The following is a 56,596-nucleotide window of genomic DNA, read 5'->3' as shown; positions in this document are numbered from 1 at the left end:
TACGCGCGGGTAAGCGGGGCTTGATTCACCAAAATCCCCAGCAAACTCATCGGTTTTCTGGGGATTCGTTTCTATCGAGGATATTTTCGGGAGAGGACGGCCCCTTGGCCGGTCGAGGCCGGCCATGAAGCGTCATTTAGCCGTCGACGCGCTCAAAAGTTTCGACGTCGGCACCGTCAAGTGAACGGCCGCCCGTGTTGACTGTCTTGGTGTTCATCGTCGAACCTGCTGGAACGCTGGCGTGCTATGCCTCACTAGCCCGCCTCATGCCCTTATCCAAAACGAACACAATAAACAGGAGGCAAATGCGCTGAAATCAAATGCCAGCTTTCGCCGCCGTCGTCGGACGTCCATAGCGCGCCGGTGGTCGATCCCATCACTAGGCGTGCGCCGGAGTTATCTACGGCGAGGCCGTGCCGATACACCAGGTCATACGCCGGTGTGGGCGGCAACCCAAACGAAAAACGCTTGAACGTGCGTCCGCCATCGCGGGTGCGCGTGACGACGAGCTGCCCGTCTACCGGGATCCGGCATTGGTCCTTCACGGCGGGCACGAACCACGCGGTGTCCGGCTCGCGCGGATGCACGGCCACGGCGAAGCCGAAGCTCGATGGTTGCGCTTCAATTCGCTGCCAGTGCGCCGCCCCGTCGGTCGAGCGGAAGATTGCGCAGTGATGCTGCGTCCATAGCACATCCGGGTTGGCCGCGCATTGCACAACGCGGTGCGGGTCTTGCACGTTGGCATCGCCGCGCCGATCCGGCGGCATGTAATCGGCCTCCATGCCGTCGGCAGTCACGCGCCAGGTCAAGCCTCCGTCGGTGGTTTGCCAGACGCCGCCGCACGACACGCCGATCGTCACGTGCCGGCTGTTGCGCGGATCGACCATCACGGAATGGATGCCTGGCGCGTCGTAGCCGCCTCCGAACCATTCGCGACGCTCTGGACGATCCCACAGCGTGCGGTTGAGCACCCAAGTGTCGCCGCCATCGTCGGAACGGAAGAGCCCGCCGGGAATCGTGCCGGCCCACAAGACGCCCGGCTCGTCCCGGCCACCTGATTCGAGCGACCAGATTTGCTGAAGCGTCCAGGGAGGAGACGGTGGGCTGGGCGCAGCGGCGCTTGCATCGTCCGCACTCGCGTTCGCGCCGTCACCCGTACGCTCGCCGGTTGGCTGCGGCGGGTAGACAGGGGCTGCGCACTCTTCCCAATCCTTCATGCCCGCGCGCCGGCGATGCAACTTCACGCCAAAGTGGCCGAGATTGAGCGCGGCATACAGCGAGCCGTCGCGCGGATCAGGCAGCACCATGCTTACGGGCTCGCCGACGAAATGCGGCTCGCTGAGGGTCCAGCCGCCTTCGCCATTGGCCTGCAGAATGAACAATCCCTTGCGAGTTGCGACAAGCAATCGATCGCTCATGTCGAGTGTCTCCTCGAGTACGACTGGAATCCCGTTATCCACCCGACAGCGCCTGTATGACGTACACCCGGCTTTTCTCGCCGAGTGCATCGGACAGATGTTGTCGGTCGCGCACGCGCCGGCCGTCAACAAACACGGCCAGATGCCTTCGCAGCGAGCCCTGATCGTCAAGGATATAGCCGCGCAGTTGAGGTTGCACTGCGAAGACGGCCTCGAGTGCTTCACCAAGCGTGCGTGCGTCGATCTCGCGCTCAGGCGTTGCAATATGTCGCTGAATCGAAGCTGCGAAGAAGATGTGCGCCATGGAGGGGGGCCGCGCGGGAACGGCCGTGTCCGTTGGTGTTGTAGTTTAGGCGATTCGCTATGTGGCTTCGGCGCATCACGCTACACCAGACGACAGGGTAGATCGGACGCGCGGCTGAGATTTGCAGCACCGCCTATACCGTAGGCAGTACCGCCTTGAAGGTGATTTCAATGAGTTGCTCAGGAAACGCGAGCCTCGATACGCCGATCAGGTTGCTGGCGCACTGAGGTCGCGCAGTTGCGTAGGATTCCTTGCGCACCTTGCCTGCTACCGAAAACGCTTCATCGACATCGAGCACATAGAGAGTCTCTTCCACGACGTGATCAAGGGTTGCCCCAAACTGCGCGAGGAGTTTTTCCGCGTTTGCATAAGTCACCCGCATCTGCGCCTCCATCGTCGAGAAGTCGACTGGCCGGCCTGTTTCATCGAGCGCGGCAGGAGCGATCATGCGCCCTTTGTCGTCGTGGCTGAGCTGGCCGGACACATAGATCGTGTTTCCGATCTTGATCGCCTGTGCATAGCCGTAGTCATCTTCTGCCGGCACACCGTGATAGGCGACTTCTTTCCCGTTCGTCGCAGTCGTGATGGTCATATCTGAGCTCCTGATGGTGCGATTGGTCATCTTTGCTTCCATTCAAGTTGCATGTGTTTTTGCGTGACGCTTTCGTCAGCTGGTCATGAGTTCAACTTTAGACCTGCGTGATACCAATCTCGAGGCGACATATGCTCAATAAAACGCCCGAAAGGATCAACACAACGAGGCGATCCACCTCAAGTGGAGCGGGCACTGAAAAACGTTGTTAGCCAGAGCGCGCCCAAACCTGCTGCAAGCCATATCAGGCAGTGTCCAACCCTCAATTGCTCGTCCAGGCGGTAGCACATGGCGCGTTCAGGAAGGCGGCATAATCGCCGTGTCTTTTCGGACTAGAATCCTCGGAGGAGGTACCAGTCATGTCAGCTATCAGGCGCATAGATCCGGGGCATCCTGCCTACCAGGCCGCGCTGCATAGGACGACCCGCTATCCCTCGGAGCACGTCACGTTGACGGCTAGCTCCAGGAAGAGGCTGCGCCCCTGTGTGCCGCATCGCAAGGTTGGGCGCGGCAAGGTCGGCATCGGCGGCAATAGGGCGTGAAGCGCTGATCACCACGTCACGAAGACACGCCGTTTATCACGGCGGCAGCAGACCAGACGACCGACGGCTCCTGTGCCTGTATGCCGCCCGACCGCACTTTTGTGCTTCGATTAGGCTCCCCCTGGTAACAGTTACCGCTATTGAGAAACCACGCCGACTGTGAGCACGGACCCCGGCAAGGCAAGACGCGGCATGGTAATCCTGCAACGCGAGGAGTGGGACCTGGGTGGCGTAAGAACCCGAGCGGACTCGGACCTTTTTGCGGCCATTGCCAGCGGATCAAAAGGTGGCAGAGTCAGCACCAATGCCGGTGCGCAGACAGACCGCCGCGCGGACACTCTCAAAGGGGAGGTGGTGGGGCTGCGTTGTGATGCCGCAAAGGAAACTGCAGTCTCGCCGAAAATCAATGGAGCCCATCTGGCCGCCCCGGTCGAGAGCGGCTTGATGCGTTCCTGGCGCGCGGGCAGCCTGCAGCGCGCCACACAAGAGGACAACAGACGTGAGCGAGAAACTTGAATCCCAAACCTGCACGCCTTGCCGGGGCGGAGTGCCGCCGCTGGAGCGTGCAGAGGCAGAGGCGCTGTTGCAGGAAGCTCCGGGCTGGACGCTTGCTGACGATGGCGGGCGGCTGGAGCGCAGCTTCACCTTCCGCAACTTCGCGCAAGCGTTGGCCTTCGCGAACGGCGTGGGCCAGCTCGCGGAAGCGCAGGGGCACCATCCGGAGATTAGCTTTGGCTGGGGGCATGCCACGGTCTCGTGGCGCACCAAGAAGATCAAGGGCGTGCATCGCAACGACTTCATCATGGCGGCGAAGACGACTGCGCTGGAGGAGGCCATGCAGGACGCGTAGCGCGTTTCAGGCAGGCAGGTCGCCCGGTGTGTTTGCGCCGCGACCGGCTACCACGCAGTCGCTAAAGCGATGTGGGCGCGCATGTCGACTTGCGACTGCTGACAGCCGTCTCACCCCGGCCAGTTCCCGCCGTTTGCTCTCTGGCACTTCGACGGTAAAAGCACGGCCAAAGCAGCCCCGTGCAAGGGGCTCCTTTGGGGGCAGGCAATATTGGGCTACAGGTAATGGCTGCTTAGGCCGTTCAGCCTGCTTCCCTCTCGAGGTAATTTTCCTGCAGACACTTCACGTCCACAGACAGCGCCTCGCTCAAGAAATTGGCTGTGCTGCCCCATTCCTGTTCAATAGTCCGCAGCGACGCCTGGAGGTAACCTGCCCGCACTTCTAGCAACGGCATCGCCACGTCAGGCGAGATTGCCAGCGATGCCAGGCGAGCCAACAGGTCGCGGATGAGTCGCTGGTTCCAGTGGTTCGATTCCAGATAGTTGGCCAGAATCGTGTCCGGCGCCACATTAAGCGCCGACAACAACAGCATGGTGGCGAAGCCCGTCCTGTCCTTGCCCGTACTGCAGTGGTACATCAATGTTCGGCCTGCTTCTGCCTCTTTCATGAACTTGCCAAAGGCAGATTGGTGCTTGATCGGGAAATCGCGATACACCTGCAGCATGAAGTCGTCCAAGTCCTGACGCGTGCCGGATCGCAGTCGCGGCACGAGTTCGCTCATGCTCATGGTGCCTTCCAGCACTGGAAGGGCCACCCAGTTGAACGCATTGGTAAATCCGCTTTCTGCATCGGACTTCTCTTCCAGGGCGCGAAAGTCGATCACGACGTCGAGCCCAAGCGCTCGCAGCCGTGCGATGTCCGCGGTGCTTGCCAAGCCCGGGTTGCCGCCGCGAAATAGTCGGCCCGTCCGCACGCGCCTGCCGTCGCGGCTGACCAGGCCACCGAGGTCGCGCAGATTGTGGACGTTCTCAAGTGGCAGCGCAGTGCCGGTGAGGGCAACCGCAGAAGTGGGACTTGTCGCCGAAAACGCTCGCGCTGCGGCTCCCGATAGAAGTGATGAGATCTGGCTTGTCATTCGTACTCTGGGTCTCTTCATAACCTGCGCCCGAGTAATCCCCCGGTGCACGCGAGGCAGTATTGACGAAGATGCGGCTGGCCACTTGATATTTCGGGACGACCGTTTGATGCGTCGGGACACCCCGGGAAAACCCGGAATCAACGGTACGGCAGAACGAAGGGGATGGCCGCTCCCCCGGCCACTATCGCCGTCCGACCCGGCTACGCCGAACTACCTATAAACAGTCGGATGTTGCCTCTGGCGCAATCGAGCCGATACGCGGACAAGCGGAAGGCAGAGACCGGGCCTGTTTCCGTCACTCACAACCATCCGATATCGAGTAGTCGACATTGTCAGCAGTCACTATGCCAAGTGACCTATGCGATGCGAGAAAAAGCGAGTCTGGCCCGGCTTCGCTTCGTGCACTAATGTTCTTTGCGACGATGTATGGAACGCTGAATTCGGCAGCAGGAGATAGCGTCATGAACGGCAAAACTCTCTTTACCAGTATCTTGTTACTGGTTGGAATATTCAGCTTCGTGTCGCCGGCATATTCCCAGTCATCTCCACCGATGTCCGAGACAGCAAAACAAACCGAAGCACTGGTCGACAAAGCTGCAGCGTTGATTGACAGGGAAGGCAAGGCCGCATTTTCCGAGTTCAGGGTCAAAGGCAGCGAATGGTTCCATGGTGACACCTATCTGTTCATCTACGATCTGAAGGCAAATGTCTTGTTGAATCCGGCCTTTCCAACTCGTGAGGGGACCAATGTCAGCGGCCAGAAAGATAGCAACGGCAAGCTGTTTCACGACGCCATGATCCAGACGGCAAAATCCAAAAAATCGGGCTGGGTGGACTACATGTTCCTGAGACCGGGGCAGGCTCAGCCGTCGCATAAGTGGACCTATGTGAAGGCTGTCAGGATCGACGGGGTTCCAGGCCTGGTGGCTTCGGGCTTCTATTCGGAGTAGCTTCCGGCCTCAGCGAGGCTACGGCTGCGGAGGGTCGCGAGGAGACGAGCGGGTAGCAGCCGTTTGCATCGACACAGTCCGGGGGAGATCAATTGGACGACGAAGCCAGTGCTGAACAAACCCGCAGCTTGGCGGCTGACACTTGACCAGGATCATGCAAGGGCTCGTCCAGCGTCGCTACACTTTGTCAGTTGTAGTCCGGCTTGCGCCCGACTTATCTTGATGGGCAGGTATCGAAGCCATCTTCGCCCCCTCTGCCATGAAGCCTGCAATCGCCCAACACACCCCCATAGAGAACTTGCAGGCACTGCTGATAGGCACACTGCTTGTCGCACTGGCGGTATCCATGTTCAAGCAGGCAGGTTTGCTTTCGGGCGGTACGGCTGGTCTGGCATTCCTTGCCCATTACCTCGGCGGCATGCCGTTCAGCGTAGCGTTCTTCGTCTTCAACCTGCCCTTCTACTGGCTTGCGTGGAAATTCATGGGCGCGACGTTCACTTTCCGGACGTTCGTGGCCGTGTTGTTGTTCTCAGTGGAAGCCGACTTGCTGCCACGCTGCCTCAGCTTCGCCACGCTCGATCCCACGCTTGCTGCAATACTTGGAGGCGTACTATTGGGTAACGGATTCCTGATTCTGTTTCGGCACAAGGCGAGCCTCGGCGGTGTCGGCATCCTTGCTCTCGTGCTTCAGGGCCAGCGATGTCATGAGATCGACGTCAATCCCGTCGTACACGTCAGGGCTCTTCATGAAGCTGAAAGGTCTGTAGTCGCCAGGAGTGCAGACCCGGAGTTCGCGCGCTTCCAGGATGTTCTTCATGGTTGCCGACGCAGGCGGCCTGGGAGAGCTTGCAGGCGGCTGCGGCGACAACGCAAAAGCATGAAATGCCACCAACATACCGGCAACTGCGAGCTTCCCTTTCATAGTGCTTCTCCTTTGTGACGATCGGACGGCGAATGGGGGCAGCAACGAGGGCGCGCATCGCAGGGTGCCAGTACTGGCACCCGCGCATCAGAACGCAAAGTTCTGGGTCAGGCCCGTCGTGGTCACAGTGACCTGCTGGGTAATGACGGTGCCGGAGCTGCTGGTAGCCTGAATGCCGTACTTGCCTGCCACGGAACCATCCTGCGTCAGAGGGATTCCCCCTGACGGCAGCGGGGCCACGTAAGTTCCAACCACAGGCCCGGCCAGCGGCAGTGCCGGCTGCGCCGGGAACAGGCTATAGGCGCCAGTGTCGGACGCCGCCGCGGAGGCAATCTCGAAAGTTCCGCCACCGGTTTGCTGCAAGGCTCGGACCGTTGCTTCCGAACCGGCCGGCGTGACTGTCCCCGATACCTTGCCAAACGTCGAGGTCGGCAGGCTGAGCGGTGCCGCCGCGGTTGCGACGGCGGTACTGCCGCCCGCCACAACCGGCACGCCGCGTACGATGCCGGTGCCACGCCCGGTCGTCGACGTTGGCACTATCACCACATCCACCTTGTCGGTAGTACTGATTTGCTCGATGGGCGACAGCGTAAAGTTACCGTTGCCGTCTGCAACGGTCGCCTTGACCACGACGCCATTGCGTTCAGCAAAGACCCGAGCGCCCGGTGCCGAGGCGACCACACCCGTCACAGCTCCGCTTGCCACCATCGGCACTGCGGTCACCACCGGCTTGAGGCCAAAGGTGCCGTTGCCACGCGTGACGACCGACTTGCAGGCATCGAAGTCGAGCACCAGGTCGCTCTGCGTATTGGGCGCGACCGTGAAGGGACGGATGATCTTGATGCCGCTCTGCACGGCGCTCGGGGTATCAAGCGCTTGTTCGGTACCGCTGCTGGGCACCACCGAATTGGCTGGTGCGCCGGCTCCATTGGCCACGAGAACCAGGCGGACCTGCTGGTACGTGCCAGCCGGAAGCGCCGTTTGTCCGAGGTTAGTCAGCACGCCATTGGAGAGTGTCAGAAGGTCGATCCGTCGGGCCGGACTGACCGGGATATCGACCCATCCTCCGCCGCTGGGGTCTGCGCCTGCACTGGTGTGGACGCGCACCCTGTCAACGGTGACATAGACATGATCGAAGCCACAAGCCGGTGCATCGGTCATCGACACACTCAACGTGCCGGTATTGCTGCTACTCGACGATCCGTCGTCACCTCCGCCACAGGCGGCAAGAGCAAGCGCACTGCTCAGTGCGAGCAGCCGCAGTGGCGACGCCACGAAAGGTATGGCATTCATGATTCCCCCCGGAAGACAGTTATGTCCTGGCGAGCATAGTTTGAGTGATGCGCTGTCATTGTAAGCATTTGTTATCACTCAACCAGTGAGCGCGAATTGCAACGCAAGAAACGGTGGGGAGTAGCGCGTGGAGCAAAACAATGCTATCCGGCTGCAGCTTGGCACTCTTAGCCACTACCTGTATGGCCTTCGTCGACTCGATATAAGCACTGACTCCACGAGATGCGGGCGGTAGCGTAGGAAAGCCGGCGGGTGCATGCCTGCACAAGGGTATTAGCCTGTGCACGAATCCCCGCTGTATGACGTTAAGCCTCCGGAAGCGGATTTGCTGGGGTCACCCGAGGATCCTTGGCCCGCTTGTACAGACCTACAACAACCGGACAAACGTGAAGAAATACCTCTCCACAGTCGCTGCGATGTCTGCCTTCGTCGCGGCCTGCGCCAGCATTGGTAACGCTGGTGCTACCTCTCCAAAAATTCGTTCAAAACCGCAAAGCACGCCGGCTATCAGGAAGGAGCCGTCCTCTCCTTCGACCAGGGTCGCGCCTGCATCCAGTTACACCAGAACCGACCCACGCCTCGAATTCTTCAATGCTCTCAACTCCCTGCGCATCGCAATGGGTGTAGGCGCATTGCGGCAAGACGCCGCCCTGGACGCTGCGGCCGAAAACCACCTGGAGTACATGAAGCTCAACGCGGTGATGAGCCATACGGAGATCCCTGGGACGCCAGGTTTCACACGCTCCGATCCGTACCAGCAAGTGCTCGCTGTGGGCGGCTCACACAAGCAATGGGTTGGACAGAATGCCTATAGCGGCGAGCTTGCCGGCTGTCTTGCCGCAATGGCGGGCTCGGTCTACCACCTGCAAGGGATTACCAGCAACCAGGAGACCATCGGCCTCGCCATGCGTGACAACTACTGCGTGGCAAACTTTGGCGTGGTGAGCGCAGCCGGAACCGGTGGCTATGGCCTTGCCCAATGGGGTGGCCAACAATTGCCTCCCAACACTGGCGCCTACTACCCAGTAGACAATGCCAGCGTCCACGGCCTGTTCATCCCTGGTGGCGAGATCCCGAATCCAGCGCCCGATCTGGCTAGAGCCGGTCCCCCGATCATGTTCCGCGTCAACGTTGAAAAGCCATCCGACGTATTGACAGTCTCAAACTTCATCCTGAGAGGACCTGGCGGCAATTCCGTGCCCGCTCGCATCCTGGTGCCTATCGAATCCAAGCCTGGCTCGGTTGCTTCGGCTATTGAGGATGCGAGCTTGTATCGAGGCGTGGCTTTCCTGCTCCCCACACAGCCCATCGCTGCCGGCACATACACAGCAACTTTCGCCGGTGCGAGAAATGGTGTGGCGATCAGTAAGTCATGGAGCTTTACCGCCTACTGATCAGCCACTACCGCATCCATGGATCGGCACAACGTGAGCCGCCACCAGGTCGACCGTGGCCTCTGCGTGCGCGACGACATCAGAACCGCCAGAAAAGAAAGTGTCGTTGCTTTCGCGCATTGACCGCACGAGGCCGGGTCTCCGGGCTAAATCGCACGTCCTGATCGATCACTCTCGTGCGCAGGGCCATGTCGTAGAACGCGCCCACCACCGGCAAGGCGCTACGCGCGCCTTCGCCCCAATAGTTGCCGAGCGTCACCCGTCCATCGTCGAATCCCACCCACGCGCCCGCGACCAGTTGCGGATGCATCAGGATGAACCAGCTATCCGTATTGTCCTGTGTCGTGCCTGTCTTGCCGGCCACGTCCGCGCGAATCCCGAAACGCGTCCGGATGCCCGCGCCGGTGCCACGGCTAACGACGTCGCGCATGACATCGACGAGCGTTTGCGCTGCGGCAGCCGGCAGCGCCTGTACCGGCGACACGCTCGCGAATTCGGCGAGTACCTTGCCGTCGCGATTCTCGATGCGCGTGACCATGCGCGGCTCGAGATAGGCGCCGCGGTTCGCGATCGTGCTGTACGCCGAGACCATTTCCTTGAGCGTGACCGGGCTCGTTCCGAGCGCTAGCGACGGCACCGGCTCAAGTGGACTCTCGCGCACGCCCATCGCGCGAGCGAGCCGTGCGACCTTCTCCGGACGTTCCTTCTGCATGAGCTGAGCGGTGATGCGGTTGCGCGAATACGCCAGCGCGTCGCGCAACGTCATCGGTCGGCCAGTAGGCGGTTCCGCATCAGTAGGCCGCCATTCCGCTTGCCCGCTCACCGGAATGGCGACGTTCCGGTCCACGATCGTATCGCCTGGCTGTGCGCCGTCCGCGAATGCCGCGCCGTAGACGAACGGCTTGAACGTCGAACCCGGCTGACGCCGGGCCTGCTGTACATGATCGAACGGTACCTCACCGAAATCGCGACTGCCGACCCACGCCTTGATATCTCCGTTGCGCGGATCGATCGCGACAAAACCCGCCTGGACTTGTGTCTTGGTCCGGCAGAGTGCGCGGACGAACGTGGGGTTCATGCCGAGTTTGCGGAGCGCGGCCTGGTCCGATTGGCCTGCATCGCGTGCGGCGCGATATTCAGCCGTTTGCCGCATGAATGTCTGGAACAGGTCATTGCCAGGCCAGCAGCCCGTTCGTTCGTTCCACGCGTCGTTCGCGATCCATTGCAACTGGCTCGTCTGCCAGGCCACCGCCTGCGTCGCCATCGCCTGGAGACGGTAATCGACGGTGGTGCGCACGACCAGTCCGTCGGCATAGATGTTGTAGCCATTGCGATCGGCCCATGCAATCAGCCACTTGCGCAATTGGGCGGAAAAATGTGGTGCGGCACCCGGCGGAGCGGTTTGCAATGCAAGATCGACCCTCATCGGTTGTCGCTTCAACCAGGCATAGGTATCGGGCTTGAGCTTGCCGTACTTGTCCATCTGCCCGAGCACTGTGTTTCGCCGCTGCAACGCGCGCTCGGGATTGAGCACAGGATTGTAGGTGCTGTTGGCCTTCAGCATGCCGACGAGTGTCGCGCATTCGAGAATGTCGAGCTGATTTGCCGATTTACCGAAATAGGTGCGTGCGGCCATTTCCACGCCGTAGGCGTTGTACAGGAACGGCACCGTGTTCAGGTACGTCTCGAGAATCTGGTCCTTGCTGTATACAGCCTCGATCTTGAGCGCCGTAATCGCTTCCCTGAGCTTGCGCGTGAGCGTTGGCGCGCGGCCGATTTCGTCGGGATACAGGTTGCGTGCGAGCTGCTGCGTGATCGTCGAGCCACCCTGTCGGTCGCCCGAGAACGTATGCAGCGCGGCCGATGCCGTACGCGTCCAGTCGATGCCGTGATGCTCGTAGAAGCGCCGGTCTTCGGTCGCGATCAATGCATCCACCATGTAGGGCGAGATCTGCCTGAGTGACACCCACTCCCGATTGACCGGTTTGAATTGCTCGAGCAGTTTGCCGTCGGCCGACACGATCAATGCTGGCTGATCGACGCGGGCTTTCCGGATGTTGCCAATGCTCGGCGTAAGCGGCACGAGCGCAAGGACGTACAGGAGGAATATTGCCGGCAATGCGACGAGCGTCAGCACGATGCCGCGTCGCGTGGGGCGGCGAAGGCGGCCCAGTGCCCTGCCAAAAGCGAGTCTGACTATCGTGCTGCCGGCGGCAGTCAGCGGTTGGATGCGGCCGAGCCACTGTGCACAACGCTCACGAAACAACGAACCATATCGGCGATACACGGTGGGGGCGCTGACAGAAAGAGCCGGATCGTACCAAAACGGATGGACGTTTCCGTGGTCAAATCGGGGCCACGGCGCGCGGCATTAACAGATGATTACATTTGTTTCGTGTGAGCAACGCCCTCCGGTTTTGCGGCGGCCATGTGTGCGATCAGGTTCGGTCGGCGGGGGCGAATGGCGGCTTTTCAAGGCCGCTCCGGCCACTAGGCTTTAAGTCCCTGGATGACCGAGTTGGGTCGTTCCGAGACGCTCCCTCCCCCGCAAATCAGCGAAGTGCCGAAAAAAAGCCCGCGCCGTTTCACACGGCGCGGGCTTTTTCTCGCGTCTTGCCGGGCGACTCAGAAGATGTGTTTGACGCCCATCATCGCGCCGAACTGGTTGCCGCCCGGCGTGGTGGCGCCGCCGGGCGCGCCGGAGCTGACGGACAGGTTCAGATTGCCGCGGTTATCGATGAAGCCTGCCGTGCCGTAGACCGACGTCCGCTTGGAGAACGCGTACGTGGCGCGCGCCGCGTAGAGCCAGGCCTTGTTGTCGCTGTTGTGGTAGCGCAGGAAGAACACTTCGCCGTCCACGCTCAGCGCCGGGGTGACGGCGTACGATGCGCCGCCGAAGAACAGGTCGCTGCGCGGCGCGATCGGGGTGGCGTCGTTGTCGCGACGAATCCAGCCGCCGCCGATCTTGCCCTTGCCGAGGTTGGTATAGGCGTTGACCGACAGGCGGTCGTCCTTCATGCCGCTGCTGGTCAGGCCGTTGAACGCCCCGGCGCCACCGCGCTGCGAGTCGTAGGCCACGCCGGCGCCCCAGATCGAGGTGTCGTACTTGACCAGCGCCGACCATTCGCGGCACGCGTTGCGGTCGTTCGGGTTCTCGCCGGCGCAACCGGTGGCCGACGGCCCCGGCGGCGTCGAGGCGCCGTCCCGGCCGAAGCTGTAGGTGCCGCCCACGGTCAGGCCGCCGAACGTGCCCTTGTAGCCGATGGCATTGTCCGCGCGGGCATTGGGCAGGTAGCTGTCGAGCGATGACGAGCCGAACGTGTTGGGGCCGAGCATGTCCGCTTCCAGCGTGGACCAGAACAGCATCGTGTACTGCCGGCCCAGCGAGAGCTGGCCCCAGCCCCCGGCCAGGCCCACCCAGGCCTGGCGACCGAACAACCGGCCGCCCTGGTTGGACACGCCGGAATCGGGCGAGAAGCCGGACTCCAGCACGAAGTTCGCCTTCAGGCCGGCGCCGAGTTCCTCGGAGCCGCGCAGGCCCCAGCGGGACGGCACGGTGCCGGCCAGGTTGTCCATCCGCGTCACGCTGTTTTTTTGCGGGCCAACGTTGTTCAGGTACTCGATGCCGGTGTCGATCACACCGTACAGGGTGACCGATGACTGCGCCATTGCCATGGCGGGCAATGCCGCCGCACAGGCCAGGGCTAGCCTTGCTGGTCTCATTGGGGTCTCCTCCCGTTGTTGATTGTTTTCTGGTACGTCTTTCGAGTGTCCGCCGCTGTCAAGCGGGCGTCAGCGGTCTGCCGCACGGCCAGTGGCCAGCGCCAGCCACGCCAGGGCATCGGCATGGGCATTGCCACGCCACGCGATGTGGTGATCCGGGCGAATCAGCACACGGTCGGCGCCATACAGCGCATGGGCCGCCGTGTCATTCACGTGCAACAGGTCCAGCGTGATGCCAAATGTCGCGGCGGCGTCACGCCAGCAGGCGCGTTCCGCCGTATCCAGGTCCTGACCGAAGGCCACGAGCGTGAAGTCGCGGCCAAACTGGTCGAACAACACCTTGCCATCCACCACCGCGTGCGGCGCCCGAGAGCCCGGCACGGCCAGCGGCACGTAGCGGTTCGGGTCGTCCTGGGGCACCGGTCCGGCCTCCGCAGCCACGATCGGGCTGTCCAGGTAACGCACGCCAAGCTGCAGGCCGGGAATGTTGAATTCGCTGGCGGCGTGTCCGGCCAACACCTCGCCCAGCGCGGCGCGGGCCCGCGCCCCGGTCTCGCCTGGAGCGTCGAGTTCCCTGCCGATGCAGATATTGCCGATGCTGTCCGCCATGCGGCGCGCAAACGCGGTGTTGCGCAGCGCAACGGGCCGGCGCTCGCGATCGTAGGAATCCAGCAGGGCCGCCGGGGCGGCGTCGCGGATCACTGCGGCCAGTTTCCAGCCCAGGTTCACCACATCGTCAATCGAGGTGTTATAGCCCATGCCACCCGTCGGCGTGAACAAATGTGCTGCATCGCCGGCCAGGAACATTCGCCCGGATGCCATCCGGTCCGCCACCAGCGTGTAGCCGGCGATCCAGGGCATGCGGTCGATCAGCGCGAAATCGAAGTCCGCACCCACCGCCGCCCGCGTCACGGCGGCCACGTCGACGTCGCTCGCCTGTTGCCCGGCTTCCAGCTGCACCGCGAGCAGGAACGTGGCGTCGCCGTCGATGGCGATCAGCAGTCCGCGCTGTTGCGCATTCACGGCCCAGTATTGCCACGCGGGGTCCTTGCCCAGCACGGCATAGAGCTGTCGGGAGCGGAAATAGATCGACAGCATCTGGCCGCCGAAGAAGTCGCGCTGCTCGCTGCCCTGCCCCGAGTAGCGGATGCCGAGCGACTTGCGCACCAGACTGCGCGGGCCGTCGCAACCCACCACGTAGCGCGCGTTCAGGCGCCACGGACCGGTGGGACCGCTGGCATCGGCGAGATCGGAACTATCGACGCTATCAACGCTATCGGCGCCATCCGGGGAACCCGTGTCCCCGGTGGGCATCACCGACATCGTCACGCCATGCAGGGTCTGCGCGACGGACATCGCCCGATGCCCCAGCCGCAGCCGCACGCTCGGATAGCTGGCCGCACGTGCCCGCAGCACGGGCTCGATGTACATCTGCTGCGCCCGGTGCGGCAGTTCCGGCGTGGGCCACGCGTCGTGGCCGTAGTCGCCGAAATCCCCGTCAGTGCCGGAATGGCCGGCATGCGCCGAGGCATGTTCTCCGGCTTCGGCGCGCGACGGAATCCGGAACCGCGCCAGCTCGTGGCTGGCCAGGTGCGTGCAGTACACCACGTCCTGCGGGTAGGTCGGCGGCAGGCCAAGTGCGCGGATCGCTTCGGCAAAGCCGCGTCGCCGGTAGTGCTCCATCGTTCGTGACGACGTGGCATTGGCCTTGGGGAATGCCGGAGGATCGGCGTCCTCCTCCAGCAACACGCACGGGATACCCCGGCAACCCAGTTCGATGGCCAGCATGAGGCCGGCCGGGCCGCCGCCGATGATGGCGACGTCCGTTTGCAGCGTCTTCACGGTGAGTCTTCCTTCAGTTGATGGTGGCGCCGGTGCGGCGGACCATGTCGGCGTAGCGCGAGGTGTCCTGGCGCATCCACGCCGTCACCGCTTCGCCCGGGCTGCCCGCCGGCACGAAGCCGAAGGTCGCCATCCTGGCGCGCACGTCGGGGGCATCGAGCGCCTCGCGCACGGCCTTGCCGATGGCGGATACGCGCTCCGGCGGTGTGCCAGCCGGCGCCAGCAACGCCACCCACGTGGAGGCGTCGATGCCGCTGGGCCCGCCCGCCTGTTCGATCGTCGGCACGTCCGGCAGCGCGATGGAACGCTTGCTGTCCGCCACCGCCAGCACGCGCAGCTTGCCGGCCTGGATCAGCGGACCGGCCGTGGCATACGACCCGAGTGCCCACGTCACCTCGCCATTCGCCACGGCCGTGTAGAGCTGGGCGGTGTCCTTGAACGGCGCGTGCAGCATCTGGGTACCGGTGGCGGCCTCCAGTTGCGCCGCACCGAGATGGCCGGGGCTGCCGACCGCCCACGACCCGTAGGACACCGCGTTCGGGCCGGCCCTGGCGGCCGAGATCAGCGCCGGTATCGACTGGATCGGGCTGTGGCTGGCCACCACCACGAAGAAGGCCGTGCGATACAGGCCGGTCACCGGCACATAGTCCTTGACGGGGTCGTACGGCAGCTTGCGGAACAGGCTCGGGTTGATCGCCAGATGCCCGACATCGGCGATACCCAGGTCATATCCCGTGGCCGGCGAGCGACGCGTGGCCTCCATCGCGATAAAGCCGTTGCCGCCCGGGCGCGGATCGACGATCACGGGCTGCCCCCAGGCCCTGGACAAGCGTTCGCCAATCAGGCGCGACACCGCATCGGGACCGCTGCCTGCGGGAAACGGGCTCAGCAGGCGGACTGGTTTGGCGGGAAAGGTCTCCGCGTGCGCGGCGGTGGCGAGGAGCGGTTGCGCCAGCATGAGGGCGGCTGCGGCCAGGGTGGCGGCGAGGTGTGCGGCGCTCCGGGGGCGAATGGCAGGGTCGGATTGCGGGTCGGATTGCGGACCGGATTCCGGGCCGGATTGAGGGCGTTCCATCGGTTGTCTCCGTTGATATGGCTTTGTTATGGAACCGGAGTCTAGAGGCCCCTTCCGAGCACAGAAAGATGGCAGAATCGCCCCATCGATGCCTGACTGTTATCGCCATGAAACTGCATCACCTGCGGGATTTCGTTGCCATCGCGGAGGCGCACAGCGTGCGCGGCGCCGCGCGCGTGCTAGGGCTGGCCCAGCCGGCGCTGACGCGCAGCCTGCGCGAACTGGAGGGGGAACTGGGCACCCCGCTGCTGGAGCGCCATGCGCGCGGCGTGGTGCTGACGCCAATCGGCGAAGCCTTCTACAGCCGCGCCCATGCGGCGATGGCGGAAATCCGCCGTGGCCAGGACGAAGTGGCGCAACTGCTTGGCAAGCCGTCGGGATCGGTTTCGGTTGGGCTGTCCAGTGCGGTGTGGCTGGCGATGGCGCCCGAGGTCCATCAGGCGTTCCGCAAGCGCTATCCGGGCGTCAGGCTGCGGATGGTCGAGGGATTTTTCTCGATGCTGGAGGCCCGCCTGCAGGATGGCACGCTCGATTTCTTTATCGGTCCGCGGCCGGCACGGCCGGTCAGCGACAGCTACAAGGTGGATCTGCTGTTCCAGAACGAGCGCGTGGTGGTCGGCCGCAGGGGCCATCCCCGCAGCGGTGCGCGGCGGCTGGCGGAGCTCGTCGACGAGGAATGGATTCTCACCGGCGTGCGTGAACGCGTCGAGGCGGAATTCGAGGATGCCTTCGTCAGCCAGGGGCTGCCGCCGCCCGTGCCGATGACGCAGGCCGAATCGATGGTGGGCGTGGCCGCCCTGCTCTGCTCCACCGACGCGCTGGCGATGTTGCCGCGGCAGTGGGTCAATGCGCCGCTGTTCTCGGGCGTCATCGCGCCGATCGACGTCAAGGAGCGCATCGAGGGGCCAGACATCGTCCAGATTTCGCGGGCCGGCGTGCCCCTGACACCCGCCGCGGCGTACTTCTCCACGCTGTTCGAGCGCGCGGCCGGACAGGTGACGGCGACGCGAAAGGCCGCGCCTGCCGCCACGAAGAAACCCGCCGGCTAGCGTGCGAGTGAGCGCGCCGGCCGCGCCGGCCGCATGGACTTACTCCGGCGTGATCCCCGCCTGCTTGATCTGCGCCGACCAGCGGACCATTTCCTTGCGCAGCATCGCATCCGCCTGCGCGGGGCTCATCGTCAGCGGCTCAAACCCCTCCTTGAGCAGTCGCGCCTTCAGCTCCGGCTGCGCCAGCGCCGCGTTCAGCGTCTGGTTCAGCTTGGCCAGCACGTCCTTGGGCGTACCGGCCGGCGCGCTGACGATGAACCACGTCTCGAACGCGTAGCGCGGCAGGCCAGCCTCGGCCATCGTCGGAATGTCCGGCATCAGCGGCGAGCGCTTCGGCCCCGTCACGGCCAGCGCGCGAAGCTTGCCGGCCTGCACCTGCGGCAGCGCGGCGGAAAGCACCGGAAAACTCATCTGCACCTGACCCGCGATCGTATCGACCAGGGCCGGGCCGCCGCCCTTGTAAGGCACGTGCAGGATATCCGCGCCGGATTCGGACTTGAACAGCTCGGCGGCCATATGGAACGTGCTGCCCGACCCCGCCGAGCCAAAGCTCAGCTTGCCCGGCTGCGCCTTGGCCAGCGCCACCAGCTCCTTCACGTTCTTCGCCGGCAGGCTGTTGGTCACCACCAGCACATGTTGCGAAGTCCCCATCGTGCCAACCGAGACGAAATCCTTCGCGGTGTCGAACGGTAGTTTCGCGAACAACGCCGGGTTGACCGCCAGCGCCACGTTGTTGATCGCCAGCGTGTAGCCGTCCGGCTTGGCCTTGGCCACCTGATCCATGCCGATGTTGCCCGACGCCCCGGCGCGGTTGTCCGCGACCACCGGTTGCCCGAGCTGCTTGCCCCACGCATCGGTGATCAGCCGGCCGGCGATATCCACGCTGCCTCCCGGCGCGAACGGCACGATCAGGCGGATGGGGCGATCGGGATAGCTGTCGGCAGCCAGCGCGGGCGCGACGGCCAGCACGGTGGCCGCGCAGGCGGCTAGCATCGCCAGCCGGGCGAATGGTCGGTTCATGGTGGTCTCCTGTTGGGCGTGCCGGGATCTGGCCCGGTCGAATGCCTTGTTCTTGAAAGAATGCGGAGAGTGTAGCCATGAATCGTGGCGCCCTGATGTCGCCACCAGATCGACATTGCTGCCTGGCATTCACGAATTGACGCCACGGCAATCGCGGCGAATGGACGCCTCCGGCGCTGACCGATGTGGATCGACTGGCGAACCTGCCCTGTTCGGGCGGCGTAGTCAGAAGCTCGCAGCGAGGCCGAGCGACACGCCCGAGACGTTGTTGCCGAAGACGTAGCGGACCACCGCGCGCACCCGCGTGACGAAGATCTCATGGGCGCTGGTGTCCAGCTCAAGCCCGGTCCCCAGCGTGGTCAGGTGGTTGAACCCCAGCACGCCGGCCTGATTGCCGTAATAGTGCGAGTGCGAGATCTCGAGCACATAGCGCACGGGCCGATCCATCGCGAACATCCCGGTCGGGGCCCGCCAGCGCGCATACACGTTGGCGGTCTGGGCCGTGGCGGTGCCCTTCACCGAGGCGCTGGTGCCACCAAACGTCTGCAGGTAGATGTTGGTGTAGCGCAGTTCCAGATCGATCTCATGGGTTTCCCGGTAGTGCTCCCAGTCGATCATCACGGCGCCGCCGAGCCCGTACGCGTTGAGCGTGCCGCCATTCAGGAAGTCGATCTGACGGTCGGCGGCGCGCTCCACGACAGCCTTGGCCACGGCCAGGTCGCTCGACACGTTGCCGAGCGACGCATTGAGGATCGGCCGGAAGACCAGCTCCTTGTCGGCCGTCAGCGGGAAGTCCCAGCCGATGCCAATCGTCCCGGCCACGGTATTCCAGCGGGTCGGGACCTCGCGCGACTCCGACCCGTCCGTGGCGACGAAGGTCGGGTCGTAGCGGCTGTAGGCGATCGATCCTTCCAGGTACAGCGGGAACGTCTTGCTCATCGTGAATCCGCCGCCCAGTTGCGACATGACGATGCCGGGGTTGCTGGTGGCCGCGTTGTTGATCGACAGCGAGCTGGACGCGAGGTCCGGCACCACGGAATACCCCATCAGGGCGAGCACGCCGTTGGCCTGCTTCTGCACGCCGGGGCCGATGAGTTGAAATCCGGCCTGCGCGCCGGCATGGTGACAGGCGGACAGCGCAACGAATGCGGCGCAGAGGCGAAGGCCGTGTCGTATGTGTTTGCGGAGGCGAAGTGGGCGAGTCCCGTGACGGAGAGCGGCCTTCATCTTGTTCCATGTCTGGCGATACGGCGGGCATGGTGTGACATCGCGACAGCAGGTACGCAACTGCCCGCGCGCTATCGTCGCAAGGAATCCAGCGGCGGGGAATTTACTTCTTTACACGCCTGTAGTTACTGTTTTCATCACCGGATCTGCCTGCTCCGTCAGGCTCGCCAGGTAGCGGTGGATCTGCGCCACCACCGCGGCGCCCTCGCCCACTGCGGCGGCGACGCGCTTGGTGGACCCCGACCGCACGTCGCCAATCGCGAACACGCCCGGCACGCTGGTTTCCAGCGTGTAGTCGGCCCGTTCCGTGCAGGATTGACGCGCATCGTAGCCGGTCAGCACGAAGCCCTTCGAATCCGTCTGCACATTGCAGGCACGCAGCCAGTCCGTGTTGGGCGCGGCGCCGATGAACAGGAACACGTGGCGCATTGGCGTCTCGACGCACTCCGGCCCCAGTGCCTGCTCCCTGACCTTGACCTTCGAGAGCCAGCCTTCGCCCTCCATCGCCGTAATCTGCGCATGGGTGTGCAGGTGGACGTTGGGCAGGCTCTTCAGGCGGTCGATCAGGTAGCGCGACATCGTGGCTTCGAGCCCTTCGCCGCGCACGAGGATATGCACCTCGGCCGCGTGGGAAGCCAGGAATACCGCCGCCTGCCCCGCCGAGTTGCCGCCGCCCACCAGCATCGCGTGTTCGTCCTTGCAGAGCTTGGCTTCCACCGGCGAGGCCCAGTAGTAGACGCCCCGGCCCTCATAGCGCTCCAGCGATTCGATATCCGCACGGCGATACTGCGCGCCGGTGGCGATCACCACGCTGCGCGTGGGAATCTGGCGGCCATCGGCCAGTTCGATCCGAATCGGGTTGTCGCCGCAATGCAGCGCGCGCGCCTCGAGCGGTATCGCCAGGTGCGCACCGAATTTCAGGGCCTGCACGAACGCACGGCCCGCCAGCGCCTGACCGGAGATGCCAGTAGGAAAGCCCAGATAGTTTTCGATACGCGCGCTGGCGCCCGCCTGCCCGCCGGGGGAGCGGCAGTCGATCACGGCCACCGACAACCCTTCGGAGGCCGCATACACAGCCGTCGCCAGTCCAGCCGGCCCCGCGCCGACGACGATCACGTCGTAGATGTGATTGGGATGAAACTCGGGCACCAGCCCCAGGCAGGACGCGAGCTGCCCCTCGTCCGGCGCGCGCAGCACGCTGCCATCGGGACAGATCACCATCGGGAAATCGCTCGCCGGGGCCTTGCTGACGTCGAGCAGCGCGGTGGCGTCATGGTCGACATCGATGTCGATGACCTTGTGCGGATAGCCATTGCGGCGCAGGAACGCCTGCAGCGCCAGCAGCAACGGCTGGGTGCCCTTGCCAACCAGCACCGGACCGCTGCCCCGCTCGATCAGGCCCACGCGGCGCAAGATCAGGGCCCGCATGATCCGTTCGCCCAGGTCGGCTTCCGCCACCAGCAGCGCCCGCAGGCGATCGGGCGGCACCACCAGGATGGTGACGTCTTCCAGCGCCACGGCGTCCACCAGCGCGGGCTTGCCGCTCAGCTGGCCGACCTCGGCCAGGAACTGGCCCGGCCCCTCGTCGGCGATGGGCACACTGTTACCCAGTCCGTCGCGGTGGATGATCTGCGTGCGGCCCGTCAGGATCACGTGCATGCCGCGGCCGGTGTCGCCGATGGAGAACAGCTTCTCGCCGGCCTTCCAGGCCTTGACCTCGCCGAAGCGCCGGATGCGTGCGATCTCCGCGGCGGTCAGCGTGGGAAACATCTGGTGGCGGCGGCTCTCCAGGACCGAGAACGGTGCTTCCAGCTCCACCACCGGCTCGTGACCGGCTTGCTCGTTCGTCATGTCCGGACCGGCATCGCCCTCCGATGTCGCCTGCGTCATCTCCATGCTTCCCCCTGCTGTAATGAGGTCGCCGGCGGCGCCGGCGATGTGCATCGAACGAGACTGCCTTCGCGGCCGCTACCGCCGGCCGCGCATCGGGTCGATAGTAGCCGCCCTTGGCCGGAAACACACATGAAGATTTATGAAGATCCGGCGTCGTGCGCGGCCCCGGGGCTCGCCGGCCCGCTTCCACGGTCCGGCGCGTCACGGCGCCGGGGCCCGTGGCTGGCGTCACCCCCTGGTGCCACCCAGAGGCTTGCCGGCTTGCTGGATCGCGCTACGCATCCGTTCCTCTTCCTCGCGCAGCTCGGGCGTGAAGGCTTCGCCAAAGTCATCGGCTTCAAAGACGCGGCGGAGTTCCAGTTCCACCTCGCCGTTGCCGTCGGTCACCGGCCAGCGGCGCACCCACTCGAGGGCTTCCTCATAGGAGCCGACCTCGATCATCGTGAAGCCGGCGACCAGTTCCCTGGCCCCGGCAAACGGGCCATCGATCACGTTGGGCTTGCCCTTCGAGAACTTCACCCTGGCGCCCCGCGACGACGGGTGCAGACCTTCGCCGGCCAGCATGACGCCGGCCTTCACCAGTTCGGCGTTGTAGGCCGTCATGTCCGCAATCAACTGCTCGGAGGGCATTTCGCCGGCTTCGGTCTGGGCGTCGGCCTTGCGCAGAATCATGAATCGCATCTTGGTATCTCCTTCGATATACGGCTGAGTTGGCTGAGACGGGGTTGGGGGCAAGCGCAACGATGGTGGTTCCGGGGCGCTCTACTGTACGACGAACGTCACGCCGCCAAAACGACATCGGGATCAGCCTTACCCATGAAAAAAACGACTGGATCGAATCGTTTTAAATCATGGTGAGAATAGTCGACGCTGGCTACACTTTGTTTCGCGCCTGACAGACGCGCTTCCGCGCTGGCTTGCAAGGCCGGCGGCGGAAATTCAGAACGCCCCCAGAAAGTACGGAAGCAAGGAGACGAGATGTACCGCGATCGCATTCGCATGGCCGCCCTCCAGGACAAGATCATGACGGCCGACGAAGCCGCCACGCTGATTCAGGACGGCATGACGGTGGGCATGAGTGGCTTCACCCGCGCAGGCGACTGCAAGGCCGTGCCCTTCGCGCTGGCCCGCCGCGCAGCCAGCGATCCGCTGCAGATCACGCTGATTACCGGCGCATCGCTGGGCAACGACATCGACAAGATCCTGGCTGAGTCCAACGTGCTGGCGCGACGCCTGCCATTCCAGTCGGATGCCACGCTGCGCCGCAAGATCAACAATGGCGAGGTCATGTTCATCGACCAGCATCTGGGCGAAACCGTCGAGCAACTGCGCAGCGGGCAACTGGCGCCGGTGGACATCGCGGTGATCGAGGCCGCGGCCATCACCGAGACCGGCGGCATCGTGCCGACCACCTCGGTCGGCAACTCGGCCAGCTTCGCCATGATGGCCAGGAAGGTGATCGTCGAGATCAACCTGAACATGCCCGCCGCGCTGGAAGGGCTGCACGACATTGCGTTCCCGGTGCAGCGCCCGTATCGCCAGCCGATTCCGCTGATCGCCGTCGAACAGCGCATCGGCCTGCCCTATATCCCCGTCGACCCGTCGCGTATCGCCGCCATCGTCATCACCGAGCGCGACGACAGCCCCTCCAACGCCCTGCCCCCGGATGCCGAAACCCGCCAGATCGCCGGCCATCTGAACGCGCTGCTGGCGCGCGAGGTGCGCGCGGGCCGGCTGTCGTCGTCGCTGCAACCGCTGCAGGCCGGCATCGGCACGATTGCCAATGCCGTGCTGCACGGGCTGGCGGATTCCCCGTTCCACGACCTGACGATGTACTCCGAGGTCCTGCAGGACAGCACGATCTCGCTGATCGATGCCGGCAAGCTGCGCTTCGCGTCGGCGTCCTCGATGACGCTGTCGGGCCCCGTCTACCGCCGCGTGCTCGACGAGATCGACCGCTACAAGTCGCGGCTGGTCCTGCGCCCGCAGGAAATCAGCAACCATCCCGAGGTGCTGCGCCGGCTGGGCCTGATCACCATCAACACGGCGCTGGAGTGCGACATCTACGGCAACGTCAACTCGACGCACGTCGGCGGCACCCACATGATGAACGGCATCGGCGGCTCGGGTGACTTTGCGCGCAATGCCTACCTGTCGGTGTTCGTAACCAAGTCCGTGGCCAAGGACGGCAGGATTTCCAGCATCGTGCCGATGGTGTCGCACGTCGACAATAGCGAGCACGACGTCGACATCCTGGTGACCGAACACGGCCTGGCGGACCTGCGCGGCCTGGCGCCGCGCGAGCGCGCGCTGCAGGTGATCCGCAACTGCGCGGACCCGGCCTACCGCGACGGGCTGCTCGACTATTTCAGGCGCGCATCGGCGCGCGGCGGCCAGACCCCGCACCTGCTGGAAGAAGCGTTTGCCTGGCACGTGAACTACCGCGACCACGGCAGCATGCTGCCGGCAACCCAGGCCGATCCGGTATCGCCCGCGGTCGAAGCGCAGGCTGCGGCATTGGCGGCCTGAGGACTCTCGGGAGGCGCGCGGGACGTATCAACAAAAGTTGACGCCCGGGCGGTCAGTGATAAGAATGGCTGATCGCCGCCGGCCGACGCATTTCTGCCTCGGCAGGCTGACCCCATGGCCCCGTCCGTCTCCCGCCCCCATGATTCCATCCGTCACCGCGCTCCACAGCCGTCTCAAGATGCAGCATCTCCGGTTGCTGCTGGCCATCGAGGAGCGTGGTTCGCTCCGTCAGGCTGCGGAATCGCTGACGCTGACACAACCGGCGGTCAGCAAGATGCTGCAGGACATGGAGGAACTGTTGGGTGTGACGCTGTTCGACCGCCACGCGCGCGGCCTGCGTCCGACGCGTTTTGGCGGCGCGGCCACGCGCTACGCCAAGCTGGTGTTTGCCGACATGGCTGGCCTGCGCGACGAACTGGTGGCGCTGGAATCCGGCAAGACCGGCCGGGTGCGCGTGGGTGCGGTGATGGCGCCCACGCCGGGCCTGCTCGCCGGCGTCATCCGGGATCTCAATCGCGACCATCCCCGGCTGGAAATCGCCATTCAGGTCGATACGAGCGACCTGCTGGTGCCGCTGCTCGAACGCGACCAGCTGGACATTGTGCTGGGCCGCGTGCCGGAGGGCTGGGACAGCAGCGGACTGGCGTTCGAACAACTGGACGAGGAAGGGCTGGCCATCGTGGTCGGTCCGCAACATCCGCTGTGCAAGCGCCGGCGTCCCTCCTTCGCCGAGCTGACCCACTATCCGTGGATCATGCAGCCACGGCCCAGCCCGATGCGCGCGCTGATCGATCGCTCGTTCGAGGATGCCGGCGTTGCGCCGCCCCCGTCGACCATCGAAACCGCCGCAGTGCTGATGACCACTTCCTTGCTGGCCGACAGCGAACTGATCGCCGTACTGCCGGCCTCGGTCGCGGCGTTCTACGAGGGCCTCGGCGCGCTGACCGTGCTGCCTTTGCCGCTGCCGCGCAAGCTCGGCCCCTACGGCATCGTCACGCGACGCGGCCGGCCCGTCACGGCGTCGATGAGCGTGTTGCTCGACGCCTTGCGGGCGGCGGCTGCGGGATAGTTGCGCCAGGCGGCTGCGCGGCTTGCCACGCCGCCAAACCGGCGCCCCCGGTTCCACGCCGCCGCGCTCAGCGGCCCCAGCGCAGGACCAGCGGGTCCAGGCGCCGCGCGATCCGGAGCAGGCCGTCGCGCGTCGCCGGGTGCATCGGCTGCAGCGGATGCCGCACCGCGTCCGAGGCGATCACGCCGCCCTCTTTCATCAGCACCTTGCTGGTGGCCAGCCACCCCTGGCGGTTCTCGTAGTTGATCAACGGCAGCCAGCGCTGATAGTGATCGGCGGCCAGATCCACGTCGCCGGCCTGATAGGCATCCACGATCTGCCGGATGCCGTCCGGAAAGCCGGCGCCGGTCATGGCGCCGGTGGCGCCCGCATCGAGGTCGGCCATCAGCGTGATGGCCTCTTCCCCGTCCCACGGTCCGACGATGGCGTCGCCGCCCAGTGCGATGAGATCGCGCAGCTTGGCGGCCGCCTGCGGCACCTCGATCTTGAAATAGGAGACATTGGCGATCTCCCTGGCCATGCGCGCCAGGAACGGCGCCGACAGCGTCGTCCCGCTGACCGGGGCATCCTGGATCATGATGGGGATGTCGATGGCGTCGGACACCGTCGCGAAGAACGCGTGGATGGCCGGCTCCGGCACGCGGATCGTGGCGCCGTGGTACGGCGGCATGACCATCACCATCGCGGCGCCGGCATCCTGCGCGGCGCGGCTGCGCTCCGCACACACGCGGGAACTGAAATGCGTGGTGGTGACGATGACCGGCACGCGGCCCGCCACATGTTCGAGCGTCGTCTTCATCAGCAAGCTGCGCTCGTCGTCGGTCAGGACGAATTGCTCCGAGAAATTCGCCAGGATGCAGAGGCCGTTCGAGCCGGCATCGATCATGAAATCAATGCACCGGCGCTGGCCGTCGAGATCCAGTTCTCCATCCGCATCGAAGATGGTGGGCGCCACCGGGAATACGCCGCGATATACCGGACGGCCTGCTGACGTGCTCATGTCTCCCTCTCCTATTCTGGTTTCCGGCAGTGCCGGCTGGCGCCAATATACGGCTCGGGTCCGCGCCCTGTATATTGAATCCTTTCCATTACGTGATCGCTTTTGCGACTCACCGCCATGCCCGCCACGAAGACCACGCTCGACGTCCTGCTGTCCCGCCTGCGCATGAAGCAGCTGCAGTTGCTGATCGCGCTGGACGACCGCAAGAGCCTGCATCAGGCCGCCGCCGACATGGCCATGACCCAGTCGGCCGCCAGCAAGGCCCTGCAGGAACTGGAAACCATGCTGGGCGCGCCGCTGTTCGAGCGGTCCCGCAGCGGCATGCGGCCCAACCCGTTCGGTCATTGCGTGATCCGGTACGCGCGGCTGATGGTCACCAACCTCGACGCGTTGTGCCAGGACATGGCGGAGATCCGCTCCGGCCAGGGCGGCCACCTTGCCGTGGGCGCGATCATGGGCGCGGTGCCCGAGGTGCTGGTGCCGGCGCTGGAGACCCTCGGGACCACGCAGCCCCGGCTGTCCGTCCACGTCGTGGAGGACACCAGCCGGCGACTGCTGGACCTGCTCGATGATGGCCGGCTCGACCTCGTGCTCGGCCGTGCGCTGGTCAGCGCGCAGCCCGATCGCTACCACTACCAGCCGATCGAGGAGGAGCCGGTTTCGGTGGTGGTCGGCTATGCGCATGCGGCACCGCGCGCCAGATCGCTGAGCCTGGCCGACCTGGCCGGGTATCGGTGGATCGTGTATCCCGGCCAGATGCCGATGCACGAATTGCTTCAGCGCGAGCTTGACCTGGCCGGCCTGACCCTGCCGGCCAATGTGATCTCCACCTCGTCCACCTTTGTCACCGTGGCGATGCTCGCGCGGAGCGACCGGCTCGTGTCGCTGCTGCCCACCAGCGTGGCGACGCTGTTCGCGCGCCAGAAAATGCTGCGCATCCTGCCGCTGACGCTGCAATCGCGGCAGCAGACCTTCGGCATCGTCACCCGGCGTGGTGGCACGCTGTCCGCCGCCGCCCGCGCGCTGATCGGGCTGCTGAAAGTCCGGGAGGATCGCTGAGGTATTCCGTCAGGTGATCGCCCATTCAAAATTGCTCACTAGTTGGGTATCACTCCAGCCCGTATAGTCCGGTCGAACAGCACAGCTGATCACAGACAACCACAAGGATGGAGACAACCATGAGAAAGTGGATCACCGGCGCAAGTGCCGGCCTGATCGGCCTTGCCGCCGTCGCCGTGCCCGTCGCCCATGCCCAGGATCCCCGTCCCGTGCGACTGATGGTCGGCGCGGCCCCTGGCGGCGGCACCGACGTGATGGCGCGCATCGTCTCCGACAAGCTGGCCGCCGTCCTCAAGCAACCCGTGGTGGTCGACAACCGGCCGGGTGCCTCCAATACCATCGCCGCCGACATGACGGCCAAGGCCGCGCCGGACGGCAATACGTTGCTGATGGGCGTGGTCACCTCGCAGGCCATCGCCCCCCATCTGCTCAAGCTGCAGTTCGATCCGCTGAAGGACCTGGCCCCCGTGGCACTGGTGTCCTCCGTGCCCAATGTGCTGGTGGTCAACAACCAGGTCCCGGCCCGCGACGTCAAGGCGCTGGTCGCGCAGATCCAGGCCAACCCGGACAAGTTCCGCTACAGCTCTTCGGGTGTCGGCAGCACCCAGCATCTTGCGGGCGCCGCGTTCGCGCGCCAGGTCCACGGCAAGCTGCTGCATGTGCCGTACAAGAGCAGCAGCAGCGCGCTGGTCGACCTGATGGGCGGCCAGGTCGACATGAGCTTTGAAACCATGCCTTCGGTCATCAGCCACATCAAGGCCGGCAAGCTGCGCGCGCTGGCCGTGACCGCCGACCAGCGCTCCGCTCTGCTGCCCGACGTGCCCACGCTGGCCGAAGCCGGCGTGCCGGGCGTCCAGATGAATGCCTGGTATGGCGTCTACGCGCCGGCCGGCACGTCGCCCGCCACGCTGCAGAAGCTGGGCACCGCGTTGACCGGGGTACTCAAGGACCCCGACACGGTGCGCCGCCTGAACGACGTCGGCGCGCTGCCGGGCACGCTCAATGCCGCGCAGTTCGATGCGTTCGCGCGCAGCGAATATGCCCGCTACGGAAAGCTGATCGCCGAACTCGGCGTCAAGCTCGACTAGGAGGTTGTTTAAAAAAGATCCTGGCGTCGTTGCGCGGCCTTGTCGTACCAACTTGTACTGCCTGCGGCCGCGCGTCTAGCCAGGACCGCTTCGCTTCATTTTTAAACAACCTCTGATTTCCCTCATCCCACACTGACATGACTGCACGCCCCCGTATTGCGATGGTGCTTGGCGATCCCGCCGGCATCGGCCCCGAGCTGGTTGCGCGGCTGCTGGCGGACCCCGCCGCCACGCAGGCCGATATCCTGCTGATCGCCGACCGCGACGAATGGCGCCACGGCGCCGAGATTGCCGGCGTGAATCTCGCCCTGCGCGAAACCGATCGCCTCGACTTCGCCAGCGACGGCGCGCCACGGCTCTATCACTGGGCGCTCGACGACATGCCGGCGTACCCGCGCGGCGCCGCCAGCGCCGAGGGCGGCCGCTACTGCCTCGGCACGCTGGCGCTGGCGCTTGAGCTCGCGCAGGCGGGCAAGGCCGACGCCATCCTCTTCAGCCCGCTCAACAAGAGTTCGCTGCATGCGGCGGGCATGGGCCACAACGACGAACTGCACTGGTTTGCCGAGCAACTCGGCCATCGTGGTGCGTTCTGCGAGTTCAATGTGCTGGACGGCCTGTGGACCTCGCGCGTGACCTCGCACGTCGCGCTCAAGGACGTGCCGGCCATGATCACTCGCAAAAGCGTGGGCGCCGCCATCGACCTGATCGACCAGGCCCTGCGTGCCGCCGGCATGCGCGCACCGCGCATCGCCGTATGCGGCCTGAATCCGCACAACGGGGACAACGGCGCGTTTGGCCGCGAAGAGATCGACATCATCGCGCCGGCCGTGGCAGACGCCCAGGCGCGCGGCGTGGCCGCGCAGGGGCCATTTCCGGCCGACACCATTTTCCTGAAGGTGCAGGGCGGCCCGGCCACGCGCCAGTTCGACGCCATCGTGACCATGTATCACGACCAGGGCCAGATCGGCATCAAGCTGATGGGATTCTCGCGCGGCGTGACCGTGCAGGGCGGCCTGCCGGTGCCGATCACCACGCCGGCGCATGGCACCGCCTTCGACATCTCGCAGCAGGGCCGCGCAGATCCGGGCGCCATCCTGCAGGCATTCCACCTGGCCTGCCAGATGGGTGCGCAACGACACCACTCATATTTCGCCGCGAAAGGAGCTACACCGTGAAGATCACCAACGTCCGCGCCCGCGTTTTCGAATGGAAGGGCAAGACCGTCCCGCCGCAGGCGCACTTCTGCACCAACGCCACCGACATCCTGTTCGATCGCGGGGACGCCATGGGCTCGTTCCGCTTTCACGGCTGGCTGGTGGTTGAAATCGAAACCGACACCGGACTGGTTGGCATCGGCAACTGCGCGCTCGCACCTCGTGTGGCCAAGCAGATCGTCGATCAGTACCTGGCGCCGATCGTGATCGGGCAAGACCCGTTCGACAACGAGTACCTGTGGCAGAAGATGTACCGCCGCACGCATGCCTGGGGCCGCAAGGGCATCGGCATGGCGGCGATCTCGGCGGTGGACATCGCGCTCTGGGACCTGATGGGCAAGGCGACGGGCAAGCCGGTGTTCAAGCTGCTGGGCGGGCGCACCAAGGAGAATATCTGGTGCTACGCCTCCAAGCTCTACAACAATGACGACCGCGACGTCTTCCTGGCCGAGGCGCAACGCTACCTGGATCAGGGCTTCACCGCGATGAAGATGCGCTTCGGCTACGGCCCCCGGGACGGCGCCGTCGGCATGCAGAAGAATATCGAGCAGGTGCGCCTGCTGCGCGAGCTGGTGGGCGACGGCGTGGACATCATGCTGGAGTGCTACATGGGCTGGACGCTGGAATACGCGCGCCGGATGGTGCCGCGACTGGCCGAGTTCCAGCCGCGCTGGCTGGAAGAACCGGTCATCGCCGACGATATCGAGGGCTATGCGGAGCTCAAGAAGATGAGCCCCTTCCCGATCTCCGGCGGCGAGCACGAATTCACCTCGTACGGCTTCAAGGACCTGCTGGAGCGGCGCGCCGTGGACGTGATCCAGTACGACACCAACCGCGTCGGCGGCATCACCGCCGCGCAGAAGATCAACGCGATGGCGGAAGCGTGGTCCGTGCCCGTGATTCCGCACGCGGGGCAGATGCACAACTATCACCTGACGATGGCGTCCACCGCGTCGCCGATGGCCGAGTACTTCCCCGTGCACGACGTGGAAGTCGGCAACGAACTGTTCTACTACATCTTCAAGGGCGACCCGGCGCCGGACAACGGCTACCTGCAGCTTGACGACGACCTCCCGGGCCTGGGGCTGACGCTCAACGAAGACCATTTCCCCGACTTCGAGATCATCGGCTAGGAGGCACCTTGCGGCCGGCGCTGCCCTGCTGCGCCGGCCGATCCCGCCCCGTCACATTCGGTAACGCCAGGCGCCGGCCGAACCTTCTACAATGATGACCACCCGCCATGGGCACCCCGTCGGATCCGGTTATCCGCGCCCCCGGGATCACATTTAGGAAGCGTCCACGTGCAAAACAAGAAGCTCAACCTGGCTCCCCTGATTGCGCTCATCGCCCTTACGCTCAGCCCGCTGGCAAGGGCCGATGTCAGCGAGGCAGCGCACGATGTCAAGGAGGGCACCGTGCATGCCGTCAAGAAGACCGGCGAGTTCGCCAAGGATGTCGGCCACGGCATCGGCCATGCGGCCAAGACGGTCGGCCACGGTATCGGCCAGGCGGCCAAGACCGTTGGCCACGGCGTGGCCGATACGACACGCGAGGGCTATCACGCCGTCAAGCACGCGGTCCACAAGGATTCCGAGCAAAAAGATCCCCAGTAATCCCGCTCCGCCCCCGCTCGTCCTGAAGTTCTGGTTGTTCCGCACTCCGGCGATGTGATACGCAGGTAAGGCGATGCGCCGGGGCGATGCCCAAGCGCGATCCGGATCAGACCGGAAGGCCCTTCGCACGCAGCACGGCGTCAAACCGCTCCGGATCGGCCGTGCCGGTGCGGTTGGTCTCGCGGATCTTCGCTTCGCGCTCGAGGTGCGCACGGGTGCGGCGCAGCACATCCTCGGCCTCCGCCGCCGGCACCGCGATCACGCCATCGGCATCGCCGATGATCAGGTCCCCGGGCATCACGGCCATGCCGGCGCACGCAACCGGCACGTTGATCTCGCCGGGGCCGTCCTTGCTCGGGCCGCGATGCGTGTGGCCGCGCGCGAAGATCGGCATGCCGTCCTCGGCCCATTCGAGCAAGTCACGAATCGCGCCATCGATCACCAGTCCGCCCAGTTTCTTCGCCACGCACGTCGTGCGCATCAGGCCGCCGACGAGCGCCTGCGTCACGTCGGCGCCGCCGTCGATCACGAGCACATCGCCGGGCTCGACCATCATCAGCGCCTTGTGAATCATCAGGTTATCCCCGGGGCGTACGCGCACGGTCACGGCCGGCCCGCACAGCACCGTATCGAGCCGCGCGTGGTACTGGCGCAGGCCGACGGTGCCGACGTTGCGGCTCATGGCGTCACCGATCGCCGCCACCGGCATCTCGCGGAATGCAGCCACGATGCCGGCGGCCGGACCCGCCTGGCGCGGCACGATGCGATAGCCGGCCGGCCACTGCAGTGTCTGGTTCGTCGGATCTGGCGTGTGGTTGCTCTGGCTCATATCGATTTCCCCTTCTCTTGTCAGTACAAGGCCTCGCACGCGGCGCGCAGGCGCGCGAGCCCGGCCTCGAGCTTTTGCATCGACGTGGCGAACGAGATCCGGAAGAACGGCGAGACGCCATAGGCACCGCCTTGCAGCACCGCCAGGTTCTGCGCCTCCAGCAGGTAGAGCACAAAATCCTCGTCGTTCTCGATCCGCTTGCCTGATGGCGTGGTGCGGCCGATCACGTCCGCACACGACGGAAACACGTAGAACGCGCCCTCGGGCACATGGCAGGAGATGCCCGGAATGCGATTGAGCTCGGTCACCACGGCGTCGCGGCGCGACTGGAAGATCCGCGTGCGCTCGGCGATGAAATCCTGCGGACCGGTCAGGGCTTCCAGCGCAGCCGCCTGGCTGATCGACGACGGATTGGAGGTGCTCTGCGACTGCAGCTTGACCATCGCCTTCACCAGCGACGCGGGTGCGCCACCGTAGCCGATGCGCCAGCCCGTCATGGCATAGGCCTTCGATACGCCATTGATGGTCAGCGTACGGTCCTTGAGCGCGGGCTCGACCTGGGCGATGGTCGCGAATTCGCGGCCGTCATAGAGGATGTGCTCGTAGATGTCGTCCGTCATCACCCAGACGTGCGGGTGACGCATCAGCACATCCGCCAGCGCCTTCAGTTCCGCGTGCGAATACGCGGCACCGCTCGGATTGTTCGGCGCATTGAGCACCAGCCAGCGCGTGCGCGGCGTGATGGCGCGCTCCAGGTCTTCGGGCATGAGCTTGAACCCGTTCGCCGGCAGGCAATCGACAAACACCGGCGTGCCCTCGGCCAGCAACACGATATCCGGATACGACACCCAGTACGGGGTCGGCACGATGACTTCATCGCCGGCTTCCACGGTGCACATGAAGGCGTTGAAGATGATCTGCTTGCCGCCAGTGCCGACGATCAGCTCGCCGGGCGCGTACGCAAGCTGGTTGTCGCGGAGGAACTTGTCTGCGATGGCGGCGCGCAGCTCGGGGGTCCCGCCCACGTCCGTGTACTTGGTCTGCGACTTCGACATCGCGCGCGTGGCGGCTTCGCAGATATGAGATGGCGTATCGAAATCCGGCTCGCCGGAGGTGAGGCCGATGATGTCGCGGCCAGCGGCGCGAAGCTCACGGGCGCGTTGGCCGGCCATCGAGCTCGGGGACGGTTTGATGCGGTTCAGACGTGCGGCAATGAGGCTCATGATCGTGAAATCGTGGGATCGTGAAAACGTGGCTATGGAACTAGCGAGGGGAATGCGGTGTGGCGGGGTTCTGGATGAAGCGCCGGTGCTCGCGCAGGTAGGGAACGAGCCCGCCGGCGTCGCGGATCATCAGCACGATGTCCGGCACGGGCTCGCAGGGAATCACACGGCCGCTGCTGTCGTCCGCCTCGCCCACGCGCAGCGTCGCGCTCGAACCCGACAGATGGAGCGCGACGGACTCGCCTTCGCGGATGCCATCGGTGTCCGCGGTGATGAGCAGCAGCCCGTTATTGACCGCGTTACGCCAGTACGTACGGGAGAAGCTCTTGGCCACGACGACGCGGATGCCCGCCGCGAGCACGACCGTGACGGCCACCTCCATCGCGGAACCGCAACCGAAATTGTGGCCCGCGACGAGGACGTCGCCGTCCTGCACGCTTGCCGCGAATTCCGGCGCCAGGTCTTCGAGCAGATAGCGGCGCAGGACGTTGGGGTCCAGGCTGTCCTTCTTGCGGCTGGACGCGATGATGTAGTCGGTATTGATGTCGTCCCCGAGCAGACGGGCACGGCCCGGCGTGACGGAGAGACGGGCGGTGGTGGAAGTCGATGCCATGATCAGCCGATGGCCTCGCGCGGATCGCTGAGCTGGCCGGTGACGGCCGCCGTTGCGCACGCCCGTGGCGAAGCAAGAAAAATCTGCGCCTGGCGATTGCCCATGCGCCCCTTGAAATTGCGGTTGGCGGTGGAAATCACGCGCTCGCCATCGGCCGGGATGCTGCCGCAAGTGCCGCAGCACGCGCCGCAGCCCGGTGCCTGCAGTTCCGCGCCCAGCGCGCTGAATTCGGCCAGCATGCCGGCCGCTTCCATTTCCGCGCGCACCGACTCGGAGGCCGGCGTCACGATCAGGCGCACGCCCGGCGCCACGCCGCCGCCCGCGCGCAGCACGGCGAGCGCTTCGCGGTAATCCTTGGTGCGGCCGCCCGTACAGGTGCCGAGGTAGACCATGTCGATCTTCGTCTCGCCCGCCGCGTCGAGGTCGATCACGTTGTCGACGCGATGCGGCATCGCCACCTGCGGCACGACGTCGGCCAGGTCGAAGGTCAACGTCTGCGCATAGGTTGCGCCGGCATCGGCGGCCACCGGCTCGAACGACGCGTCGCTGCGAGCCGCAAGCCATGCGCTAGTACAGGCGTCATAGGGGAACAACCCGGCCTTGGCACCCATTTCCACCGACATATTGGCCAGCACGATGCGATCGTCCATATCGAGCGAGGCCACGCCCGGCCCATCGAATTCGAGCGCCATGTAGTTGGCGCCCCCGGCGCCGAGCCTGCGTGCCATCGACAACGCCAGGTCCTTGGCCGATGCGTACGGCGGCAGCTCGCCGGTCAGGTGGATGCGGATCGATCCGGGCACCTTGAACCAGAGCTGGCCGCACTGGAGAATGCCCGCGAGATCGGACGAGCCGATGCCCGAGCCGAATGCATTGAGCGCGCCGTAGGACACCGCATGCGAGTCCGCGCCAACCGCCAGCTGGCCGGGCAGCACGCGGCCGCGCTCCAGCATCAGCTGATGGCCGATGCCTTCACCAACCTCGAATACGCAGATGCCATGCGCGCGGGCATAGGTCCGCGCGCGCTCCTGCAGCGCCAGCGCGCGGGCGCCGGACGTCGCGCCGTAGTGGTCGAGCGCGAACACCAGCCGCTCGGGCATGACTGGCGCCGGCAGCGTGCCGTCGGGCTGCATCTCGCGGAAATAATCGAGCGCCATCGGGATCGAACCATCGGTGCCCATCGTGGCATCGGGCTCGCAAATCGCGAGGTCGCCGGCAAACACCGCCTGCCCGGCCGCGCGGGAGAGCAGCTTCTCGGCGAGAGTCTGCGGGCGCGCGGCGGCGGCGGTCTCGGAGACAATCGTCATGGGGACCTTGTGCTCAGTTCAGCTTGCTCAGTGCTGCTCGTTCAGGGCAGCTCGTTCAGTTCAGCTTGATATCGGCCGACTTGATGACCTTGCCCCACTTGTCGTGTTCGGCCTGGATCAGGCGGGCAAAGTCTTCCGGCGAGCCGCCGACCGGCTCCACGCCGAGCTGCGTGAGCTTGGCGCGGACGTCGTCGGACTTCAGGATCTGGTCGATCGCGCGATTGAGTTTCTGCACGATCGGGCGCGGCGTGGCGGCCGGCGCGACCACGCCACTCCACGACAGCGACTCGTAGCCCTTGATGCCCGCTTCGTCGAGCGTCGGCACATTCGGCAAGCCCGGAATCCGCTTGCGGCTGGTCACCGCGAGCGCGCGCAGCTTGCCCTGCTGGACAAAGCCGATCGACGACGGCGCGTTGTCGAACAACATGGTGACGTTGCCGCCGAGCAGGTCGGTCAGCGCGGCGGAGCTGCCCTTGTAAGGCACGTGAAGCAGATTCACGCCGGCCATCGACTTGAACAACTCGCCCGAAAGGTGGGTGGAGCTGCCCGGGCCCGACGACGCAAAGCTCAGCGCGCCCGGCTTGGTCCTGGCGAGCTGGACCAGCGCCGACACGTCGGCGGCAGGCAGGCTCGGCGACACCACCAGGATGTTCGCGTTCTGTGTGGCGTAGCTGACCGGCGCGAAGTCCTTCGCGGCGTTGTAGTTGAGCTTGTTGTAGAGGTGGTCGTTGATCGACAGGATGCCTGTGGCCCCCATCAGCAGCGTGTAGCCATCAGCCGGCGACTTGGCGACGAGCTCGGCGCCGATATTGCCGCTGGCGCCCGCGCGGTTGTCGACGACGAACGGTTGCTTGAACTGCTCCTGCAGCTTCTCGGCCAGAATCCGCGCCACCACGTCGGTGGAGCCGCCTGCGGCAAACGGCACCACGATCCGCACAGCCTTGTCGGGATAGCTGTCTTCCGGGGCGGCAACAGCCAGTGTCGGCAACCAGGCCGATTGCAGGCAAACAAGAACTGCGGCAAGACCAGTCAACGTCTTCATGGGGGCATCCTGGGCAAGAGGGTGAGTGTTATTTGGCTTGGCCACGCCAGCAATCTCGTGGCTGCCAACGCAGTCTAAGGACACCCATTTCCCTGGACAAACGAATTCTTTCCTCGGATTATTACGAATTCCTGATAAATGAACCCGAGGCACTCATGCGCCATCATGTGACGCTCAAGCAACTGCGCTGCTTCCTGGCCGTGGCCGAGGCCGGAACGTTCACGGCGGCGGCCCTGCGGCTGTGCATGACGCAGTCCGCGCTGACGGCGACGATCCAGCAGATGGAGGAGGCGATCGGCCTCAGGATGTTCGACCGGACGACGCGACGCGTGGTCATGACCGATCACGCCGAACGCTTCGTTGCGGACGCGGAACGGGTGGTGAATGGCTTCGACAGCGCGGTGTCCGACCTGGTGGCGCTCGCCAGGGGCGATCGCGGACATATCCGGATCGGCGCCGCGTCGTCGGTGATCCGGCAATTCCTGGTGCCCGCACTGCCGCGTTTTCGCGAGGCCTATCCGGGCATCACGATCTCGCTGCGCAATCCGGCGGCGCAGCAGACCGAGCGGCTGGTGCTGGAAGGCGAAGTCGATTTCGCCATTGACAGCAAGTATCGCGGCCATGAGGAGCTTGATTACACGCCGCTGGTGACGGACTGCTACGGCGTGGTGTTCCATCGCGACTCGCCGCTGGCGGAAATCGACCGGCCCCTGACGTGGGACGACCTCACCTGGGGCCAGTACATCGGCTTCAGCGCGGATACCGGCATCGGCCAGTTCCTGCGCACCCATGCCGCGCATTGGCCCGTGCTTGCCGGCGATCACGACGAGGTGGAGAGCACGACCTACCTGTTTGCGATGCTGGCGCGTGGCAAGTACTACTCGGTGCTGCCCGCCCTCGCCTACCAGCGCAACGAATTTCCCGACCTGATCTTTCGCGAACTGCACGCGCCCGCGCTCTCGCGCGAGCTTTGCGTGATCACGCGGCCGCTACGCTCGCTGTCACCGAGCGCGCAACGGCTGCTCACGCTGCTGCGCGAAACACTGGCCGGGCAGACGATGCCGCTCGGCGTGTCGCTGATGGCCTCCTGATCCGCCTGCCGGCTTTCCTGGCGCGCGCCCGGTGCGATGTCGCTCAGCGCGAATGCACCTTGAACGACTGCCCCTGCATGCCCGCGCGGTCAACGGCGGCGATACGGTTTCGGCCGTTGTCCTTGGCGTGGTAGAGCTGCGCGTCGATCAGGTTGATGAAGGCAGTCGGGTCCATGTGCTCGGTCGGCACGATCGTGCCGACGCCGAAGCTTGCCGTCACGCATTGGTTGTAGGGCGAACGCACGTGCGTGATCGCCTCCTCCGCAATCAGCGCGCGGCATCGCTCCGCGATGTTCACGGCGGCATCCGCGTCGGTGTTGGCCAGCACCAGCACGAATTCCTCGCCACCGTAGCGGCCGAGAAAACTCTCCGGGCCGGCCGCCTCGCCCAGCAGGCGGGCAAACCGCTTCAGGCATTCGTCGCCTTGCACGTGGCCGTAGTAGTCGTTGTATGACTTGAAGAAGTCGATATCGACCATGATCAGCGAGAGCGGTTTGCGCGCGTCTTTCGCCGCGGCCCATTCGCGTGCTATCACGCGGTCGAACATGCGGCGATTGCCCGTGCCCGTCAGGCTGTCCTTGAACGACAGTTGCTCGAGTTCCTTCTGCAGTTGCGCGAGTTGCTCCTCGGTGCGCTTGCGTTCGCTGATGTCGAACATGAAGCCGATCAGCGAATCGACCTCGCCCTTGTCGTTGCGGACCACATGCACGACGTCGCGCAGCCACACATAGCCGCCATCGCGCGTCAGGGCGCGATAGTCGGCTTCGTGGTCGGTGCCGGCTTGCGATTGTGCGACGCAGAAATCGACCACGGCGGCACGATCGTCCGGATGCATGCGTTCCGCCCAATCGTTGACGTTCTTCCAGGTCGACGGTGCCCAGCCCAGCAACGCCTCGATCTGCGGTCCGATGTAGGCGAATTCCATCGTCGCCCAATCGATCTTCCAGGGAATCGCCTTGGTCGATTCCAGCAGCGTCCGGTAAACGGCGCTGTCATCGTCACCAAACACGCGATTTGGCGGCGCGAGGGATTCTTCGTGGCGCAGGAAGGCGGCCTGAAGGGTGTGCTGCGGGTTATCGTGGCTGGTCATGTTGGCCGTAGCGGGTGGTTGCGGAGTGTCGGAAGCGGTTGCCGGAGGGGTGCATCAGAAATCGGCGGACGTCGACGACAAAGGACATCGGCGGCGCCGCCGCGCCGATTATAGGGTCGGTGATAAGGCCGGCGCGGCACTCAGTCGCTCCGGGTTACCTACCCGCCGCACTCGGTTGCAAGCCGGCGACACTGACGTCTGAATCTCTTGGCCGTTAATTGCATCTCATATCCCGCAGGTGCACGCGTCGGGGATCCATTTCTGGTGCGCATCCAGGAAATGTCGCGACGGCAATGCACGGCCGGCCGCTTCCGTCGCGTGCCCGCTTCGGGTTTTCCTGCAGCCACGGCCCGCGCGGCCACCTCCCCCTTTTTGGCAAGCCCGAAGTGGCCTATGCTGTCGCCACGACGAACACCTGACGAGCCCGCGGGCGATGGTGCACCGCAACCAAATCATGGAAAAGACTGCATTCGTATTCGCCGGTGGCGGCAGCCTGGGCGCCATTGAAGTCGGCATGTTGCGGGAGCTGGTGAGTTGGGGCCTGGCGCCCGACCTGGTCATCGGCGCATCGGCCGGCGCGATCAACGGCGCCTACTTCGCCTGCCATCCCCATGCGGAGGGCACGGCGAAGCTGGAGGGCCTGTGGCGTGGCATTCGCCGGACCGAGGTCCTGCCCTGGTCGTGGCGCAGCATGCTCGGCATGCTGGGCGGCAAGCGCGGACACCTGGTGGAATCCCTTGGGCTGCAGCGGCTGCTGAGCCGGCATTTCGGTGAATCACGGCTGGAAGAGGCGCCCGTGCCCCTCTACGTCGTGGCCACGGACATGCACACGGGAGCCGAAGTGGTGCTGTCGTCCGGCAATATCGTCAACGCCGTGCTGGCCAGCGCGGCGATCCCCGGCGTGTTTCCGCCCGTGCAATTCGAAGGCCGGTCGCTGATCGATGGCGGCGTGGCCAACAACACCCCGGTCTCCACAGCCATTCGCCTCGGCGCCACCCGCATCATCGTGCTGCCGGCCGGCTTCGCCTGTGCGGAACGCCGCCCGCCGCGCGGCGCCGTGGAACACGCCCTGAACGCGCTCTCCCTGTTGGTGGCGCGGCAGCTGGTGCATGACCTGGAGCGCTGGTCCGAGCATGCGCATATCGCCGTCGTGCCCCCGCTCTGCCCGCTGGACGTCTCGCCCTACGACTACACGCGCTGCGGGGAACTGATCGACCGGGCCGCCGCGGCGACCGTGGCGTGGCTGCGCGCGGACGGCCTGTCCAGCCGGCGTGTGCCGGGCGCGCTGGAACCGCATTCGCACGACGAGTCGTCACCCAGCTGCAGCGCCGATATTTCCCCACCGGCCGCCGGTGCCGGCCACACGCATCACGACCACGGGCACAGCCACACCACCACACATGGGTGAGATCGTGTTGCCGGGCGATCGCGACTGGGTGCGGCACGACCCGTCGCCCCGCCGGCTGGAGCGCATCGAGGCCTTCTTTGGCGGCCACGGCTACGACATGCATCGCCACGACACCTATGCGATCGGCCGGACGCTGGCCGGCGTGCAGAGCTTTCATTACCGGCGCGGCGTGACGAACAGCACGCCGGGCGGCACCCTGGTGCTCCATCCGGACGAGCCGCACGATGGCCAGGCCGGCACGGATGCCGGCTTCCGGTATCGCATGATCTACGTGGAGCCTTCGCTGGTGCAGCGCGTACTCGGTGGGCGGCCCCTGCCTTTCATCGCCGGCGGCCGTTCCGACGATCCCCGCCTGTATGCCGCCTCCGAAGTGCTGCTACGCGCGATGGACTGCCCCATCGACCCGCTGGAAGAAGACGACGCGATCTTTGAACTCTCCCATGCGTTGGCCGCCGTCAGTGGCGCGCCGCACGGCAGGCAGGCGGTGGACTATCGCTCGGCGGAAATCGCGCGCGAGTGGATGCTGGACAACCTGGATCGCGTGGTCACGCTGGAAGAACTGGAAGCCGCCAGCGGGCGCGACCGCTGGCGTCTGTCGCGCGATTTCCGCGTGCTGTACGGCACCAGCCCATATCGATACCTCACCATGCGCAGGCTGGACACGGTGCGCCGACTGGCAGCGGCCGGCCAGACGCTGGCGGATGCCGCGGCCTGGGCCGGATTTGCGGACCAGAGCCACATGACCCGGCATTTCACGCGCACCTTCGGCATCACGCCCGCGCGCTGGCTGCGCACACTTGGCCGCACGCCCTCCCCTGCCTGAGCTTGCACGATCGTACAAGACGGCCGTAGCCCCATCGGCGCAGACTGCCCGTCATGTCAACGACAGCCATGGAGCGCCCCAAATGAGCCAGCCTGCCCCGTACCGAGCCATCAACTTCGCCGAGAAGCTCGAACTGTTCTCCGACCAGTGGCAACCTCGCGTCATCGCGGAAATGAACGACTACCAGTTCAAGATCGTCAGGATCGAGGGCGATTTCATCTGGCATAGCCATGCCGATACCGACGAGACCTTCATGGTTCTGGACGGTCAGCTGCGGATCGATTTCCGCGACGGTCATGTGCTGGTCAACGCGGGCGAGATGTACGTCGTCCCCAAGGGCGTCGAACACAAGCCGTTTGCGCGGCAAGAGGTGCACATGTTGCTGATCGAACCGCGCGGCGTGGTAAATACCGGTGAAGAAGGTGGCGAACGCACCGCGCAGAATGACCTCTGGATCTGACTGACCGAAAGGCGCCCGGCGAAGGCATCGCGCATGTTGGGCCGGGCCCAACCATCCGCACTGGCCTGTTGGCCAAAACCCCCCGTTTCCGCCCGCAAAAGTGATCCCGCAACCCCGCCACGACCCCAATTGACGGTGGCACGGTCTCTGCAAAAAGAAGCATCGAGCGCGACCCCGATGCTCGTCTTTTTACCCGGAGCGATTGCTCCTTCGGAGAACCGTCATGAAGATCCCACCACAGTTGCGTCCCACGGCCGCGGTCTCGCCGCGCCCTCACACCCCGCCCACCCTGCTTTACCGTGTACGCCGTGGCGTCCTGCTGCTTCGCGTGCTGGCGCTGTGCGTCAACGCCGTTGCGCATGCTCAGCCCGGATTGCCCCCGGCACCCGTTGTCACGCCGGAACAGAAATTTGCGCCCGGTTATCTCGAAGCCGTCTCCACAGGCTACGAGAACGGCCAGGCGCTCAATGCGTCCGAAGGCGTCGCACCCGTCCGGCCAGCGCGTAGCGTGCGTACGGATCTCGCCCCGTCCGCCCCTGCAGTGCCTGCCGGCCCGTCCACGGTGTCGGTGCCCTTGCCGGCCAGCATGCAGCGCGTGAATGCGCGTTGATCCGGCGCGGCGCGTGCGGGAGCGATGCATTCTTTACACGCTCCCGCGCAAGGCTTGCACGGCAAACCAGCGCCACGCGGACCATCATTCGCCGCCATGCCAGTCGGCATAAGGGCGGCCGCCCGAGGTACGAATCTTGCCGCTTTTCCTGAAGCTGCCAGCGCATTGCGCAGCGGCGTGGCGCATGCCGCGCATGCCGCGTATGGCAAACCCGCAACTTTCAGGAGATCAGCATGGGCGACCATTACACCGAGCGTTATCGCCGGGGGCAGACCTGGCGGGCCTATGAAAACGTCCGCGAGGACGATGACCTGGGCGATCCGTGGGACGAAGCGCGCCGGAACCGGGGCGACACCCGTAGCCACACCGGCTACCCGTATGGTGGCGACCGCGGCGCATGGCAAGGGAGCAACCTCCGCTACGGGCTCAATGGCGGCGACTCTACCGAACCCGACGACACCTATCTGCGGCAGCGGGAATACCGCCGCCGCTATGCGAGCGAAGCAGGAGACTACGGAGATTATGGCGATGTCGGCGATGGCAGCCACCGCCAGGCGCGACGCTACGGCCGCGACGACACCGGGGCGAGGGGCTATGAAAGTCGCTATGGAAGTGGCTATGAGCGCCGCTATGACGAGGAACCCGGCTTCGGGCAGCGCCGCTGGTCGCAGCACCGCGACGATGAGCGTGACGACGATGATCGCAACCGACGGCACGGCATGCTCTACAACCTTGGCCACCGCATCGGCGAGGCCGTGAGCGATTGGTTTGGATCGGACACCACGAAGAAACGCACCGGTCCGCGCGGTTTCACGCGGACCGACGAACGCATCCGCGACCAGATCTGCGAGCAGCTGGCATTTGGCACTGGTATCGATGTCAGTGACGTCAGTGTCGACGTGGACAAGGGCAAGGTCACGCTCGCGGGGTCCGTGCGGCTGCGCAGCCAGAAGTACGACATCGAGGATATCGCCGACAACACCTTCGGCGTGACCGAGGTGGAAAACAACATCCGCGTGCAGCGCGGCGACGTGGCCTCGTCCCACTGAAGCCCATCGCCGGCCATTCTCAGGCAGCCCCCGCCTTCAGGCCGCCAGCCGGAAAACGCTGACGGTCTGCTCCATCCGAAGCGCCTGCTCCTGCAGCGCTTCGGCGGCGGCGGCGGCCTGCTCCACCAGCGCGGCGTTCTGCTGCGTGACCTGATCCATCTGCGTCACCGCCTGGTTGACCTGCGCGATGCCCCCGCTTTGCTCCAGCGAGGCGCGGCTGATCTCGTCCATCATGGTCGTGACGCGCTGTACCGCGCCGACGATGTTGTCCATGGTGGCGGCCGCCTCGCCCGCCAGCGTTGTTCCGGCCGCCACCCGGTTGGTCGATTGGGAGATCAACGTGCGGATCTCCTTGGCGGAGTTGCCTGCGCGCTGCGCCAGCGTACGGACTTCGGCGGCCACCACCGCAAAGCCGCGCCCGAATTCGCCGGCCCGCGCGGCCTCCACGGCGGCGTTCAACGCGAGGATATTGGTCTGGAACGCGATGCTGTCGATGACCGCGATGATGTCGACGATGCGGCGCGAATCCGCCTCGATCTCGCTCATCGTCTCACGCACGCGGAGCACCGATGCGCCGCCGGCCACGGCGATGGCCGACGCCTCCGACGCCAGCGCGCTGGCCTGGTTCGCATTGCCGGCGTTCTGCTGGACGATGGAGGTCAGCTCCTCCATGCTTGCAGCGGTCTGTTCCAGCGAAGACGCCTGTTCCTCCGTGCGCTGCGACAGGTCGGCGTTGCCCTGCGCAATCTGCCCGGCCGCCACCAGCACGTTCTGCGCGCCGTCCTTCGTCTCGCCGATGATGCCGCGCAAGGTGCCGACCATCGATAGCAGGTGCCGCTTGACGTCGCTCAGTTCGTCGCGGCCACGTGCTTCGATGTGCACGCCGAGGTCTCCCGCGTTGATCCGCGCGACCATGTCGGCCACATCGCGCACGTCGATGCGCATGCCGCGGCTGAAACCGGCGAACAGATACAGCGCGGCGCCCACCGTTACGAGGGCGATGGCGGCCAGCAGCATAAATTGCCGCCTCTCCGCCGCGATGCGCTTTGCGAGCATCGACCCGGCCAGCGCGGCGAATTCCTGATTGACCCCCGATACCGATTCGATGGCCGCGGTGCCTTCGGCAAAGTACGCCTTGGCATCGATCGTGATGCCGCTCGACCCGAGCATGCTGACCTTGAGCGTGCGATGGAAGTTTTCCATCGCCGCGAGTTGCTTCGCCGCTGCCGCCATGTTGTCGCGATAGGCGGGCGCCCGACGCTCGACACGCGCCATGTCGCGTCGCACGGCCTCCAGGCCGTCCTGGATCTGTTCGGCCAGTGCCGCCAGGTCAGCCTGCTGCGCGGCATCGGCATAGCCGCCTCGCGCGATGATGCCGGCACCCCGGCCACGCGCCAGCGCACCGACTTCCGCCAGCTTCGGCATCGGCCCCACCATCAGGTTGATCAGGTAGTAGGAAGCGGCATCGGGATCGAGCGCCAGCGACGAGCGATCGGCCACATCGCCGATGAACAGCCGCGTCTCTTTGACGAGCGTGGTGTGGCGATCGAACAGCGGCGCCGCTGGCGTGTCCAGGCCGAGCTTGCGGATCTGGTTCCAGGCCTCCTCCAGCTTCGCGACGTCGGCCGCCACGGCAAACGTGTCGATCTGTCCAGCTTCCTTCGACAACGCGGCCAGGTGCCCGGCGGCCTTGCCATCGGCCGCTTCATACGTCGGCTTGAATGCCGCGTTGCCCAGCAGCACGCCATTCGCGGCGCCGCGACGCACCTGGGTCTCGCGCATGAAATCCAGCGCCCGCCCGACAATCGTCAGGCCGCGCTGTTCATCCTGCGTCGCGCGGATCGACTGCACGGATTGGCTCAGCACCACGACCAGCGCGCCACACAGCGGAATCAGGAACAGGATCGTCAGGAGGACAAGCTTGCGGGTGATGGTCAGACGTGCCATCAGACGCATGGCGGGAGAGAGGAAAGCGGCCACGATGCTCCTTGTATTCGAGGGCTGTAGCACGCTGTATCGGCGTCGAATCGAAGGATTAAAGGCAGTTTTATGGCTACTTTTGATCGTGCGCAATCGCAGTGCCATCGGCGCACGCGCACGGTGCGCGATGCACTGCGAACGAGCGTCGCCACCTCAGTTTTCACGGTGCGGCGCTCGTATCTGATGCATGAGGATCAGGCCGTCGCGCCGCCGTCGACACCGATCGTCTGGCCCGAGATATAGCGACCCGCCTGCGAGGCCAGCAGCACGGCCACGCCCGCGACATCGACCGCTTCGGCAATGCGGCCCATCGGGATGGTGGCGGACAGCGCCTTCTCGCGTTCCGGGTCGCCCCACAGCGCATCGCGCGAAAAGTCCGTGCGAACCGGGCCAGGATTGATGCTGTTGACGTTGATGTTGTGCGGGCCCAGCGTCTGCGCGAGGTTGCGCATGGCAAGGTCGGTCGCGCCCTTGGAGATGCTGTACAGCGCCAGCCTGGCCGACCCGCGGCGCGCGGCGATGCTCGACATGAAGATGATGGAGCCGTCCCGGCGCGCGATCATCTGCGGCGCCAGCGCGTTGACCAGCACCAGGTTGCCGCGCACATTGCCGGCCATGACGTCATCGAACAACTCCGGGCCCTGCTCCAGCATGGAGCCCACGACGGCGCTGCCGGCGGCGTTCAGCACCAGCGTATCCACCCGCCCGAACTTCGCGAGCACCTTGTCCGCGAAGGCCCGCACGCTGTCGAGACTGACGATGTCGCAGGCAATGCCGGTTGCATCGATGCCTTCCTTTTGCAGATCGGCGGCGACCTTTTCGGACACCGCGCCATCGCGGCCGGATATCACGACCCTGGCACCGGACTGGCCCAGGGCACGCGCCATTTCCAGGCCCATGCCTTTGGTGGAACCGGTTACTACCGCTACGCGGCCGGACAGATCGAACAGTTTGAACATGAAAGCTTCTCCTTGATGGACAGAAAAGAATGCAAGCGCCTTGCGTTTGCATGATGATCAACATCTATTGAATAAAGTATGTGCGTCATCTAAACTGTGGTCAAGCAAGATTTTCAGAGCGGGATTTCATATGGCGCGGGCATCACGGGAATTGGCAGAACAACACAAGGTGGCGATCGAGCAGGCCTCGGCACGCCTGTTCCGCGAGCACGGCCTGCACGGCGTGACCGTGGCGCAGGTGATGGCGGACGCCGGCCTGACACATGGCGGCTTCTACGGCCACTTTGCATCGAAGGACAATCTGGTGGCGGTGGCCTGCCAGCGTGCCTTCGAAGATGGCGCACAGCGCTGGGAGCACCGCATCGCCAGCGCCAACGGAGATCGGCGCACGGCGCGCAACAATCTGGTCGACTCATATCTGTCCCCGGAGCATCGCGATTGCGCGGGCGAGGGCTGCGCCGCATCGGCGCTGGTCGGGGACGTAGCCCGCGAGCCGGCCGGCAAGCCGGTCCGGCCGGTGTACGTCGACGGAGTGAAGCAACTGATCGACATCTGGATGTCCACGGCGCCGGATGGCGCGACCGATGCCGCCGCGCGGCAGACGGCGCTGGTGCAGCTGGCGGCGATGGTCGGCGCCATGTCGCTGGCCCGGGCCACCGGCGGCGATGCGTTGTCACAGGAGCTTCTCGATGCCACCCGTGCATGGCTGCTGGATGACAGCGAGCGCGCGCACGAAGGCAGCCGCGAAACCGTTGCCGCCACCGCCTGACGGCAGAGCGAACGGTCATTCTCCGCCCTTTTCCGCTTCAAACAAGCCCTCAAACAAGCCTCACACAAACTCCATCCAATACCTCAGGGAGCCCCATGTTCGCGCAAGCCCTATCCAGCCGGCTGGACCGGCGTGGCGTCCACTACGCGTGGATCGTCGCCGCTGTCACGTTCTGCGTCATGCTGACCACCTCCGCCGCGCTCGGCTTGCCGGGCGCCTTTCTTAAACCGCTCACCAGCGAGATGGGTTGGAATATCGACCAGATCTCGTCAATCCTGGCGTTTCGGTTTGCGCTGTTCGGTCTGATGGCGCCGTTTTCCGCGATCCTGATGGAGCGCTTTGGCGTGCGCAATGTGGTTTGCACGGCACTGGCGCTGATCGCTGGCGGCATGGCACTGGCCACGGTGGCCACGCAGCTCTGGCAATTGTTCCTGGCATGGGGCCTGATGCTCGGCGTGGGCTCCGGCCTGACAGCGCTGGTCCTGGCCGCCGTGGTGGCCAACCGCTGGTTCAGCGCGCGCCGCGGCCTGGTGGTGGGCATCCTGACTGCCAGTTCGGCCACGGGCCAGCTGGCTTTCCTGCCCGTCGCCGCCTGGCTGATCGAGCATATGGGCTGGCGCGTGGCGGTGCTGCCAGTGCTGGCGGCGTGCGCCGCATTGGCCATGCTGGTGTTTGCGCTCATGCGTAATCGGCCGTCGGATATCGGGCTGGCCGCGTTTGGCGAGACCGCTTCCGCCACGCCCGCAGCACCGTCCGCCCCGCCCGCACCGCTGACGCTGCGCGGGCCGTTCATTGTGCTGCGCGACGCCGCGCGGACCCAGACCTTCTGGATCCTCGCCGGCACGTTCTTCATCTGCGGCCTGTCGACCAACGGGCTGATCCAGACCCACTTCATCGCCCTGTGCGCGGACTTCGGCATGGCCCCGTTGCCGGCGGCCTCCGCGCTGGCGATGATGGGCGCCTTCGATTTCGTCGGCACGATCCTTTCCGGCTGGTTGTCTGACCGCTACGACAGTCGCAAGCTGCTGTTCTGGTACTACAGCCTGCGCGGCTTGTCGCTGTTCTGGCTGCCGCATTCGGAATTCACGCTCTACGGCTTGTCCATCTTCGCGATGTTCTACGGCCTGGACTGGATCGCCACGGTGCCGCCGACGATCAAGCTGGCTGGCAGCGCCTTCGGCCGGGAGCGCGCGGCAATGGTGTTTGGCTGGGTGTTTGCCGCCCACCAGATCGGCGCGGCCACGGCCGCATTCGGCGCGGGACTCTCGCGGACTTTGCTGTTGACGTATTCGCCGGCGCTTTACGTTGCCGGTGGCGCGTGCCTGGTGGCGGCGCTGCTGGCGCTGATGGCGCGGCGGTCGGCGCCGCAACCGGGCGGCGCATCGCCCCAGGCCGCAAAGGCCTGACGACCATCGCCACGCATCTCGACGGCGGACCTGCGGGTCCGCCTTTTTCTTGTCAGCCGGGTGGAGCCCATTGGTGGCACTCGGCCACAAACGCATCGATCAATGCCGCCGCCGAGGCCCGCTTCAGCGCGGATTGCCGCACCAGCACCCCGATCTCCCGGAACAGCGGCTGGCCCGGCATCGCAACCTCCTGAATATTGGGCGTCTGCCGCAGAGGCACGAGATCCGCCGGGATGATCGCGCAGCCCAGCCCCTCGCCAACCATCTGCAGGATCACGGCGGGTTCATCCAGCTCCATGCCTTCGCGCACCCAGAGCCGCTGCTGCTTGAGGTAGCGGTCGACCAGTTGCCCGCCCGTGGAATGCCGGTTGTAGCGGATGAATGGCACGGTGGCGAGCAAGCCCTTCATATCCGTCGGAGACCCCACCGGCGCAACGGCCACGAACCGCTCCTTGATCAGCGGTACCCATTTCAGTTCGGGCGGGATGCCCAGTCGCGGCTTGACGAGCACGGCGATGTCGAGCTCGCGCGCATCGACCTGCGTCAGCAACTGCGTCGACATGCCGGGCACGATATTCACATGCGTATCGGGATACGCGGCACGGAAGCGCTGCATCGCCTTCGGCAGCAGCGTCGACTGCACCGTCGACACCGCCCCAAGGTCCAGCGGCGCGGCGTCCGGGCGGGATTGCGCGCTGCCCTTCATGGACTCGTACAGCGCAACGAAGCGCGTGGCATCCGGCAACAACTGCCGGCCCTCCTCGCTGAGCGTCACGGACTTGCCGGAGCGATCGAACAATGTGCAGCCGAGGTCTTCCTCCAGGCGCCGGATCTGCGTGCTGACGGCTGACTGGGTCAGGCCCAGCCGCGCCCCGGCTGCGGAGAAGGACGCCGTTTCGGCGGCAACGAGGAAGGTGCGGAAGTAGCGGATCACGGGCGGGGTTCTGGGGGTGCCAGGGCGCGTCTGATATCGAAAACTTCGATGCTCAGACCAGAAATGATTCGTTTCATATTACGAGTTCTGCTGATTACAATCAACGACACTTCTCGAATCCTTCGCCCCACAGGACCCGCCCATGAGCGCCATGCCCTTGTTCCATCTTGCCTTCCCTGTCCACGACCTGGCCGCTGCGCGCCAGTTCTATGGCGATCTGCTCGGCTGCCCCGAAGGCCGCAGTTCCGATGCCTGGGTCGATTTCGATTTCTATGGCCATCAGGTCGTGGCGCACTTGTCGCCGGACGAGTGCGGCCATCGCGGCACGAGCGCGGTCGACGGTGACGACGTCCCCGTACGCCACTTCGGCGCGATCCTGTCGATGACGCAATGGGAGGCGCTGGCCGGCAAGCTGCGCGCGGCCGGCACCAGGTTCGTCATCGAGCCGCACGTGCGCTTCAAGGGCCAGGTCGGCGAGCAAGCCACGATGTTCTTCCTGGACCCGTCGGGCAATGCGCTGGAGTTCAAGGCATTCGGCGACCTGAGCCAGGTATTTGCCAAGTGACGATTGGGTCAGCCTGACCGTTCAAGCCGCATTCCCCACCCACCATCCTCCGAGACTGAGCGAGACATGACCGAATTCGTGATCCAGCCCGCCCCGCAAGCCAGTGTTGCCGTGGCTGGCAGCCAGGCCCGCTTTCCCATCCGCCGCGTATTCTGCGTCGGCCGCAATTACGCCGCGCATGCCCGTGAAATGGGAAAGGACCCGGATCGCGAGCCGCCGTTCTTCTTCACCAAGCCCGCCGATGCGGTGGTGGCTGCGGAAGGCGCCGTGCCCTATCCGCCGCTGACGGAGAACCTTCACCACGAAGTCGAACTGGTCGTGGCCATTGGCAAGGGCGGCGCTAACGTCAGCCCGGCCCAGGCGCTGGATCTGGTGTGGGGCTACGCAGTCGGCGTGGACATGACGCGCCGCGACCTGCAGGACGTTGCCAAGAAGATGAGCCGCCCGTGGGACTGGTCGAAGGCATTCGATGCTTCCGGCCCCTCCGGCCCGCTGCACCCGGTGTCGGCCGTGGGTCATCCCGCCAAGGGCGCCATTTGGCTCAAGGTCAACGGCGAAGTCCGCCAGCAAGGCGATCTGGACGAGCTGATCTGGCCCGTTGCGGACGTGATTGCCTATATCTCGGAAAGTGTGACGCTGGCGCCTGGTGACGTGATCTTTACGGGCACGCCGGCTGGTGTCGGTGCCCTGCAGCCGGGCGATGTGGTCACGGCCGGCGTCGAGGGTCTTGGCGAGATCGCTTTCACGGTCGGCAAGCGCTGATCCGCAGCGTCGAACTTCCCGCTTTAACGTCGTCATCGTCTTGGGCGCCGGCCTGTCTTGAGCAGGTCGGCGCCTTTTTCCATGGCAAATCAGGGTGTTACATTCGTTGGCCGTCACATCTGGAAGGAAGGCTCCACATGGATATAGAAATTTCTCTAAATTTTCCTTGCCTATCTATCTAGTAGTAGATAATATTCGAGCCATGGACAGCGCTGCACCACCCCGGAAACAGCAACACCCCCCCGGCAAGCAGCTCCGCTCCACGCAACACCAGCAGTTTGTCAGTACCGGGAGGCGGTCTTTTTTTTAGCCCTCGCTCTCTACCTAGCAGTAGATAGCAGCAGCGGAAGACGAAAACAAAGACCCCTGAAAACGCAGCAAACACCGGCCGCGCGATCCACACACAACGAGATCGCCCGACCCACCGCAAGGAGCACCATCATGAACGCCAAGACCATCCTGACCGCCGCCGCCCTCGCCGCCGCCTTCGTAACCGGCGCCGCACAAGCTGCAACCGGCGAAGCCTACGGCTACACCTACCGTGTGAACGATGCTCGCAGCACCTTTACCGATGGCGCCCGCGTGAACGACGCCCGCAGCACTTTCACCGACGGTGCCCGCGTGAACGACCAACGTAGCCCCTTCACCGACGGCGCCCGTGTCGGCAAGGCTGACCCCTACACCGATGGTGCCCGCATCGTCGCCGGCCTGGATCGCACCGGTGTATCGAGCGAACCCTCGCGCAGCTTCGACGTGTTCACCGACGGTGCCCGCGTCGGCAAGACCGACCCCTACACCGATGGCGCACGCACCGTTGCCGGTCTGGATCGCGTAGGTGTATCGGCCACCCCGGCCCGTACGGTTGACTCGTTCACTGACGGCGCCCGTGCCGGCAAGTTCGATCCCTACACGGATGGTGCCCGCATCGTTGCCGGCCTGGACCGCACCGGTGTATCGAGCGAACCCTCGCGCAGCTTCGACGTGTTCACCGACGGCGCCAACGCCTGAAGTCCGCGGCCCGGTAGCGATACCGGGCCAACTGCCTGACCCTGTATCTGGAGTTTCATCATGAGTTTGCGTGACAGTGCCCTGATCCTGGGCGGATGGGTAGTCCTTTGTATTGCCAGCGGATCGGTGCTTTCGCTTGTCGCGCAGTCGCTGTCTGCATAAGAGATATCGACAAGAACCGGAGAGCTCTCCCACAAGGAGACAGTCGCCATGAAAACGCAACCTGTACGCGAACAACTGCTTGAGCACGCTTCCGTGCTGATTCGGCGCAGGGGCTATAACGGCTTCAGCTATCGCGACCTCGCGGACCTCGTGGGCGTCAAGACATCGAGCATCCACTATTACTTCCCGTCCAAGGACGATCTGGTGCTGGAAGTGGTCCGGCTGTATCGCGAAAGCCTGTCAGCGCGCCTCCAGTCCATCGAAACCGGTATGCCGCTGGCCGAGCAGGCCCGGCAATATATCCAGCCGCTACGCAACGGCATCGAAGGTGGACAGGTTTGTCTGGCCGGCATGCTGTCTGCGGAAGTGATGGCGCTGCCGGAATCGGTACGCGCCTTGCTGAAGGAACACTTCAGCATGAATGAAGCGTGGATCACGGGCCTGCTGAAGCGGGCCGAGTCCGAACGCGGACGCCCGTACCCAGTGCCGCCGCAGGCGCTGGCCAAGGTGCTGTATGGCGCAATCCAGAATGGTCTCATCACGGCCCGGATGTCGGGCTCGACGGACAGGCTGGATGCCGCAGCGGACATGTTGCTTGGCGCGGTCAGCGATGCGCAGCAGGCGGCCGCCCGAGAACCGGAAGCCGTGACGGCTTAAATCATCGAGTGAATCAAGTATGTGGCGCCCGTCGTTTCACGACGGGCGCCTTTGCCTTTTTGGATGCAGCCGTCGTCACCGGCGCCTTCCTGGTTGCAGCCTTCTTGAGGACGGCCGTCTTTGCCGCGGTCTTGCTGGCCGTCGTAATCTTCGCGGTCTTGTCTTTCGCGGGCGACTCCTTCACCACGCCTGTCTCCAGCTCGACCCATGCGGGCGCATGGTCGCTCGCCCGCTCCTCACCTCGCACCCACTTGTCCACGCCGGCGTCCCGCATGCGCGGCGCCAGGTCGACGCTCAGCAGCAGATGGTCGATCCGCAAGCCCGAGTTGGTCTGCCAGTGCTGGCGGAAATAGTCCCAGAACGTATAGACCCGCTCGCCCGGAAAGCGCGTACGCAATGCATCGGTCCAGCCCTGCGCTAGCAAGCGCCGATAGCATTCGCGGCTTTCCGGCTGCAGCAACGCATCCTTGAGCCACGAGCGCGGGTTGTAGATATCCTCATCGGTCGGCACCACATTGAAGTCCCCCGCCAGCACCACCGGATGCCCGGAGTCCAACAGGCCCGCCGCGTGGCGAATGAGCCGTTCGAACCATGCCAGCTTGTAGTCGAACTTGGGCCCCGGTTGCGGGTTGCCATTAGGCAAGTAGAGGCAGGCCACCAGCACGCCGTTGACTGCCGCTTCCAGATAGCGGCTCTGGCTGTCGTCTTCGGCACCAGGCAAGCCGCGCCGCGCTTCGATCGGGTCCGCACCCTTCGCCAGGATCGCCACACCATTCCATGATTTCTGCCCGTGCCAGATCGCGCCATAGCCCGCCGCACGAATCACGTCGACCGGAAACGCCGCATCGACGGTCTTCAACTCCTGCAGGCAGACCACGTCGGGCGATTCTCGCGCAAGCCACGCCAGCAGCGCCGGCAGGCGCGTGCGAATGCCGTTGATATTGAACGTGGCGATTTTCAGGCGAGGCATCGGAGTGGGCTCCCTGTAAAAACATTCGCAACGGTGCGCGTTCATGCCGGCGGATGCACCTCCGCGCGCACGATTCTATGGCGCATCGGCATGCGCGCCACAACCCGCCGCACGACTCCTTCCAGCTACGCGGCGTCGCAGGCACATCCATGGCAGACGGTCTTCACTTCGGCGACGAACACTGTATATTCATACAGTTCTTTCGCCGCCCCGTTTTTGCGCCTTGTCCACCACCTCCTGCCCGCTCACTCCGGAGACCACACCTCGCTACGTCGTGGCCGTGCGCACGCTCTGTGAATTCACCGCCAAGGCGGGGGATCTCGACTTGCGCTTCACGCCGTCGCCCACTGCCCAGGAAGGCGTGGCAGGACACGGCGTCGTAACGGGCCGCCGTGGCCCCGGTTATGAAACGGAGGTCTCGCTGTCCGGCATGTTCGACGGTTTGCGCGTGCGCGGCCGCGCCGACGGGTACGATCCGGCAGCCAACCGGCTCGAGGAAATCAAGACCGTACGTGGCGAGGCCGTCGAGGTCCCCGACAACCACCGCGCCCTGCACTGGGCGCAGGCAAAGATCTACGGCTGGCTGCTGTGCGAAGCGCGCGGCCTGGCCGACATCGAGATCGCCATCGTTTATTTCGACATCCTGAGCCAGCGCGAGCGCACGCTGCAGGAGCGCTTCGACGCCGCCACGCTGCGCGCATTTTTCGAGGACAGTTGCCGGCGCTTCCTGCGCTGGGCCGAGCGTGAGAACGCGCATCGCCAGGCACGCGATGCCGGTCTGGTCGCATTGGCCTTTCCGCACGGCGATTTTCGCCCCGGGCAGCGCACGCTGGCCGAATCCGTCTACAAGGCCAATGTGTCCGCGCGGACGCTGCTGGCGCAGGCGCCCACCGGTATCGGCAAATCGATCGGCACGGTCTTTCCGGTGCTGAAGGCCATGCCGTCGCAGCGGATCGACAAGCTGTTCTTCCTCTCCGCGCGTTCAACCGGACGCGCCGTGGCATTGCAGGCCACCGCCCACTTGCGCGATGTACGCCACGACATACGCCACGATATAGGCCCCGACATACGCCACGATGCTCCCGGCGATGACCGCCCCGCACCACTGCGTGTGCTGGAACTGATGGCCCGGGACAAATCGTGCGAACATCCGTCGCTGGCCTGCCACGGCGAATCCTGCCCGCTGGCGCGTGGATTCTATGATCGCCTGCCGGCGGCACGCGAGGCAGCCAGCACGGCACCCGTCCTGGATCGCGAATCCGTGCGCGCCATCGCTCGCGCACATGACGTCTGCCCTTACTACCTTGCACAGGAGATGATCCGCTGGAGCGATGTGGTGGTGGCGGACTACAACTACTTCTTCGACCGCAGCGCGATGCTCTACGCGCTGACCGCCCTCAACGACTGGCGCGTCAGTGTGCTGGTCGACGAAGCCCACAACCTCGTCGAGCGCGGTCGCGCCATGTACACGGCGACGCTCGATCACCTCTCGTTCCGTGCCGTGCGGCAGTCGGCGCCGGGGATGCTGGCGCGGCCGATGGATCGCCTCAACCGGCAATGGCGCGCGCTGGCCAAGGGCAGTGACGCGGCCTACGAAACCCACGACACGGCCCCGACGGTTTTCGTCGATGCCCTCGCGCAGCTTTGCGGTGCCATCGTCGAATTCATGAGTGCAAACCCGGGCCAGCATGACGCCACGCTGGAGCGCTTCTATTTCGACGCCCTGCACTTCCTGCGCCTGGCCGAGCAGATGTCCGAGCACGGCGGCAAGCATTCCCTGTTCGATATCACGCGCACGCCGCGCCTGCGCAGCGGCGTGAACGCCCAACTGTGCATCCGCAACCTGCTGCCGGCGCCGTTCCTGCGGCCACGGTTTGCCGGCGCGCATTCGACCTCGCTGTTCTCAGCCACGCTGCAGCCTGAGCGCTACTACGCGGACATGCTCGGCTTGCCGGCGACCACGGCGTGGGTGGAAGTCCCGTCGCCCTTCCACGCCGAACAGCTCCGCGTCCATATCGCGCGGCATATCTCCACGCTCTACACGCAACGCCAGCAATCGCTGCCCGCGATCGTCGAACTCATGGCCGGGCAGTATGCGGCGCGGCCCGGCAACTACCTGGCCTTCTTCAGCAGCCACGACTACCTGCAGCAGGCGGCCGCAATGCTGGCTGCGCAGCATCCGGACATCCCCATCTGGTGCCAGGCCCGCGGCATGGACGAGGCCAGCCAGGCGGCCTTCCTCGATGCATTCGTGCCCGGCGGCTGCGGCATCGGCTTTGCGGTATTGGGCGGGGTGTTTTCGGAAGGCGTGGATCTGCCGGGAGACCGCCTGATCGGGGCGTTCGTCGCCACGCTGGGGCTGCCGCAGATCAATCCGGTCAACGAGCAACTGCGCGCGCGGATGGAGAGCGGCTTTGGGCTCGGCTACGCGTACGCCTATCTGTATCCGGGGTTGCGCAAGGTGGTGCAGGCTGCCGGACGCGTGATCCGCACCCGGCAGGATCGCGGCGTGGTCTGGCTGATCGATGATCGTTTTGGCCGCACGGAAGTCCGCGCCTTGCTGCCGGCATGGTGGGAAATCTCGCCGGCCCCGGGGCCATCCACGGGTCAATCTGGCACGTCGATGGCCGGAATCGACAACTTCCCGGCAAACTGAAAACGGCTGTCACTGGCAGAATGGCGCAATCGTCGCGACCCGATGCGGTGGCGTGTTTTTCGCTTGCCCGCAACGTATCCAGATCCGCGCCCCAAAAGGAGAATCATCGATGAGCATGACCAAAGATTTCGCCACCACCGAGCCGACGCGTGCCGACATCGACGCCATGCCCGGCGCCACGCTGCTGGAATTTGGCGCGCCGTGGTGCGGCTTCTGCATGCGCGCGCAGCCCTTGATCGAAACCGCCTTCGGCCACCATCCGTCCATCCGCCATATCAAGGTGGAAGACGGCAGCGGTCGCCCGCTCGGGCGTTCCTTTCGCATCAAGCTGTGGCCCACGCTGATTTTCCTGCGTGACGGACAGGAGGTGGCGCGGCTGGTCCGCCCGGATGACGCGCAGGCGATTGCCAGCGCCATGGCCCAGATCGACGGCCAGGCCGCCACCACGTCCTAGGCGGTGCCTGCCGTCAAGCTCGCAGGGCCATCGCCACGCGCCCGGATCATGTCGATCAGCGCGCGCAATCCGGCCGGTATGTGCCGCCGGCCGGGATAGTAAAGACACAGCGGTCCGAACGGCGGCGTCCAGTCCGCCAGGACTTCGACCAGCGTGCCGGCGGCCAGATCGGCGGCCACGTTCCACACACTCAGTAGCGCAAGCCCCATGCCGGCGCGCGCGGCGTCGTGGATCAGCGTGGCGTCATCCAGCGTCAGCGAGCCGGGCACATCTACCTCCATCGACGCGTTGTGGCGCGAGAACTCCCAGCGATACAGCGCGCCGCTAGGCATCCGCGTGCGGATGCAACGATGCTGCATCAGGTCCGCCGGCGTGCGGGGCGCTGGATGCGCGGCCAGGTAGTCCGGGCTGCCGACCACGATCAGCCGCTGGCCGCCACCGATCGGCACGGCGATCATTTCCTGTGGCACGGCTTCCGCCAGCCGGATCCCCGCATCGAACCCTTCCACGACGATGTCGATAAGGCGGCCTTCGGTGACGATATCCAGCTTCATCTCCGGATAGCGGCGCAGGTAGTCCATGAAGAGAGCCATGGTCTGGCGCGCGGCGCCGACCGAGGTATTGATCCGCAACGTCCCCGCCGGGGTGGTGCCGAAGCTGCCGGCCTGCGTCATGGCATCGCGAATGGCGATCAGCGCGGGCGCAATGCTTTCCACAAACTGCGCGCCGGCCTCCGACAGCGACACGCTGCGCGTGGTGCGGTTGAACAGCCGCACGCCGACGCGCCCTTCCAGCGCGGCAATCGCGTGGGAAAGCGCCGACGTCGACATGCCCAGCTCCGTTGCCGCGGCGCGAAAGCTCCGATGCCGCGCCACCGCCAGCACGGCCTCCAGTTCATTCAGTCCGGAAGTCTGCATTATCCCGATCCATTCAACGATTCATCCGAAATTGTATGGCTAGACGGGCCAATGGCGCATTCGTATGCTGCAGATACGTTTTCCATGCACCGGAGTCCTCATGCAGCA

The 56,596-nt window shown here is 65.2% G+C and carries 53 protein-coding genes (1 of these 53 only partly in view); 28 read left to right on the top strand and 25 right to left on the bottom strand.

Features of this window, described 5'->3' with window-relative positions; all coding sequences use genetic code 11:
- Window positions 1–272: 272 nt before the first annotated feature.
- From BLR29_RS15000 to BLR29_RS14990, 3 genes are all read right to left on the bottom strand, one after another.
- The gene (locus tag BLR29_RS15000) at window positions 273–1,418 is read right to left on the bottom strand and encodes a WD40/YVTN/BNR-like repeat-containing protein (RefSeq protein ID WP_092137778.1); all 1,146 of its coding nucleotides are present in this window, start codon (window positions 1,416–1,418) and stop codon (window positions 273–275) included.
- Between the two features lie 34 nt (window positions 1,419–1,452).
- Window positions 1,453–1,722: a MoaD/ThiS family protein gene (locus BLR29_RS14995; protein WP_092137777.1), complete on the bottom strand. Its 270-nt coding sequence runs from the start codon at window positions 1,720–1,722 to the stop codon at window positions 1,453–1,455.
- Window positions 1,723–1,855: 133 nt separating this feature from the next.
- Window positions 1,856–2,314: a RidA family protein gene (locus tag BLR29_RS14990; RefSeq protein ID WP_092137776.1), complete on the bottom strand. Its 459-nt coding sequence runs from the start codon at window positions 2,312–2,314 to the stop codon at window positions 1,856–1,858.
- Window positions 2,315–3,048: 734 nt separating this feature from the next.
- On the opposite strand from BLR29_RS14990, the gene BLR29_RS31980 reads away from it, so the two are divergent.
- Together BLR29_RS31980 and BLR29_RS14980 are read left to right on the top strand one after the other, a co-directional pair.
- On the top strand, window positions 3,049–3,372 hold the full coding sequence (locus BLR29_RS31980; RefSeq protein ID WP_143018466.1) for a hypothetical protein: 324 nt from the start codon (window positions 3,049–3,051) through the stop codon (window positions 3,370–3,372).
- The gene (locus BLR29_RS14980; RefSeq protein ID WP_092137774.1) at window positions 3,356–3,706 is read left to right on the top strand and encodes a 4a-hydroxytetrahydrobiopterin dehydratase; all 351 of its coding nucleotides are present in this window, start codon (window positions 3,356–3,358) and stop codon (window positions 3,704–3,706) included. Before BLR29_RS31980 ends, BLR29_RS14980 begins: the two co-directional genes overlap by 17 nt.
- Window positions 3,707–3,947: 241 nt before the next feature.
- On the opposite strand, the gene BLR29_RS14975 is transcribed toward BLR29_RS14980, so the two are convergent.
- Window positions 3,948–4,781, bottom strand: a complete 834-nt coding sequence (locus BLR29_RS14975) for a tyrosine-protein phosphatase (RefSeq protein WP_176860957.1) — start codon at window positions 4,779–4,781, stop codon at window positions 3,948–3,950.
- Between the two features lie 464 nt (window positions 4,782–5,245).
- On the opposite strand from BLR29_RS14975, the gene BLR29_RS14970 reads away from it, so the two are divergent.
- Window positions 5,246–5,734 carry a cache domain-containing protein gene (locus BLR29_RS14970; protein WP_092137773.1) on the top strand — a complete coding sequence of 163 codons (489 nt, stop codon included), beginning with the start codon at window positions 5,246–5,248 and terminating at the stop codon, window positions 5,732–5,734.
- A 259-nt stretch (window positions 5,735–5,993) separates the two neighbouring features.
- Window positions 5,994–6,674, top strand: coding sequence for a YitT family protein (locus tag BLR29_RS14965; RefSeq protein WP_092137772.1), 681 nt, complete (start codon window positions 5,994–5,996; stop codon window positions 6,672–6,674).
- Between the two features lie 69 nt (window positions 6,675–6,743).
- Here BLR29_RS14965 and BLR29_RS14960 read toward each other — a convergent pair whose 3' ends face one another.
- Entirely contained in the window at window positions 6,744–7,949 is a 1,206-nt protein-coding gene (locus BLR29_RS14960) for a DUF4382 domain-containing protein (RefSeq protein ID WP_092137771.1), read from the bottom strand.
- Window positions 7,950–8,335: 386 nt separating this feature from the next.
- Between BLR29_RS14960 and BLR29_RS14955 the strand changes: the two genes are divergently transcribed.
- Window positions 8,336–9,343 (top strand): CAP domain-containing protein, encoded by a 1,008-nt coding sequence (locus BLR29_RS14955; RefSeq protein WP_255371249.1) that lies wholly within the window; start codon window positions 8,336–8,338, stop codon window positions 9,341–9,343.
- A gap of 79 nt (window positions 9,344–9,422) precedes the next feature.
- Here the strand turns inward: BLR29_RS14955 and BLR29_RS14950 are convergent, their stop codons facing one another.
- The 4 genes from BLR29_RS14950 to BLR29_RS14935 all read right to left on the bottom strand — a co-directional run bounded on the left by BLR29_RS14950 (window position 9,423) and on the right by BLR29_RS14935 (window position 15,983).
- Window positions 9,423–11,630 (bottom strand): penicillin-binding protein 1A, encoded by a 2,208-nt coding sequence (locus BLR29_RS14950; RefSeq protein WP_092137770.1) that lies wholly within the window; start codon window positions 11,628–11,630, stop codon window positions 9,423–9,425.
- 338 nt (window positions 11,631–11,968) lie between these two features.
- The gene (locus BLR29_RS14945) at window positions 11,969–13,066 is read right to left on the bottom strand and encodes a porin (RefSeq protein ID WP_092137769.1); all 1,098 of its coding nucleotides are present in this window, start codon (window positions 13,064–13,066) and stop codon (window positions 11,969–11,971) included.
- 69 nt (window positions 13,067–13,135) lie between these two features.
- The gene (locus tag BLR29_RS14940; RefSeq protein ID WP_255371248.1) at window positions 13,136–14,908 is read right to left on the bottom strand and encodes an FAD-dependent monooxygenase; all 1,773 of its coding nucleotides are present in this window, start codon (window positions 14,906–14,908) and stop codon (window positions 13,136–13,138) included.
- Window positions 14,909–14,921: 13 nt separating this feature from the next.
- Window positions 14,922–15,983 (bottom strand): Bug family tripartite tricarboxylate transporter substrate binding protein, encoded by a 1,062-nt coding sequence (locus BLR29_RS14935; RefSeq protein WP_092137768.1) that lies wholly within the window; start codon window positions 15,981–15,983, stop codon window positions 14,922–14,924.
- Window positions 15,984–16,090: 107 nt separating this feature from the next.
- Between BLR29_RS14935 and BLR29_RS14930 the strand changes: the two genes are divergently transcribed.
- On the top strand, window positions 16,091–17,032 hold the full coding sequence (locus BLR29_RS14930; RefSeq protein WP_176860956.1) for a LysR substrate-binding domain-containing protein: 942 nt from the start codon (window positions 16,091–16,093) through the stop codon (window positions 17,030–17,032).
- A 39-nt stretch (window positions 17,033–17,071) separates the two neighbouring features.
- On the opposite strand, the gene BLR29_RS14925 is transcribed toward BLR29_RS14930, so the two are convergent.
- The 4 genes from BLR29_RS14925 to BLR29_RS14910 form a co-directional block, all read right to left on the bottom strand.
- A complete protein-coding gene (locus BLR29_RS14925) occupies window positions 17,072–18,052 on the bottom strand; it encodes a tripartite tricarboxylate transporter substrate binding protein (RefSeq protein ID WP_092137766.1) in 981 nt (326 codons plus the stop codon).
- A gap of 225 nt (window positions 18,053–18,277) precedes the next feature.
- Entirely contained in the window at window positions 18,278–19,279 is a 1,002-nt protein-coding gene (locus BLR29_RS14920; RefSeq protein ID WP_255371247.1) for a hypothetical protein, read from the bottom strand.
- A 111-nt stretch (window positions 19,280–19,390) separates the two neighbouring features.
- Window positions 19,391–21,175, bottom strand: a complete 1,785-nt coding sequence (locus BLR29_RS14915) for an FAD-dependent oxidoreductase (RefSeq protein WP_092137765.1) — start codon at window positions 21,173–21,175, stop codon at window positions 19,391–19,393.
- Between the two features lie 225 nt (window positions 21,176–21,400).
- The gene (locus BLR29_RS14910) at window positions 21,401–21,853 is read right to left on the bottom strand and encodes a YciI family protein (RefSeq protein WP_092137764.1); all 453 of its coding nucleotides are present in this window, start codon (window positions 21,851–21,853) and stop codon (window positions 21,401–21,403) included.
- A 297-nt stretch (window positions 21,854–22,150) separates the two neighbouring features.
- Between BLR29_RS14910 and BLR29_RS14905 the strand changes: the two genes are divergently transcribed.
- Both BLR29_RS14905 and BLR29_RS14900 read left to right on the top strand, forming a co-directional pair.
- On the top strand, window positions 22,151–23,701 hold the full coding sequence (locus tag BLR29_RS14905; protein ID WP_092137763.1) for an acetyl-CoA hydrolase/transferase family protein: 1,551 nt from the start codon (window positions 22,151–22,153) through the stop codon (window positions 23,699–23,701).
- Between the two features lie 139 nt (window positions 23,702–23,840).
- Window positions 23,841–24,770: a LysR family transcriptional regulator gene (locus BLR29_RS14900; RefSeq protein ID WP_092137762.1), complete on the top strand. Its 930-nt coding sequence runs from the start codon at window positions 23,841–23,843 to the stop codon at window positions 24,768–24,770.
- Between the two features lie 67 nt (window positions 24,771–24,837).
- On the opposite strand, the gene BLR29_RS14895 is transcribed toward BLR29_RS14900, so the two are convergent.
- Complete coding sequence (locus BLR29_RS14895; protein WP_092137761.1) at window positions 24,838–25,770, bottom strand: dihydrodipicolinate synthase family protein; 933 nt, start codon at window positions 25,768–25,770, stop codon at window positions 24,838–24,840.
- A gap of 117 nt (window positions 25,771–25,887) precedes the next feature.
- Between BLR29_RS14895 and BLR29_RS14890 the strand changes: the two genes are divergently transcribed.
- The 5 genes from BLR29_RS14890 to BLR29_RS14870 all read left to right on the top strand — a co-directional run bounded on the left by BLR29_RS14890 (window position 25,888) and on the right by BLR29_RS14870 (window position 30,744).
- Window positions 25,888–26,829: a LysR family transcriptional regulator gene (locus tag BLR29_RS14890; RefSeq protein ID WP_092137760.1), complete on the top strand. Its 942-nt coding sequence runs from the start codon at window positions 25,888–25,890 to the stop codon at window positions 26,827–26,829.
- A 119-nt stretch (window positions 26,830–26,948) separates the two neighbouring features.
- Complete coding sequence (locus BLR29_RS14885) at window positions 26,949–27,917, top strand: Bug family tripartite tricarboxylate transporter substrate binding protein (RefSeq protein ID WP_092137759.1); 969 nt, start codon at window positions 26,949–26,951, stop codon at window positions 27,915–27,917.
- Window positions 27,918–28,054: 137 nt separating this feature from the next.
- Window positions 28,055–29,092 (top strand): 4-hydroxythreonine-4-phosphate dehydrogenase PdxA, encoded by a 1,038-nt coding sequence (locus BLR29_RS14880; protein WP_092137758.1) that lies wholly within the window; start codon window positions 28,055–28,057, stop codon window positions 29,090–29,092.
- Window positions 29,089–30,264: an L-rhamnonate dehydratase gene (locus tag BLR29_RS14875; RefSeq protein WP_092137757.1), complete on the top strand. Its 1,176-nt coding sequence runs from the start codon at window positions 29,089–29,091 to the stop codon at window positions 30,262–30,264. The genes BLR29_RS14880 and BLR29_RS14875 overlap by 4 nt, the downstream gene beginning before the upstream one ends.
- A gap of 168 nt (window positions 30,265–30,432) precedes the next feature.
- Window positions 30,433–30,744, top strand: coding sequence for a hypothetical protein (locus tag BLR29_RS14870; RefSeq protein ID WP_092137756.1), 312 nt, complete (start codon window positions 30,433–30,435; stop codon window positions 30,742–30,744).
- 106 nt (window positions 30,745–30,850) lie between these two features.
- On the opposite strand, the gene BLR29_RS14865 is transcribed toward BLR29_RS14870, so the two are convergent.
- Genes BLR29_RS14865 through BLR29_RS14845 form a run of 5 tightly spaced genes read right to left on the bottom strand, consistent with a single transcriptional unit; the run spans window position 30,851 to window position 35,758 of the window.
- Window positions 30,851–31,573, bottom strand: coding sequence for an RraA family protein (locus tag BLR29_RS14865; RefSeq protein ID WP_092137755.1), 723 nt, complete (start codon window positions 31,571–31,573; stop codon window positions 30,851–30,853).
- 20 nt (window positions 31,574–31,593) lie between these two features.
- A complete protein-coding gene (locus BLR29_RS14860; RefSeq protein WP_092137754.1) occupies window positions 31,594–32,796 on the bottom strand; it encodes an aminotransferase class I/II-fold pyridoxal phosphate-dependent enzyme in 1,203 nt (400 codons plus the stop codon).
- Between the two features lie 40 nt (window positions 32,797–32,836).
- Window positions 32,837–33,409, bottom strand: a complete 573-nt coding sequence (locus BLR29_RS14855; RefSeq protein WP_092137753.1) for a LeuD/DmdB family oxidoreductase small subunit — start codon at window positions 33,407–33,409, stop codon at window positions 32,837–32,839.
- A gap of 2 nt (window positions 33,410–33,411) precedes the next feature.
- The gene (locus BLR29_RS14850; protein WP_092137752.1) at window positions 33,412–34,716 is read right to left on the bottom strand and encodes a 3-isopropylmalate dehydratase large subunit; all 1,305 of its coding nucleotides are present in this window, start codon (window positions 34,714–34,716) and stop codon (window positions 33,412–33,414) included.
- 55 nt (window positions 34,717–34,771) lie between these two features.
- Window positions 34,772–35,758, bottom strand: a complete 987-nt coding sequence (locus tag BLR29_RS14845; RefSeq protein ID WP_255371246.1) for a Bug family tripartite tricarboxylate transporter substrate binding protein — start codon at window positions 35,756–35,758, stop codon at window positions 34,772–34,774.
- A gap of 155 nt (window positions 35,759–35,913) precedes the next feature.
- Here BLR29_RS14845 and BLR29_RS14840 point away from each other — a divergent pair, with 155 nt between their 5' ends.
- A complete protein-coding gene (locus BLR29_RS14840; RefSeq protein WP_092137751.1) occupies window positions 35,914–36,849 on the top strand; it encodes a LysR family transcriptional regulator in 936 nt (311 codons plus the stop codon).
- 43 nt (window positions 36,850–36,892) lie between these two features.
- On the opposite strand, the gene BLR29_RS14835 is transcribed toward BLR29_RS14840, so the two are convergent.
- Window positions 36,893–37,939 (bottom strand): GGDEF domain-containing protein, encoded by a 1,047-nt coding sequence (locus tag BLR29_RS14835; RefSeq protein WP_092137750.1) that lies wholly within the window; start codon window positions 37,937–37,939, stop codon window positions 36,893–36,895.
- 454 nt (window positions 37,940–38,393) lie between these two features.
- Between BLR29_RS14835 and BLR29_RS14830 the strand changes: the two genes are divergently transcribed.
- The 5 genes from BLR29_RS14830 (at window position 38,394) to BLR29_RS14810 (ending at window position 42,289) form a co-directional block, all read left to right on the top strand.
- Entirely contained in the window at window positions 38,394–39,347 is a 954-nt protein-coding gene (locus BLR29_RS14830; RefSeq protein ID WP_092137827.1) for a patatin-like phospholipase family protein, read from the top strand.
- On the top strand, window positions 39,340–40,170 hold the full coding sequence (locus tag BLR29_RS14825; protein WP_092137749.1) for an AraC family transcriptional regulator: 831 nt from the start codon (window positions 39,340–39,342) through the stop codon (window positions 40,168–40,170). The genes BLR29_RS14830 and BLR29_RS14825 overlap by 8 nt, the downstream gene beginning before the upstream one ends.
- An 82-nt stretch (window positions 40,171–40,252) precedes the next feature.
- On the top strand, window positions 40,253–40,630 hold the full coding sequence (locus BLR29_RS14820; protein WP_092137748.1) for a cupin domain-containing protein: 378 nt from the start codon (window positions 40,253–40,255) through the stop codon (window positions 40,628–40,630).
- A 223-nt stretch (window positions 40,631–40,853) separates the two neighbouring features.
- Window positions 40,854–41,240 carry a hypothetical protein gene (locus tag BLR29_RS14815; protein WP_255371245.1) on the top strand — a complete coding sequence of 129 codons (387 nt, stop codon included), beginning with the start codon at window positions 40,854–40,856 and terminating at the stop codon, window positions 41,238–41,240.
- A gap of 233 nt (window positions 41,241–41,473) precedes the next feature.
- Window positions 41,474–42,289: a BON domain-containing protein gene (locus tag BLR29_RS14810; protein WP_092137747.1), complete on the top strand. Its 816-nt coding sequence runs from the start codon at window positions 41,474–41,476 to the stop codon at window positions 42,287–42,289.
- Window positions 42,290–42,325: 36 nt separating this feature from the next.
- On the opposite strand, the gene BLR29_RS14805 is transcribed toward BLR29_RS14810, so the two are convergent.
- Together BLR29_RS14805 and BLR29_RS14800 are read right to left on the bottom strand one after the other, a co-directional pair.
- Complete coding sequence (locus tag BLR29_RS14805) at window positions 42,326–44,269, bottom strand: methyl-accepting chemotaxis protein (RefSeq protein WP_255371244.1); 1,944 nt, start codon at window positions 44,267–44,269, stop codon at window positions 42,326–42,328.
- Window positions 44,270–44,463: 194 nt separating this feature from the next.
- Window positions 44,464–45,228, bottom strand: a complete 765-nt coding sequence (locus tag BLR29_RS14800; protein WP_092137746.1) for an SDR family NAD(P)-dependent oxidoreductase — start codon at window positions 45,226–45,228, stop codon at window positions 44,464–44,466.
- 130 nt (window positions 45,229–45,358) lie between these two features.
- Here BLR29_RS14800 and BLR29_RS14795 point away from each other — a divergent pair, with 130 nt between their 5' ends.
- Both BLR29_RS14795 and BLR29_RS14790 read left to right on the top strand, forming a co-directional pair.
- The gene (locus tag BLR29_RS14795; protein WP_092137745.1) at window positions 45,359–45,997 is read left to right on the top strand and encodes a TetR/AcrR family transcriptional regulator; all 639 of its coding nucleotides are present in this window, start codon (window positions 45,359–45,361) and stop codon (window positions 45,995–45,997) included.
- A 95-nt stretch (window positions 45,998–46,092) separates the two neighbouring features.
- A complete protein-coding gene (locus BLR29_RS14790; RefSeq protein ID WP_092137744.1) occupies window positions 46,093–47,403 on the top strand; it encodes an MFS transporter in 1,311 nt (436 codons plus the stop codon).
- A gap of 52 nt (window positions 47,404–47,455) precedes the next feature.
- Here the strand turns inward: BLR29_RS14790 and BLR29_RS14785 are convergent, their stop codons facing one another.
- Window positions 47,456–48,337 carry a LysR family transcriptional regulator gene (locus BLR29_RS14785; RefSeq protein ID WP_092137743.1) on the bottom strand — a complete coding sequence of 294 codons (882 nt, stop codon included), beginning with the start codon at window positions 48,335–48,337 and terminating at the stop codon, window positions 47,456–47,458.
- A 142-nt stretch (window positions 48,338–48,479) separates the two neighbouring features.
- Here BLR29_RS14785 and BLR29_RS14780 point away from each other — a divergent pair, with 142 nt between their 5' ends.
- The 4 genes from BLR29_RS14780 to BLR29_RS14765 all read left to right on the top strand — a co-directional run bounded on the left by BLR29_RS14780 (window position 48,480) and on the right by BLR29_RS14765 (window position 51,491).
- Window positions 48,480–48,902, top strand: coding sequence for a VOC family protein (locus tag BLR29_RS14780; RefSeq protein WP_092137742.1), 423 nt, complete (start codon window positions 48,480–48,482; stop codon window positions 48,900–48,902).
- Between the two features lie 66 nt (window positions 48,903–48,968).
- Entirely contained in the window at window positions 48,969–49,664 is a 696-nt protein-coding gene (locus BLR29_RS14775) for a fumarylacetoacetate hydrolase family protein (RefSeq protein WP_092137741.1), read from the top strand.
- 441 nt (window positions 49,665–50,105) lie between these two features.
- The gene (locus BLR29_RS14770; protein WP_092137740.1) at window positions 50,106–50,672 is read left to right on the top strand and encodes a copper resistance protein CopQ; all 567 of its coding nucleotides are present in this window, start codon (window positions 50,106–50,108) and stop codon (window positions 50,670–50,672) included.
- A gap of 210 nt (window positions 50,673–50,882) precedes the next feature.
- Window positions 50,883–51,491, top strand: a complete 609-nt coding sequence (locus tag BLR29_RS14765; protein ID WP_092137739.1) for a TetR/AcrR family transcriptional regulator — start codon at window positions 50,883–50,885, stop codon at window positions 51,489–51,491.
- Between the two features lie 13 nt (window positions 51,492–51,504).
- Here the strand turns inward: BLR29_RS14765 and xth are convergent, their stop codons facing one another.
- On the bottom strand, window positions 51,505–52,461 hold the full coding sequence (gene xth / locus BLR29_RS14760) for an exodeoxyribonuclease III (RefSeq protein WP_092137738.1): 957 nt from the start codon (window positions 52,459–52,461) through the stop codon (window positions 51,505–51,507).
- Between the two features lie 223 nt (window positions 52,462–52,684).
- On the opposite strand from xth, the gene BLR29_RS14755 reads away from it, so the two are divergent.
- Window positions 52,685–55,117: an ATP-dependent DNA helicase gene (locus BLR29_RS14755; protein ID WP_255371243.1), complete on the top strand. Its 2,433-nt coding sequence runs from the start codon at window positions 52,685–52,687 to the stop codon at window positions 55,115–55,117.
- Window positions 55,118–55,226: 109 nt separating this feature from the next.
- Window positions 55,227–55,571, top strand: a complete 345-nt coding sequence (locus tag BLR29_RS14750) for a thioredoxin family protein (RefSeq protein WP_092137736.1) — start codon at window positions 55,227–55,229, stop codon at window positions 55,569–55,571.
- Here BLR29_RS14750 and BLR29_RS14745 read toward each other — a convergent pair.
- On the bottom strand, window positions 55,568–56,488 hold the full coding sequence (locus BLR29_RS14745; RefSeq protein WP_092137735.1) for a LysR family transcriptional regulator: 921 nt from the start codon (window positions 56,486–56,488) through the stop codon (window positions 55,568–55,570). The genes BLR29_RS14750 and BLR29_RS14745 overlap by 4 nt on opposite strands.
- A 100-nt stretch (window positions 56,489–56,588) precedes the next feature.
- Here BLR29_RS14745 and BLR29_RS14740 point away from each other — a divergent pair, with 100 nt between their 5' ends.
- A protein-coding gene (locus BLR29_RS14740; RefSeq protein ID WP_092137734.1) for an aldehyde dehydrogenase family protein crosses the window boundary here: on the top strand, window positions 56,589–56,596 show its beginning. Its footprint extends 1,420 nt past the window's final position; 8 of the gene's 1,428 nt are visible here — the first part of the coding sequence; its start codon is at window positions 56,589–56,591; the stop codon falls past the right edge of the window.

The sequence above is a fragment of the Cupriavidus sp. YR651 genome (genome assembly GCF_900101625.1).
Lineage (GTDB): Bacteria > Pseudomonadota > Gammaproteobacteria > Burkholderiales > Burkholderiaceae > Cupriavidus.
Note: the sequence above shows the minus strand (reverse complement) of the source record. Positions and strands in the feature narration are given on the sequence as shown.

Coding starts and splice junctions, on each gene's coding strand:
- BLR29_RS15000 (WP_092137778.1), bottom strand. CDS start 1,418: ATGAGCGATCGATTGCTTGTCGCAACTCGCAAGGGATTGTTCATTCTG.
- BLR29_RS14995 (WP_092137777.1), bottom strand. CDS start 1,722: ATGGCGCACATCTTCTTCGCAGCTTCGATTCAGCGACATATTGCAACG.
- BLR29_RS14990 (WP_092137776.1), bottom strand. CDS start 2,314: ATGACCATCACGACTGCGACGAACGGGAAAGAAGTCGCCTATCACGGT.
- BLR29_RS31980 (WP_143018466.1), top strand. CDS start 3,049: ATGGTAATCCTGCAACGCGAGGAGTGGGACCTGGGTGGCGTAAGAACC.
- BLR29_RS14975 (WP_176860957.1), bottom strand. CDS start 4,781: ATGACAAGCCAGATCTCATCACTTCTATCGGGAGCCGCAGCGCGAGCG.
- BLR29_RS14970 (WP_092137773.1), top strand. CDS start 5,246: ATGAACGGCAAAACTCTCTTTACCAGTATCTTGTTACTGGTTGGAATA.
- BLR29_RS14965 (WP_092137772.1), top strand. CDS start 5,994: ATGAAGCCTGCAATCGCCCAACACACCCCCATAGAGAACTTGCAGGCA.
- BLR29_RS14960 (WP_092137771.1), bottom strand. CDS start 7,949: ATGAATGCCATACCTTTCGTGGCGTCGCCACTGCGGCTGCTCGCACTG.
- BLR29_RS14945 (WP_092137769.1), bottom strand. CDS start 13,066: ATGAGACCAGCAAGGCTAGCCCTGGCCTGTGCGGCGGCATTGCCCGCC.
- BLR29_RS14935 (WP_092137768.1), bottom strand. CDS start 15,983: ATGGAACGCCCTCAATCCGGCCCGGAATCCGGTCCGCAATCCGACCCG.
- BLR29_RS14930 (WP_176860956.1), top strand. CDS start 16,091: ATGAAACTGCATCACCTGCGGGATTTCGTTGCCATCGCGGAGGCGCAC.
- BLR29_RS14925 (WP_092137766.1), bottom strand. CDS start 18,052: ATGAACCGACCATTCGCCCGGCTGGCGATGCTAGCCGCCTGCGCGGCC.
- BLR29_RS14920 (WP_255371247.1), bottom strand. CDS start 19,279: ATGAAGGCCGCTCTCCGTCACGGGACTCGCCCACTTCGCCTCCGCAAA.
- BLR29_RS14915 (WP_092137765.1), bottom strand. CDS start 21,175: ATGGAGATGACGCAGGCGACATCGGAGGGCGATGCCGGTCCGGACATG.
- BLR29_RS14910 (WP_092137764.1), bottom strand. CDS start 21,853: ATGCGATTCATGATTCTGCGCAAGGCCGACGCCCAGACCGAAGCCGGC.
- BLR29_RS14905 (WP_092137763.1), top strand. CDS start 22,151: ATGTACCGCGATCGCATTCGCATGGCCGCCCTCCAGGACAAGATCATG.
- BLR29_RS14900 (WP_092137762.1), top strand. CDS start 23,841: ATGATTCCATCCGTCACCGCGCTCCACAGCCGTCTCAAGATGCAGCAT.
- BLR29_RS14895 (WP_092137761.1), bottom strand. CDS start 25,770: ATGAGCACGTCAGCAGGCCGTCCGGTATATCGCGGCGTATTCCCGGTG.
- BLR29_RS14890 (WP_092137760.1), top strand. CDS start 25,888: ATGCCCGCCACGAAGACCACGCTCGACGTCCTGCTGTCCCGCCTGCGC.
- BLR29_RS14885 (WP_092137759.1), top strand. CDS start 26,949: ATGAGAAAGTGGATCACCGGCGCAAGTGCCGGCCTGATCGGCCTTGCC.
- BLR29_RS14880 (WP_092137758.1), top strand. CDS start 28,055: ATGACTGCACGCCCCCGTATTGCGATGGTGCTTGGCGATCCCGCCGGC.
- BLR29_RS14865 (WP_092137755.1), bottom strand. CDS start 31,573: ATGAGCCAGAGCAACCACACGCCAGATCCGACGAACCAGACACTGCAG.
- BLR29_RS14860 (WP_092137754.1), bottom strand. CDS start 32,796: ATGAGCCTCATTGCCGCACGTCTGAACCGCATCAAACCGTCCCCGAGC.
- BLR29_RS14855 (WP_092137753.1), bottom strand. CDS start 33,409: ATGGCATCGACTTCCACCACCGCCCGTCTCTCCGTCACGCCGGGCCGT.
- BLR29_RS14850 (WP_092137752.1), bottom strand. CDS start 34,716: ATGACGATTGTCTCCGAGACCGCCGCCGCCGCGCGCCCGCAGACTCTC.
- BLR29_RS14845 (WP_255371246.1), bottom strand. CDS start 35,758: ATGAAGACGTTGACTGGTCTTGCCGCAGTTCTTGTTTGCCTGCAATCG.
- BLR29_RS14840 (WP_092137751.1), top strand. CDS start 35,914: ATGCGCCATCATGTGACGCTCAAGCAACTGCGCTGCTTCCTGGCCGTG.
- BLR29_RS14835 (WP_092137750.1), bottom strand. CDS start 37,939: ATGACCAGCCACGATAACCCGCAGCACACCCTTCAGGCCGCCTTCCTG.
- BLR29_RS14830 (WP_092137827.1), top strand. CDS start 38,394: ATGGAAAAGACTGCATTCGTATTCGCCGGTGGCGGCAGCCTGGGCGCC.
- BLR29_RS14825 (WP_092137749.1), top strand. CDS start 39,340: ATGGGTGAGATCGTGTTGCCGGGCGATCGCGACTGGGTGCGGCACGAC.
- BLR29_RS14820 (WP_092137748.1), top strand. CDS start 40,253: ATGAGCCAGCCTGCCCCGTACCGAGCCATCAACTTCGCCGAGAAGCTC.
- BLR29_RS14815 (WP_255371245.1), top strand. CDS start 40,854: ATGAAGATCCCACCACAGTTGCGTCCCACGGCCGCGGTCTCGCCGCGC.
- BLR29_RS14810 (WP_092137747.1), top strand. CDS start 41,474: ATGGGCGACCATTACACCGAGCGTTATCGCCGGGGGCAGACCTGGCGG.
- BLR29_RS14800 (WP_092137746.1), bottom strand. CDS start 45,228: ATGTTCAAACTGTTCGATCTGTCCGGCCGCGTAGCGGTAGTAACCGGT.
- BLR29_RS14795 (WP_092137745.1), top strand. CDS start 45,359: ATGGCGCGGGCATCACGGGAATTGGCAGAACAACACAAGGTGGCGATC.
- BLR29_RS14790 (WP_092137744.1), top strand. CDS start 46,093: ATGTTCGCGCAAGCCCTATCCAGCCGGCTGGACCGGCGTGGCGTCCAC.
- BLR29_RS14780 (WP_092137742.1), top strand. CDS start 48,480: ATGAGCGCCATGCCCTTGTTCCATCTTGCCTTCCCTGTCCACGACCTG.
- BLR29_RS14775 (WP_092137741.1), top strand. CDS start 48,969: ATGACCGAATTCGTGATCCAGCCCGCCCCGCAAGCCAGTGTTGCCGTG.
- BLR29_RS14770 (WP_092137740.1), top strand. CDS start 50,106: ATGAACGCCAAGACCATCCTGACCGCCGCCGCCCTCGCCGCCGCCTTC.
- BLR29_RS14765 (WP_092137739.1), top strand. CDS start 50,883: ATGAAAACGCAACCTGTACGCGAACAACTGCTTGAGCACGCTTCCGTG.
- xth (WP_092137738.1), bottom strand. CDS start 52,461: ATGCCTCGCCTGAAAATCGCCACGTTCAATATCAACGGCATTCGCACG.
- BLR29_RS14750 (WP_092137736.1), top strand. CDS start 55,227: ATGAGCATGACCAAAGATTTCGCCACCACCGAGCCGACGCGTGCCGAC.
- BLR29_RS14745 (WP_092137735.1), bottom strand. CDS start 56,488: ATGCAGACTTCCGGACTGAATGAACTGGAGGCCGTGCTGGCGGTGGCG.